At 53.4% G+C, this 57,671-nt stretch carries 48 protein-coding genes (2 of these 48 running past the window's edge); 24 read left to right on the forward strand and 24 right to left on the reverse strand.

Annotated elements, in window-relative coordinates:
* Positions 1–323 carry the 3' end of a peptidoglycan editing factor PgeF gene (gene pgeF / locus H2508_RS14485; RefSeq protein ID WP_220463799.1) on the forward strand. 442 nt of this gene lie to the left of the window's left edge, so only the last 323 of its 765 coding nucleotides appear in the window; its start codon lies off the left edge, out of view; its stop codon occupies positions 321–323.
* Between the two features lie 114 nt (positions 324–437).
* Complete coding sequence (gene clpB / locus H2508_RS14490; protein WP_182175327.1) at positions 438–3,014, forward strand: ATP-dependent chaperone ClpB; 2,577 nt, start codon at positions 438–440, stop codon at positions 3,012–3,014.
* 49 nt (positions 3,015–3,063) lie between these two features.
* On the opposite strand, the gene H2508_RS14495 is transcribed toward clpB, so the two are convergent.
* Positions 3,064–3,522 carry a DUF4124 domain-containing protein gene (locus tag H2508_RS14495; RefSeq protein ID WP_328799386.1) on the reverse strand — a complete coding sequence of 153 codons (459 nt, stop codon included), beginning with the start codon at positions 3,520–3,522 and terminating at the stop codon, positions 3,064–3,066.
* A 694-nt stretch (positions 3,523–4,216) separates the two neighbouring features.
* Here H2508_RS14495 and H2508_RS14500 point away from each other — a divergent pair.
* Together H2508_RS14500 and ilvN are read left to right on the forward strand one after the other, a co-directional pair.
* A complete protein-coding gene (locus H2508_RS14500; protein WP_182175329.1) occupies positions 4,217–5,962 on the forward strand; it encodes an acetolactate synthase 3 large subunit in 1,746 nt (581 codons plus the stop codon).
* Position 5,963: 1 nt separating this feature from the next.
* Complete coding sequence (ilvN, locus tag H2508_RS14505) at positions 5,964–6,467, forward strand: acetolactate synthase small subunit (protein ID WP_182175331.1); 504 nt, start codon at positions 5,964–5,966, stop codon at positions 6,465–6,467.
* A 90-nt stretch (positions 6,468–6,557) separates the two neighbouring features.
* Here the strand turns inward: ilvN and H2508_RS14510 are convergent, their stop codons facing one another.
* Positions 6,558–8,024, reverse strand: a complete 1,467-nt coding sequence (locus tag H2508_RS14510; RefSeq protein WP_182175333.1) for a RimK family protein — start codon at positions 8,022–8,024, stop codon at positions 6,558–6,560.
* A gap of 129 nt (positions 8,025–8,153) precedes the next feature.
* A complete protein-coding gene (locus H2508_RS14515) occupies positions 8,154–9,077 on the reverse strand; it encodes a histone deacetylase family protein (protein ID WP_182175335.1) in 924 nt (307 codons plus the stop codon).
* Between the two features lie 118 nt (positions 9,078–9,195).
* On the opposite strand from H2508_RS14515, the gene H2508_RS14520 reads away from it, so the two are divergent.
* Both H2508_RS14520 and H2508_RS14525 read left to right on the forward strand, forming a co-directional pair.
* Complete coding sequence (locus tag H2508_RS14520; RefSeq protein ID WP_182175337.1) at positions 9,196–11,892, forward strand: bifunctional acetate--CoA ligase family protein/GNAT family N-acetyltransferase; 2,697 nt, start codon at positions 9,196–9,198, stop codon at positions 11,890–11,892.
* Between the two features lie 83 nt (positions 11,893–11,975).
* Complete coding sequence (locus H2508_RS14525; protein ID WP_235965417.1) at positions 11,976–12,410, forward strand: CBS domain-containing protein; 435 nt, start codon at positions 11,976–11,978, stop codon at positions 12,408–12,410.
* Between the two features lie 65 nt (positions 12,411–12,475).
* Here the strand turns inward: H2508_RS14525 and H2508_RS14530 are convergent, their stop codons facing one another.
* The 4 genes from H2508_RS14530 to dacB form a co-directional block, all read right to left on the reverse strand.
* Positions 12,476–13,540: a branched-chain amino acid aminotransferase gene (locus H2508_RS14530; RefSeq protein WP_182175340.1), complete on the reverse strand. Its 1,065-nt coding sequence runs from the start codon at positions 13,538–13,540 to the stop codon at positions 12,476–12,478.
* A gap of 305 nt (positions 13,541–13,845) precedes the next feature.
* Positions 13,846–14,361, reverse strand: coding sequence for a carboxymuconolactone decarboxylase family protein (locus H2508_RS14535; protein ID WP_182175342.1), 516 nt, complete (start codon positions 14,359–14,361; stop codon positions 13,846–13,848).
* Positions 14,358–14,816 carry a carboxymuconolactone decarboxylase family protein gene (locus H2508_RS14540; RefSeq protein WP_182175343.1) on the reverse strand — a complete coding sequence of 153 codons (459 nt, stop codon included), beginning with the start codon at positions 14,814–14,816 and terminating at the stop codon, positions 14,358–14,360. The genes H2508_RS14535 and H2508_RS14540 overlap by 4 nt, the downstream gene beginning before the upstream one ends.
* Positions 14,817–14,882: 66 nt before the next feature.
* The gene (gene dacB, locus H2508_RS14545; protein WP_182175344.1) at positions 14,883–16,442 is read right to left on the reverse strand and encodes a D-alanyl-D-alanine carboxypeptidase/D-alanyl-D-alanine endopeptidase; all 1,560 of its coding nucleotides are present in this window, start codon (positions 16,440–16,442) and stop codon (positions 14,883–14,885) included.
* Between the two features lie 159 nt (positions 16,443–16,601).
* On the opposite strand from dacB, the gene H2508_RS14550 reads away from it, so the two are divergent.
* From H2508_RS14550 to lysM, 6 genes are all read left to right on the forward strand, one after another.
* Positions 16,602–17,009: an MAPEG family protein gene (locus H2508_RS14550; RefSeq protein WP_220463800.1), complete on the forward strand. Its 408-nt coding sequence runs from the start codon at positions 16,602–16,604 to the stop codon at positions 17,007–17,009.
* A gap of 226 nt (positions 17,010–17,235) precedes the next feature.
* Positions 17,236–18,153: a 30S ribosomal protein S6--L-glutamate ligase gene (gene rimK, locus H2508_RS14555; protein WP_182175346.1), complete on the forward strand. Its 918-nt coding sequence runs from the start codon at positions 17,236–17,238 to the stop codon at positions 18,151–18,153.
* Between the two features lie 18 nt (positions 18,154–18,171).
* Positions 18,172–18,519, forward strand: coding sequence for a DUF202 domain-containing protein (locus H2508_RS14560; protein WP_182175347.1), 348 nt, complete (start codon positions 18,172–18,174; stop codon positions 18,517–18,519).
* Positions 18,520–18,639: 120 nt separating this feature from the next.
* Positions 18,640–18,927 carry an encapsulin-associated ferritin-like protein gene (locus tag H2508_RS14565; protein ID WP_182175348.1) on the forward strand — a complete coding sequence of 96 codons (288 nt, stop codon included), beginning with the start codon at positions 18,640–18,642 and terminating at the stop codon, positions 18,925–18,927.
* A 78-nt stretch (positions 18,928–19,005) separates the two neighbouring features.
* Positions 19,006–20,877 carry a DUF885 domain-containing protein gene (locus H2508_RS14570; protein WP_328799387.1) on the forward strand — a complete coding sequence of 624 codons (1,872 nt, stop codon included), beginning with the start codon at positions 19,006–19,008 and terminating at the stop codon, positions 20,875–20,877.
* 222 nt (positions 20,878–21,099) lie between these two features.
* Positions 21,100–21,636, forward strand: a complete 537-nt coding sequence (lysM, locus tag H2508_RS14575) for a peptidoglycan-binding protein LysM (RefSeq protein ID WP_182175350.1) — start codon at positions 21,100–21,102, stop codon at positions 21,634–21,636.
* A 26-nt stretch (positions 21,637–21,662) separates the two neighbouring features.
* On the opposite strand, the gene H2508_RS14580 is transcribed toward lysM, so the two are convergent.
* From H2508_RS14580 to miaB, 10 genes are all read right to left on the reverse strand, one after another.
* Positions 21,663–21,869, reverse strand: coding sequence for a DUF2788 domain-containing protein (locus H2508_RS14580; protein WP_182175352.1), 207 nt, complete (start codon positions 21,867–21,869; stop codon positions 21,663–21,665).
* Positions 21,870–21,966: 97 nt separating this feature from the next.
* Positions 21,967–22,680: a translesion DNA synthesis-associated protein ImuA gene (gene imuA / locus H2508_RS14585; protein WP_182175354.1), complete on the reverse strand. Its 714-nt coding sequence runs from the start codon at positions 22,678–22,680 to the stop codon at positions 21,967–21,969.
* A 169-nt stretch (positions 22,681–22,849) separates the two neighbouring features.
* Positions 22,850–23,893 carry a DNA polymerase III subunit delta gene (gene holA, locus H2508_RS14590; protein ID WP_235965419.1) on the reverse strand — a complete coding sequence of 348 codons (1,044 nt, stop codon included), beginning with the start codon at positions 23,891–23,893 and terminating at the stop codon, positions 22,850–22,852.
* Entirely contained in the window at positions 23,859–24,404 is a 546-nt protein-coding gene (locus tag H2508_RS14595) for an LPS-assembly lipoprotein LptE (RefSeq protein ID WP_182175356.1), read from the reverse strand. The genes holA and H2508_RS14595 overlap by 35 nt, the downstream gene beginning before the upstream one ends.
* A gap of 24 nt (positions 24,405–24,428) precedes the next feature.
* The gene (gene leuS, locus H2508_RS14600; RefSeq protein ID WP_182175358.1) at positions 24,429–26,879 is read right to left on the reverse strand and encodes a leucine--tRNA ligase; all 2,451 of its coding nucleotides are present in this window, start codon (positions 26,877–26,879) and stop codon (positions 24,429–24,431) included.
* A 161-nt stretch (positions 26,880–27,040) separates the two neighbouring features.
* Positions 27,041–28,588 carry an apolipoprotein N-acyltransferase gene (lnt, locus tag H2508_RS14605; RefSeq protein ID WP_328799388.1) on the reverse strand — a complete coding sequence of 516 codons (1,548 nt, stop codon included), beginning with the start codon at positions 28,586–28,588 and terminating at the stop codon, positions 27,041–27,043.
* A 3-nt stretch (positions 28,589–28,591) separates the two neighbouring features.
* Positions 28,592–29,440: an HlyC/CorC family transporter gene (locus H2508_RS14610; RefSeq protein WP_182175360.1), complete on the reverse strand. Its 849-nt coding sequence runs from the start codon at positions 29,438–29,440 to the stop codon at positions 28,592–28,594.
* Positions 29,437–29,940 carry an rRNA maturation RNase YbeY gene (gene ybeY / locus H2508_RS14615; RefSeq protein ID WP_182175362.1) on the reverse strand — a complete coding sequence of 168 codons (504 nt, stop codon included), beginning with the start codon at positions 29,938–29,940 and terminating at the stop codon, positions 29,437–29,439. The genes H2508_RS14610 and ybeY overlap by 4 nt, the downstream gene beginning before the upstream one ends.
* A complete protein-coding gene (locus H2508_RS14620) occupies positions 29,937–30,956 on the reverse strand; it encodes a PhoH family protein (protein ID WP_235965421.1) in 1,020 nt (339 codons plus the stop codon). Before H2508_RS14620 ends, ybeY begins: the two co-directional genes overlap by 4 nt.
* A 62-nt stretch (positions 30,957–31,018) precedes the next feature.
* Positions 31,019–32,374 carry a tRNA (N6-isopentenyl adenosine(37)-C2)-methylthiotransferase MiaB gene (gene miaB / locus H2508_RS14625; RefSeq protein WP_182175364.1) on the reverse strand — a complete coding sequence of 452 codons (1,356 nt, stop codon included), beginning with the start codon at positions 32,372–32,374 and terminating at the stop codon, positions 31,019–31,021.
* 214 nt (positions 32,375–32,588) lie between these two features.
* Here miaB and H2508_RS14630 point away from each other — a divergent pair, with 214 nt between their 5' ends.
* The gene (locus H2508_RS14630) at positions 32,589–32,933 is read left to right on the forward strand and encodes a DUF1820 family protein (RefSeq protein WP_182175366.1); all 345 of its coding nucleotides are present in this window, start codon (positions 32,589–32,591) and stop codon (positions 32,931–32,933) included.
* Between the two features lie 84 nt (positions 32,934–33,017).
* Here H2508_RS14630 and H2508_RS14635 read toward each other — a convergent pair whose 3' ends face one another.
* Positions 33,018–34,301 carry an aminotransferase class I/II-fold pyridoxal phosphate-dependent enzyme gene (locus H2508_RS14635; RefSeq protein ID WP_182175368.1) on the reverse strand — a complete coding sequence of 428 codons (1,284 nt, stop codon included), beginning with the start codon at positions 34,299–34,301 and terminating at the stop codon, positions 33,018–33,020.
* 184 nt (positions 34,302–34,485) lie between these two features.
* On the opposite strand from H2508_RS14635, the gene lon reads away from it, so the two are divergent.
* Entirely contained in the window at positions 34,486–36,903 is a 2,418-nt protein-coding gene (gene lon, locus H2508_RS14640) for an endopeptidase La (protein ID WP_182175370.1), read from the forward strand.
* An 82-nt stretch (positions 36,904–36,985) separates the two neighbouring features.
* On the opposite strand, the gene H2508_RS14645 is transcribed toward lon, so the two are convergent.
* The 5 genes from H2508_RS14645 to H2508_RS14665 all read right to left on the reverse strand — a co-directional run bounded on the left by H2508_RS14645 (position 36,986) and on the right by H2508_RS14665 (position 40,783).
* Positions 36,986–37,315: a putative signal transducing protein gene (locus tag H2508_RS14645; protein ID WP_182175372.1), complete on the reverse strand. Its 330-nt coding sequence runs from the start codon at positions 37,313–37,315 to the stop codon at positions 36,986–36,988.
* Position 37,316: 1 nt separating this feature from the next.
* Positions 37,317–38,489: a TMEM43 family protein gene (locus H2508_RS14650; protein WP_182175374.1), complete on the reverse strand. Its 1,173-nt coding sequence runs from the start codon at positions 38,487–38,489 to the stop codon at positions 37,317–37,319.
* A 200-nt stretch (positions 38,490–38,689) separates the two neighbouring features.
* Positions 38,690–39,670: a tRNA 5-methoxyuridine(34)/uridine 5-oxyacetic acid(34) synthase CmoB gene (gene cmoB, locus H2508_RS14655; RefSeq protein ID WP_182175468.1), complete on the reverse strand. Its 981-nt coding sequence runs from the start codon at positions 39,668–39,670 to the stop codon at positions 38,690–38,692.
* Positions 39,667–40,398, reverse strand: coding sequence for a carboxy-S-adenosyl-L-methionine synthase CmoA (gene cmoA / locus H2508_RS14660; protein WP_182175376.1), 732 nt, complete (start codon positions 40,396–40,398; stop codon positions 39,667–39,669). Before cmoA ends, cmoB begins: the two co-directional genes overlap by 4 nt.
* A 199-nt stretch (positions 40,399–40,597) precedes the next feature.
* Positions 40,598–40,783, reverse strand: coding sequence for a hypothetical protein (locus H2508_RS14665; protein WP_182175378.1), 186 nt, complete (start codon positions 40,781–40,783; stop codon positions 40,598–40,600).
* 248 nt (positions 40,784–41,031) lie between these two features.
* On the opposite strand from H2508_RS14665, the gene pepD reads away from it, so the two are divergent.
* From pepD to H2508_RS14680, 3 genes are read left to right on the forward strand one after another with little or no spacing between them, the layout of a single operon-like run.
* Positions 41,032–42,474, forward strand: coding sequence for a beta-Ala-His dipeptidase (gene pepD / locus H2508_RS14670; RefSeq protein ID WP_182175380.1), 1,443 nt, complete (start codon positions 41,032–41,034; stop codon positions 42,472–42,474).
* Positions 42,475–42,524: 50 nt separating this feature from the next.
* Positions 42,525–43,718 carry an amino acid aminotransferase gene (locus H2508_RS14675; RefSeq protein WP_182175382.1) on the forward strand — a complete coding sequence of 398 codons (1,194 nt, stop codon included), beginning with the start codon at positions 42,525–42,527 and terminating at the stop codon, positions 43,716–43,718.
* A complete protein-coding gene (locus tag H2508_RS14680) occupies positions 43,719–44,999 on the forward strand; it encodes a DUF2254 domain-containing protein (RefSeq protein WP_182175383.1) in 1,281 nt (426 codons plus the stop codon).
* Between the two features lie 13 nt (positions 45,000–45,012).
* Here the strand turns inward: H2508_RS14680 and H2508_RS14685 are convergent, their stop codons facing one another.
* A complete protein-coding gene (locus H2508_RS14685) occupies positions 45,013–46,917 on the reverse strand; it encodes an ATP-binding cassette domain-containing protein (RefSeq protein ID WP_182175384.1) in 1,905 nt (634 codons plus the stop codon).
* A 191-nt stretch (positions 46,918–47,108) separates the two neighbouring features.
* On the opposite strand from H2508_RS14685, the gene H2508_RS14690 reads away from it, so the two are divergent.
* The 7 genes from H2508_RS14690 to H2508_RS14730 form a co-directional block, all read left to right on the forward strand.
* A complete protein-coding gene (locus H2508_RS14690; protein WP_182175385.1) occupies positions 47,109–48,167 on the forward strand; it encodes a COX15/CtaA family protein in 1,059 nt (352 codons plus the stop codon).
* Positions 48,168–48,307: 140 nt separating this feature from the next.
* A complete protein-coding gene (tdh, locus tag H2508_RS14695) occupies positions 48,308–49,336 on the forward strand; it encodes an L-threonine 3-dehydrogenase (protein WP_182175386.1) in 1,029 nt (342 codons plus the stop codon).
* Between the two features lie 19 nt (positions 49,337–49,355).
* Positions 49,356–50,546, forward strand: coding sequence for a glycine C-acetyltransferase (locus H2508_RS14700; RefSeq protein WP_182175387.1), 1,191 nt, complete (start codon positions 49,356–49,358; stop codon positions 50,544–50,546).
* A 203-nt stretch (positions 50,547–50,749) separates the two neighbouring features.
* Positions 50,750–52,876: a type I secretion system permease/ATPase gene (locus tag H2508_RS14705; protein ID WP_182175388.1), complete on the forward strand. Its 2,127-nt coding sequence runs from the start codon at positions 50,750–50,752 to the stop codon at positions 52,874–52,876.
* The gene (locus tag H2508_RS14710; protein ID WP_182175390.1) at positions 52,873–54,213 is read left to right on the forward strand and encodes an HlyD family type I secretion periplasmic adaptor subunit; all 1,341 of its coding nucleotides are present in this window, start codon (positions 52,873–52,875) and stop codon (positions 54,211–54,213) included. The genes H2508_RS14705 and H2508_RS14710 overlap by 4 nt, the downstream gene beginning before the upstream one ends.
* A 1-nt stretch (position 54,214) precedes the next feature.
* Positions 54,215–54,844, forward strand: a complete 630-nt coding sequence (locus H2508_RS14715) for a response regulator transcription factor (RefSeq protein ID WP_182175392.1) — start codon at positions 54,215–54,217, stop codon at positions 54,842–54,844.
* A gap of 252 nt (positions 54,845–55,096) precedes the next feature.
* On the forward strand, positions 55,097–57,671 hold the 5' portion of the coding sequence (locus H2508_RS14730; protein ID WP_220463801.1) for a retention module-containing protein. It continues 1,667 nt past the right edge of the window; 2,575 of the gene's 4,242 nt are visible here — the first part of the coding sequence; it begins with the start codon at positions 55,097–55,099; the stop codon falls past the right edge of the window.

Here is a 57,671-nt window from a genome sequence, read left to right on the forward strand (position 1 = left end):
CCACTGAGCTATTAGCTTGGCTGGGGCCGGCAATAGGCCCAGCTGCTTTTGAGGTGGGGCCAGAACTGCGGGCTATGTTTTTGGCCCGAGCAAAGTCCTCCGCTGAGCACTCAGCCCTGGCGCAGTGTTTTAGGCCAGCACAGCGCGAGCAGCACTATCTTGCCGATCTTTACGCTCTGGCCCGTATCAGCTTGTCGAGAATGGGTGTCCAGCATATTTATGGTGGTGAGGCCTGTACTTATAGCGACAGCCAACGTTTTTTCTCCTATCGCCGCGATGGTGAAACCGGCCGCATGGCCTCTGTTATCGCACTGCTTCCCTAGATATCTCATCAGCTCTATAACCCTACTTGAACTGTGGGTATTTGCCCCCATTGATATAGGCAGAGATAAACAGCAAGCGCGCATCAGCGCCGTGGCTGAAGGAGATAAGTAGCTATGCGAATGGATAAACTCACTAACCAATTACAGACAGCGCTGGCAGATGCGCAATCGTTGGCCCTAGGACGGGACCATAACTTTATCGAGCCGCAGCACCTGCTGGCAGCTTTTCTACAGCAAAGTGGTGGTGCTGCTCGCCCACTGCTGCAAAAAGCCGGAGCAGACATCGCAGGCTTGAGCAATGCCGTAAATAAGTCGATTGATGCCCTGCCGACAGTCAGTGGCAACAATGGCGATGTCCATCTATCCCAGGATCTGGGCAGAATCTTAAACGTCACCGATAAGCTGGCGCAGCAAGGCGGGGACAGTTATATCTCCAGCGAGCTGGTGCTACTGGCTATGTTGGAAAGTAAGACCGCTGCAGGCGAGCTGTTGAAGAAGCATGGCGTGACAGCCGCTGCTTTAAAACAAGCTATCGATGAAGTGCGCGGAGGTGAAGCGGTGAATAACCCTGAAGCAGAAGAGTCGCGACAGGCATTGGATAAGTACACCATCGATCTGACAGAGCTTGCTGAACAGGGCAAGCTAGACCCTGTTATTGGTCGCGATGACGAAATTCGACGCACTATTCAGGTGCTGCAGCGCCGCACCAAAAACAACCCAGTGTTGATTGGTGAGCCAGGGGTCGGTAAGACCGCAATCATTGAAGGCCTAGCTCAGCGGGTGATCAATGGCGAAGTGCCCGAAGGGCTCAAAGGCCGGCGTATTCTATCCTTGGACTTGGGCGCCCTGTTAGCAGGTGCCAAGTTCCGTGGTGACTTTGAGGAGCGCTTAAAGGCGGTGCTCAATGAGTTGGGTAAACAGGAAGGTCGCATCATCCTGTTTATTGACGAGCTGCACACCATGGTCGGGGCCGGTAAGGCCGAGGGTTCTATGGATGCTGGCAACATGTTAAAGCCAGCACTGGCCCGTGGTGAGCTGCACTGTGTGGGTGCGACCACCCTCAATGAGTACCGCGAGCACGTAGAAAAAGATGCTGCTTTGGAGCGCCGCTTCCAGAAAGTATTGGTGGAAGAACCCAATGAAGAAGACACCATCGCCATACTGCGCGGCTTGAAAGAACGTTATGAAGTGCACCATGGAGTAGATATTACCGACAGTGCCATCATCGCGGCGGCAAAATTATCCCAGCGCTACATCACTGACCGCCAACTGCCGGATAAGGCCATTGACCTAGTGGATGAGGCCGCCAGCCGGATACGCATGGAAATCGACTCCAAGCCAGAGGCCATGGACCGTTTGGAGCGACGCCTTATCCAGCTCAAAATTGAGCGTGAGGCAGTGAAAAAAGACAAAGACCCAGCCGCCCTAAAGCAGTTGGAGTTGCTGGCCAGCGAAATCGAAAAAGTTGAGCGTGAGTTCTCTGATTTAGAAGAAGTTTGGAAGGCAGAAAAAGCTTCCCTGCAGGGAGCAGCGCAGATTAAAAGCGAGTTGGAGCAAGCCCGCATGGAGCTGGAGTCTGCGCGCCGTGCCGGTGATTTAACTCGCATGTCTGAACTGCAGTACGGCTTAATGCCCGAACTGGAGAAAAAGCTGGCAGTTGCCCATGAGGCTGAAAATGTTGAGCGCACCCTACTGCGCAATAAGGTTACCGAAGAAGAGGTGGCAGAAGTCGTATCGCGTTGGACCGGTATCCCCATTTCTAAAATGTTGGAGGGTGACCGCGAGAAACTACTGCGTATGGAAGACTCTCTGCATGAGCGGGTAGTCGGGCAGGATGAGGCGGTTACCGCGGTGTCTAATGCTGTGCGACGATCGCGTGCGGGACTGTCCGATCCAAACCGGCCCAATGGTTCTTTCTTGTTCCTTGGTCCCACCGGTGTGGGTAAGACAGAATTGTGTAAAGCCCTGTCAGAGTTTTTGTTTGATTCAGAGCAGGCCATGGTCCGCATCGACATGTCGGAGTTCATGGAGAAGCATTCTGTTGCGCGATTGATTGGTGCGCCCCCAGGTTATGTGGGTTATGAAGAGGGCGGTTACTTGACTGAGGCAGTGCGCCGTCGCCCCTACTCACTATTGCTGCTCGATGAGGTGGAAAAGGCTCACCCTGATGTCTTTAACATTTTGTTGCAGGTACTTGAAGACGGTCGCCTGACTGATGGTCAGGGTCGCACCGTGGATTTTCGCAACACAGTGATCGTGATGACCTCTAACCTCGGCTCTGATCTGATCCAGGAAATGGCTGCGGAGGGCAACTACCCAGCGATGAAGGCTGCGGTGATGGGGGTGGTGGCTAGCCACTTCCGTCCAGAGTTTATTAACCGCGTGGACGAATCGGTAGTGTTTCATCCCTTGGCCGCCGAACAGATTCGCAGCATTGCGGATATTCAGCTGCAAGGTCTTAAGGAGCGCTTGCAAGAGCGTGAGCTCAAGCTGTCGATTTCTGAGGCCTTCATGGATCATTTGGCCGCGATGGGCTTCGACCCGGTCTATGGTGCGCGTCCCCTTAAGCGGGCGATTCAGCAGGAGCTGGAGAACCCACTGGCGCAGCGTATTCTCTCTGGTGAATATGTTGCAGGAGACACGATTACTGTCGATCTAGACGGTGAGGCTACGGTGTTTTCCAAGCGCTAAGTTGCTAGCTGCCAAAATAAAACAGGGCCTTTCGGGGCCCTGATTTATTTTAGGGGCAGTGTGCTTTAATCATCGCTTGCGCTTGAGCAAGTTGCGCCGACTTTTCCTCTTCATTCAAAAAACGTAATTCGCCATTATTATCGCGTAGCCTGATATCTGAGCGCGAATTTAAGATGCTGAGATTTGAGCGCCCACGTGCACATAGCTCGGGATTCTTTTTGGCTATCTGGTCAGCACTATTGCGCTCCACAGGCTCGAATCGGTTTCCCGCCCGGGGAGTGATTTCAGCAGGTACTGCGCCTTCCTTGGCTCGTACAACGCGTTTTAGAGGGCTGCGTGCTGCAATCACTTCGTAGTCAAAGCCCTGGGGTGGCCGATCACTGTGTGCGAGGTTGCCGCGTTCGTCTATCCAGCGATAGTAGACCTGAGCAGAAGCAGCGGATGAGCCTAGCGCCAATAATAGTAAGCCCAAGCATATCGGCGCTGCTAGAAAAGCTGTCCTGTGCACGCGGCTATCCTCTTTAACTGGCTACACTTGTGTTAATCGCTGCCCACTCTGAGTAGCTTATAGAAAACTTAGGCTTGGTCATTCATCTTTTTAGGCTGATCACTGCTCAGGGTCAAATTGACAAGCATAACAAGCTCAGAGTTAAAGCTAGCGCAAGCGCCTGCCCTTCTGCAATGAACACGCGCCCAACAAGGGCGGCTTGTCGGCCCTTATTGGCACTATCACCATCTTATGGCATTGGGAGTTGACTTTGCCTACAGCTGCGCCAACAATATATTTTGTCTTGCAAGTGGCAACGACTCACGCTGAGTACCCTCGGCCTCTGGTCTACTGTCGCGCACAATAGTTCGCAGCAGCTGCTTGTAGGTCCCCATATTGGCACCCTTCGTATTGGAGGGGCTGAGGGCCAAATACTGCGCTACCCCGCATGGCAACCGATACACGCCTCCGTGATCGTTTCTTTCCTGGAAAGAGTCTTTGTGGGTAGGCCTAGGGGTTTACCCCTTCGGGTCTATGCTTGTTTGTTAAAGCAGAGTCAGGATTGGCTCGCGAGCGATGTGTTGTGCTTGCATTGGGGGTGGCGTTGCCTGCCAGGCACCGGTTCAGGTGTCTTCCAGCTTTCGTCCACACATTGAATCGGAACTGCAACGCCGAGGGTTACGCGGCGGGGCGTTTTGTTATCAGGAGACGTATCGTGGAGATGTTGTCCGGCGGTGAGATGATCGCCCGCGCACTGGAAGACGAGGGAGTTGAGTATATCTTCGGCTACCCCGGTGGCGCGGTGTTACATATTTATGACGCCTTGTTTAAGTCGAGCAAGGTTCCCCATGTACTGGTAAGGCACGAGCAGGCAGCCACCCATGCTGCTGATGGTTATGCCCGCGCCACCGGCAAGCCCGGTGTCGTGTTAGTGACTTCCGGGCCCGGCGCGACCAACGCGGTCACCGGTATTGCTACAGCCTATATGGATTCTATTCCTATGGTAGTGCTCTCTGGTCAGGTGGCTAGTCACTTGATTGGCGAAGACGCTTTCCAAGAAACCGATATGGTCGGTATCTCGCGTCCCATCGTTAAGCACAGTTTTATGGTGCGCAACCCGGAAGATATCCCCGCAACCATTAAAAAAGCCTTTTACCTAGCGACTTCAGGCCGCCCAGGACCGGTTGTTATCGATATTCCTAAAGATGCAACTCGCCCCGACCTCAAGTTCGAGTACCACTACCCTGAGTCGGTCAAAATCCGTTCTTACTCACCGGCGCAGCGCGGTCACAGTGGTCAGATTAAAAAGGCTGCTCGCCTACTACTATCAGCTAAGCGGCCGATGATTTATGCCGGAGGCGGTGTTGTTCAGGGCGAGGGCAGTGCTCTGCTCACCGAGTTGGCGCAAAAGCTCAACTACCCCGTGACCAATACCCTGATGGGCTTGGGTGCTTACCCGGGTACCGACCGACAGTTCTTGGGCATGCTTGGCATGCACGGTCTCTACGAGGCCAACATGGCCATGCATCACTCCGATGTGATTTTGGCCGTCGGTGCACGCTTTGATGACCGCGTGACGAATACGGTGTCTAAGTTCTGCCCCGGCGCCAAAATTATCCACATTGATATCGACCCGACCTCGATATCTAAAACCGTTGGTGCCGACATACCTATCGTCGGTCCGGTGCAATCAGTGCTCAGTGATTTGATGGAGCAGGTTGCCCTATTGCAGAAGAAAGATCCGCAGCTGCCAGATGCAGCAGCGCTGCAAAAGTGGTGGCAACAGATCGATGAGTGGCGCGATAAGCATGGCTTGTGGACTGGCCGTCGCTACGGCGAGAGCGACAGCATTATGCCCCAACAGGTGATTGAGAGCCTGTATCGAGTCACCCAGGGCGATGCCTATGTGACCTCCGATGTGGGTCAGCACCAGATGTTTGCGGCGCAGTACTACCGCTTTGATCAGCCGCGCCGCTGGATCAACTCGGGTGGCCTTGGCACCATGGGTTTTGGTCTGCCAGCAGCGATTGGTGCCAAATTGGCCTTTCCTGATAAAGATGTTGCCTGCGTGACCGGTGAGGGCAGTATTCAGATGAATATTCAGGAGCTGTCGACCTGCACTCAGTACAAAACCCCGGTGAAGATTATCAATCTGCGCAATAACTATCTGGGGATGGTTAAGCAGTGGCAGGACATGCAGTACGAAGGGCGTTATGCCATGAGTACCTATGAAGATTCACTGCCAGATTTTGTGAAGTTGATGGAGGCCTACGGCCACGTGGGCATACAGGTTACTAAATTGTCTGAGCTGGATGCGAAGATGGAAGAAGCCTTTGCCATGAAAGATAAACTGGTATTCCTCGATATCTTTATTGACCGAATGGAGCATGTGTATCCGATGCATATCGCACCGAACGGCTCCATGAAAGATATGTGGTTGAGCAAGAATGAGAGGACCTAAGATGCGACGAATTATATCCATTCTGATGGAAAACGAACCCGGGGCATTGTCGCGGGTAGTGGGTCTGTTCTCACAGCGTGGCTATAACATTGAGACCCTCAACGTAGCACCGACCGAGGATGCCACTCTGTCACGCTTGACCTTGACCACCGAAGGCGATGACAAAACTATTGAGCAAATCACCAAGCAGCTCAATAAGCTAGTGGATGTAGTCAAGCTGGTTGACCTCAGTGAAGGAGCCCATGTCGAACGCGACATGATGTTGATTAAAGTCCGCGCTGTGGGCGGTGTTCAGCGCGATGAAGTGAAGCGGACCACTGACATCTTCCGAGGGCAGATTGTGGATGTAGGCCCGAGTGTCTACACCATCCAGCTGACCGGCACCGGCGAGAAGTTAGACTCATTCGTCGTGGCCATGAGTGAAATGGAAATCCTGGAAGTCGTGCGTTCTGGTATAGCTGGGATTGCCCGCGGAGAGAAAGTGCTGCGACTAAAGAGCTCCTAGCGCTTGATCCTACAGCGAAAATAAAAAAGCGGCCGATGGCCGCTTTTTTTATGCTCTGTCATAAAGGTTCAGACGAAAATTTTGGCCCGCTTAGTGACCCCGTTTAGCTTCCATGCGCTTGAGCAGGGTGGCCATAATAATGTTGTAGAGCTCCTGCCCTAGATATTTGTCTTCTACGCCACTATCGATACTGGGGTTGTCGTTGACCTCAATAACGTAGCCTTTACCTTGGCTTTCCTTGATGTCGACGCCGTAGAAGCCGTCGCCAATTGGTCGTGTGGCCCGTAGCGCAGCATCTAGAACAGCAGGAGGTACTTCAAAAGTCGGCAGGGTGTCGAAACCGCCAGAATCTGTTTTGTCCCCGTGGCGGTAAATCTGCCAGTGATCTTTGACCATATAATAGCGGCAGGCATAGAGTGGCTTGCGGTCTAAAATACCAATGCGCCAGTCGAAATCGGTATACAAAAACTCCTGTGCTAACAGTAGCGTGGAGCGCTGGAACAAACGCTTGCTAATACTGCGCAGCTCGCTGAGGTTGGCTGCTTTTTCAACGCCTTTAGAAAAGGCGCCGTCAGGAATTTTAACCACAATAGGAAAGCCTAGCTCCTCACCGAGGGCCTCTAGTTGGCCGGGTTGATCGCGGTACAGTACGACAGTCTTGGGCGAGGGCACTTTGTGGGTGCGAAACAGGTCAGCCAAATAGATTTTATTAGTGCAGCGCAAAATCGAGCTGCTGTCATCAATTACCACGAGTCCTTCACTTTCGGCTTTTTTGGCGAAGCGATAGGTATAGTGATCGATATTTGTAGTGGTGCGAATCAGTAGGCCATCGAACTCAGGCAGGCGTAAATAGTCCCGCTGGCTGATTATTTCTACGTCAATGCCCAAATCTTTGCCGGCTTTAACAAAACGTTTTAAGGCAGTTTTGTCAGAGGGGGGCATTGCCTCATCTGGGTCGCAGAGAATCGCTAGGTCATAGCGGGCTGTTTTTTGCTCGCGTTGCTTGCGCCACACCTTGCGACTGAACTCATCCAGCGCCGTTGCAAAATCGTTTTCCTCCGCTTCACTCAAGCCTTTTGGCGAGCGCGGTTTAAGATTGCTGACTTCCCACTGCTTGCGAAAGCGCAAGGTGATTTCGAGAATAGGACAGGGAAAGGATTCGAACAACTTTTGCGAGAGTTCATGAAAACGTGGATCCGGCGTGTGGCCAAAATAGCTCATCAGCGGTATTTCGCTGCTGGTATCGGCACTTTTAAGTGCTTTGTATACGCTCTGACTAAAGTCGTCGATGTGGATACGATACAGGGAGCGCTTGCTCAAGTCGTTTAGCGTGCGCACCGAAGGGATCACTTTATGGCCCCGAGCTTCGGCCAGTAGCGAACAGTAATAGCCCGCGGACAGATAGCCAAAGCTGCGGCTTAAGTTAATCACTCGTGTGCGAGTTTGCCCTTGGGGGTATTGACCGTTCATATAGTCGGCAAAACTAATGACCTGATCACTGGGGTAATAAGGAGCCCAGTCGCTGTGGTTATCGATGACGATCAGTGTTTGAGACATGCAAGCTATATCCAGTCAATCCGCGAACTGCGGGGCTGTGGCGGAGTATTTGTCAGAGCTGTCGCGGAGTCAATCGCCGCCACTTATAGGCTGTCAAAGTACCGTCATATCGAGCTCAAAAGGCGCCTTTTAAGCGTCACTGAGAAAGGCCCTTAAATGAGCCTCTACGCTGCGCGCTAGCGCTTGAAGGTGATAGCCGCCCTCAAGGCTGGAGACGATTCTGCCAGCAGCACTGCGTTCGGCCTGATGAAAGATCTTACGGCTTACCCAGGCAAAGTCTTCATCGACTAAGTTCAAGTTTGCCATCTCATCTTCTTGGTGCGCGTCAAAGCCAGCGGAAACCAATAGCAGCTCGGGTTTGAAGTCCTCTAAGGCTGGCAGCCAATCCCTCTCCACAGCGCTGCGAAAGTCTTTACTGTCGCTACCTGCTGCCAGGGGGGTGTTGATCACATTGTCTGCTGATGGCTGTGAGCCTGAGTGGGGATAAAAGGGGTGTTGAAAGGTGGAGCAAAATAAAATGCGCTCATCACCTTGCACGATATCTTCGGTGCCATTGCCATGATGGACATCGAAATCGACAATGGCGACTCGCTTCAGGCCGTGGTTGTGCAGTGCATGGTAGGCGGCCAGGGCGATGTTATTGAGCAGGCAAAAGCCCATTGCTCGACCTCGCTCGGCGTGATGTCCTGGGGGGCGCACTGCGCAGAAAGCTTGCTTGGTCTTGCCCTGCATCACTAAGTCGACAGCGAGTTGGCTGGCGCCGGCAGCGTGCAGCGCCGCTGACAGGCTGTGCGGGTTCATGGATGTGTCGGGGTCGAGCTGGACCAGCCCTGAGTCGGGGGCCATGCGCCGCAATTGCGCAAGGTAAGCGGGGTCATGGGCCAGTGCCAGTAGTGCCTGATCAACTTCTGGAGCTAGGTGATGTTGTAAGTGTTGGTCTAAGCCACTGTCGATTAATCGTTGCTCTATGGCGCTCAAGCGCGCGGGCTGCTCCGGATGTGGTCCCATATCATGCAGTGCACATTCTGGGTGGCTGATATAGGCAATGGGCATGATGACACTCCAATTGGGACCGATAATTATCGAGCAGGAAATCCCTGCCCAATCACGTCTATACTGCGCACTCTACTGTAGTACAGGAAAGCCTTTAGGTTAAGCAGGCCCAAACGCTATGAGAAAACACAACCTACAGCGTATTTTTGAGCCGCGCTCGGTGGCAGTTATTGGAGCCTCTGATCGAAGCAATTCGGTGGGTTATCATGCTTTACATAACCTCTTAGAAGCAGGTTTTAGCGGCTCCATTTTTCCGGTTAATCGCAACCATAAAGAATTGCTCGGTCAGCGCTGTTATGCCTCAATTGCCGATATTAGCAGCCCGATCGATCTTGTGGTGATGGCAATTCCTGCAGCGAGCATCCCCGAGGTGATGCAGCGCTGCGTCGAGGCCCAAGTTGGGGGAGTGCTAGTGATCTCAGCTGGCTTTGGCGAAGTTGGGCCGCTAGGTAAACAGCTACAGGATGAAATAGTTGCCTTGGCTCGCCAGGCAGGCATTCCCCTAGTAGGGCCTAATTGCTTAGGGATTATTCGGCCCAAGGTTGGCCTCAATGCCAGTTTTGCTCGCAGTGCCGTGCGCGATGGACGGGTGGCCCTAGTGTCCCAGTCCGGGGCCTTTTGTACCGCACTGCTCGATGCAGCTTATTCTGGGGGGCGGGGTTTTTCTGCAGTGGCCTCACTAGGAGCGACCGCCGATGTGGGCTTTGGCGAGGTCTTGGATTATTTATCGTTTGATCCGCAGACCCAAAGTATTCTTTTGTATATCGAGGGTGTGGTGGACGCGCGGGCTTTTTTAAGTGGCTTGCGAGCCGCGGCGCGCCTGAAGCCGGTCATTGTGATCAAGCCTGGCCGCCATGCGGCGGGGCGCCGCGCTGCAGTCACTCACACCGGCGGACATGCCGGTAGCGACGAGGCCTTTAATGCCGCACTGGACCGGGCCGGTGTGGTCCGCGTTAATACGGTAAACCAGCTGCTGGCGGCGGCGAACTCGTTGTCCTCTGGTATCCGTGTGCGCGGTAGCCGCTTGGCTATCATTACCAATGGCGGTGGGCCGGGGGTAATGGCCGCTGATCATGCCACCGAGCAAGACTTGCCCCTAGCGGAGTTGCAGGCCGAGACCCTTGCGCAATTAGCCAAGGTCTTGCCGCAACATTGGTCGCCGACCAACCCCATTGATCTATTAGGAGATGCGGATAGCAAGCGCTATGAGCAAAGCCTCAAAATTGTATTGCAGGATAGTGAGGTTGACGGAGCTCTGGTCCTGCTAAGCCCTCAAGGAATGACTGATCCGAGCGCCTGTGCCGAAGGTGTTATCGTTGCGGCGCAGCAATCACGCAAGCCGGTGTTAGCCTGCTGGATGGGGCTAGATCAGGTTGCGCAGGGGCGGCAGCTGTTAAGCAAAGCGGGTATCCCGAGTTTTAACAGCCCCGAGGGTGGGGTGGATGGCTTTGCCTATATCGCGGCGCATCAGCGCAACCAAGAAAAACTCATGCAGGCCCCGCCACCTTTGTCGGAGCGCGCTCAAGTCGACTTAGCTGAAGCGCGACGGGTGCTGCAGGAGGTTTTGGATCAACAGTGCACAGTGCTCGATAGTGTCCAAGCGAGGGCGGTATTGGAAGCCTTTAGGATTCCGGTATCCCAGTGCATTAATTGCACTAGCTCCGAACAAGTACAGGATGCAGCGCAGCGATTGGGCTTGCCGGTAGTGTTAAAAATTAACTCGCCCGATATCACCTACAAAAGCGAAGTGGGTGGCGTGCGCCTGAATGTCCATGATATGACTTCGCTACCGACGCTTTATCACGAGATGATGGCGGCGGTGAAGGCGCGATCGCCGCAAGCGCAGATTCATGGCATTACCGTGGAGCGTATGGAGCTTCGGCCCCATGCGCGGGAAGTGATGGTTGCTATTGAGCGGGATCCGGTGTTTGGCCCGATTATTCGCATTGGCACGGGCGGCACCTCAATGGATATCTACACTGACTCCAAGGTCGCCTTGCCGCCATTGAACGTCTTTTTATGTGAAGATTTGATTCAGCGAACGCAGGTGGAGCGAGCCCTGCAGCGTCACCGGCATTTGCCGGAGGCCGATCGCGCCGCGTTGGTAGAAGTTCTGAAGCGGGTGTCAGAGATGGCATGTGAACTTCCAGAGCTAGAAAGGTTGGTCATTAATCCTCTGTTGGTTGATGAGCGCGGTGTGATCGCTGTGGATGCGTGGATTGCGCTGTCAGCTACCCCAGTGAGTGCTGCGCCCTATTCGCATATGGCCATCCATCCCTACCCGCAGGGACTGGCTTCGACGATTTTCACTAAAGATAGCCGCGAATTTACGCTCCGTCCGATCCGTCCCGAAGATGCGCTTATTGAGCAGCGTTTTGTCGATAATTTGTCTGCTGAGAGCCGCTATTTTCGATTTATGTATGGCATGGGGCAGATTTCTCGAGCCATGGTGGCGCGCTTTACGCAGATTGATTACGACCGAGAGATGGCGCTGGTGGTCGTTGCCGCAGATGGCAAACCTGAAGCTTCAATGAAAGCGGTAGCACGATATGTCGCGAGTCCTGAGAGTGGCAGTTGCGAGTTTGCCTTGGCGGTAGCCGATGAAATGCAACGGCAAGGGCTAGGCTTACAATTGATGCAGCGCCTAATAGCGCTAGCTCAGCAACGCGGCTTTTCAGAGATGAGGGGTGAAGTGTTGGCGCAAAATCATAAGATGTTGCGACTTTGTCGTCGCTTGGGTTTTGAGCTGAAGCGTGATCCGCTCGATGGCGAACTGATTCAGCTCAAGCGATCCCTAACGCTTGAAACAAGCTAGGCCCTGCGGATTGCGTAGCGCCCGGGGCCTGTTTGCAGTACATTGAAGACATAGTCTAATTTTGATTGTCATCGGAGAGAGCAATGCCGCACCCTATTTTGGTCAGCGATTGTATGTATCGCAGCCCACTGACCACCAGCCCTGATACCAATTTGGTCAAAGCCATTTCCCTGATTGTTGAGTATAAGCTAACGGGTTTGACGGTCGCTGCAGAAGATGGCTCAGTGGTGGGAATCCTTTCTGAGCTCGATTGCATCCGTGCCGTGTTGACGGCAATTTACAATGACGGCGATCCCGACCACATGATGGTGCGAGATGCTATGTGCACGGATTTAAATACCTGTGCCGCAGGCGACAGCATCGTTGAAGTTGCCCAGTCGATGTTGAGTAGCGGCCAGCGTCGCCGCCCTGTAGTAGAGGGTTCCAAGCTCGTGGGCCAGGTCAGTTCCAATAATATCTTGTGGGCTTTAATGGAGCATTCAAGGGCTAAACGATTTGATAGCAAAGCGCCTAGATAAGTAGGCACTTCACATGCGGGACTGTAAAGGCGTCACTGCCAGGGCAATGACGCCTGAGGGAATGCCTAGCTAACGACCTCAATCCAGCCGAAGGGGTCTTCGCTGCGGCCGTATTGAATGGCAGTTAAAGTGTCGTAAAGCTGCTTGGCAACGGGGCCGGCGGTATTGTTATTGACTACGTACTCACGCTCTTTGTAACAGAGCTTACCAACGGGAGAAATAACCGCTGCAGTGCCACAGCCAAACACTTCTGTAATTTCGCCACTGGCTATTTGTCCTAGCACTTCATCTATATCTAATTTAGCCTCTTCGACCTCGTAGCCGAGTGTGGGGGCCAATTGCAGGATGGAATCGCGAGTGACACCCGCCAAGATACTGCCGCTCAGAGCCGGTGTTTTAATGCGGCCATCCTTGAAGGCAAAGCAGATATTCATGGCGCCGACTTCTTCGATGTAACGGCCTTCGATCGCATCTAGCCACAGTACTTGATTGTAGCCTTTAGCAGCGACGGCTTCGCCCACCAGTAGGCTGGCAGCGTAGTTACCGCCAGTTTTAGCTTCGCCTACCCCACCTTTTACCGCGCGTCTGTTTTGGTCAGATACATACACTGACACCGGATCAAAACCGGTAGTGAAATATGGGCCAACCGGTCCACCAATAATAAAGTGTAAGTAAGACGAGGCGGCCCCTAGGCCTAGCTTGGGGGTGGTAGCAATCATTGCAGGGCGCAGGTAGTAAGAAGCCCCGGGTTCTTTTGGTACCCACTGCTGATCAAGCTTGACCAGCTCTTTGATAGCCTCCAAGTGTAGTTGCTCATCCACGGGAGGCATGACCATGCGAGTGGCAGAGCGGTTGAAGCGCTGAATATTTTGCCGTGGACGGAACAGGTTAATGCCGCCATCGGGGCGGCGATAAGCTTTGAGTCCTTCAAAAATTTCTTGGCTGTAGTGCAGCACTGCTGCTGCCGGGTGGAGGCTCAGGTGGTGAAAGGCTTTGATGGTAGCCGAGTGCCACTGGCCATCATCATAGCTTTGGCTAAACATGTGGTCGCTGAAAATTCCGCCAAAACCTAATTCTTTGGGACAATGGCCTCGTTGCGCTGGGGGAACCGCTTGTATATCGATGTTCATCTTTCACCTGTTGCTGTTGGATTCAACTGCCATGATTTCACCAAATCAGGCCCGCCTTCACAGCTCCTTAACCGCGATGACCTTGCGCGCGGTGGCCCGGGCTGTAAAATCTCGGCACTTTTCAGATCTGTGCCCAAAATGGGGCCTCATTTTCGCCAATTAGCGAGATCTTCGATAGGCCTTGGAAGCACAATATTTACCATTTTTGCCAACAGACTTGGTCCGGCCCAATAGGATGGGCGCTAAATCAGCGTTTAGCGGGCGCTGCCTGGTCCAGCCCTTGGCTTATCTTGCTGTCTGTGGCATCACTTAGGGAGTGAGACTTCCATTAAAGGCAGCTCATCGGGCATACCACCTAAGGCCACCGCACAGCGCGAAAAGGTATTAAACAGTAGCAAGGCCAGCGATAAATGAACCAATTCCTCCGTGCTAAACTCAGCGACGAGCTCGGCTTTTAAGCTTTCACTCATCGCAGTGGGTGCATCTAGGTACTGGTCAGTAAAGGCCAACAGCAGCTTTTCGCGCCTGCTCAGATCACTGTGCTGATAATTGTCGTCAATTTGCTGAATCATAGCCTCGCTTAGCCCAGCTTCTTTCGCGATATCGTAGCGTGCATTGCGACAGAACACACAGTTGACCTTGCGCGCGTTGCGCAAGCGAACCATTTCAAGTTGAGCTGGATTCAGAGGGCCTTCTTGCCATACCTTGCGAGATAGAGGGATATATTGATCGAGGATATCGGGCACCAGGCCCAGGGCGGAATCTCTGACAGGGTCGCCATGTCCGCCAGATGCTGCTTGGACGCGTGGTGTAGCGCTCATGATGATACTCCTTCGCAGGTACTAGTCAGCCCCCAGAGCTGAGTGAGTCGAGTCAGGCCATAAAACAGGCCAAGTGCCTCAATTAATGCAACAAGCCCCGCCTCACCGTAAGCCTTTTTTACCGCGTCTGCTTGTTCATCGCTGATAGCCTGAGGGTCCATGGTGTAGATCTCAGTGAAAGCTAGGCAAGCCTGTTGCGCTTCATTAAAGAGCGCGCTGGTCGGCCAGTTTTGCAAGGCCTCGCGCTGTGCTGGGGGAATAGCTAACTCTTCACGCTGCCATTCCAGTTCACAGCGGTGCAGTTGGGCGATGCGCAGCCTACAGAGCTCCAGTGTCTGTGCCGGTATTTCTTTCAGTTGCCAGAGTGTGGCATAAAGTGCATTGAAGCCTGCCTGGTAGTTGGGCAGATTTGCCAGCACCTCATCACGAGTAGCTGCATTGTTGAGCCAAGCCATGGGCAGTGCTCCTCCTTTGTTGTTTGAATTTAAATGATTGCCTGCATCAGCTTAGTGGCGCTGCAACTAAATGGCTCCTGCACTGGGCTCTGCTGCCTTAGCGGCAGCCGATGATGGCAGTGTAGGAGGGCGGTGGTAGAGCGAATAAAGGATGCGATCCAAGACGCCTTGGCCGTTCCAAGCCGGGTTGTTGTTAACCATGGCCACGATAGCCCAATGGGTGTCTTTGTCATCGCGACTGTAGCCAGCGATGGAACGAACATTCTCCAGCGAGCCGGTTTTAATTCTGCCTAAGCCTTGAAGGCCAGTATTGCGCAGCCGTTTTGCCATCGTGCCATCAAGGGCAATGATAGGCATAGAAGCTAATAGATCCGATGCATAGGGGCTGTTCCAGGCCTGCTGCAGAATCTCCACACCTTGGCGTGCCGTCATGCGGCTGTTGCGGCTCAGGCCTGAGCCGTTTTCAATAACTAGGCCTTTGCTGTCGATGCCTTTGGCTTGCAGCCAGTGATGAATCGCTTCGATGCCGGCTACTCTGTCATCCTTGGCCTGCTCTCCGCCGAGTTCTGCACCGATAGTCAGTAACATTTGGCGAGCCATGACATTAGAACTCCATTTGTTGATATCGCGTACCATCGTGGCCAGATCGGGGGAGCGGCTGCGCAGCAGCAAGGTGGCTTGGTCTGGGCTGCTTGCTAGTGAGTCCTGTCCTTCGACGGTAATACCGTGGGATGCCAAGACATGGCGTATCAATAGAGCTGAATAGCGAGGCTGAGAAAGTAAAGACAGATAGGAGCTGACTTGGCAGCCCTTTGGTAGCTGGCCGCTAATTCGCAGAGTAATTGGGCCCTTTTCTTTGGCCTCAGGCTGCCATTTTAGTGCAGTGCTGCTGGGGCAAGCTCCGCCCGCGCTTATTTTTACTTGGTTGTCGATCTCGATGCCCGGTAGCGCTGGAGTGACCCAAGCCTGGACCCCGCGCTGGTCTGCATTTACTTGGAACTGCAATAGATTCAGGTTGGTGAGGTAGGCTGATGGCTCTACCAAAAATGCTGCAAAGGGGTTGTCACCCTTATCGTCAAAGGGCGGGGCTGTGGTAATCATTTTGAAGTGAGAGCCGTCTAGTACTAGGTCTCCTGTTATGCGGGTGATTCCCTTGCCGCGAAGTTCACCGAGGGATCGCCACAATCGCTCAATAGTCAGTTTAGGGTCTCCGCCAAAACGCACATATAAGTTGCCCTCAAGGCGCTCTCCACGCAGCTCTCCATCGCTTAGAAAGTCGGTGTTCCAATGAAAGTTGGGGCCGAGTAACTCCAGAGCAGCGTAGGTAGTGACAAGTTTCATGATGGAAGCGGGCACCATTGGCTTATCGGCATCAACAAACTGCGCCTTGCCGGGACCACTTAGTGGCACCGCGGCCAAGCTAAGCGCTTGATCACTGCCGAGCAGGCCTTTGGCATAGGCGGTGATTTCTTGCGCCCAAGGGTCAGTGTCGGCCGGAATACTGTTTGCTTGAGCTGCCGCGCTGAGCTGAGAGGAAGCGAGCAAAGCTGTGAGCAGCAGAGCCCAGAGTCCAGGCTGGCGCAGCTTTAAAAAGCCTTTGTTATAAATAAGTGTGATCTTTGACATACTGAAGCTCTGTGACTCCGATCCAGTAAAGCATTAGCGGGGCGAACAACTTACACAGGGGCAGTGTAGCGTGAATCTCTGTGGCTAGCATTCAATGGCGCTGACTTGATAACTGCTGGAAAAAGAGCTCGAAAAAAAGCATCAATGGGAGAGAAGGTAATGGCGTGGGTTGATTTGTATAGCAGTACGATTTTGGCCGTGGGTTTGATGGGGCTGACTTTATTGCTGCAAATGATAGTGGTGGGAGTGGCTGGGATGAAGGCCAAGCACAGGCCAGGCTACCCAATAGAACCGGATCATCAGAGCTTTTTATTCCGCGCGACGCGGGCACAAGCCAACAGTAATGAAAGCATCGCTATTTTCATTCTGCTGGTGCTGTTTGGCATGCTCTCTAGTGCTAACCCGAGTTATTTGGGCAATCTAGCATTGTTAACTGTTGTCGGGCGCATCGCGCACATGCTGTTTTACTATATTGGTGTGGGCCTGGCACGCAGTATGGCCTTTGCAGTAACGCTGTTTGGCCTCTTAGGCATGGCATTATTGAGCATGAGTGCCTGGTTGACTTAAAAAATAGTCCACTGGCGCTGCCAGGGGGCTTTCCGCTAGTGCCTTAACTGTGGATAATCAGCGCCCTCTAAGCGCCGAGCCTATTCAGGCACGCTCCGCTATTTGAACAGGCTTCACTTCGGTGGCTCTGTTTTGCGTTATCGGAGCTAGAACCCTATAGTCAACTTAACGGAACGCAGCGTCAGTGCTGTGCAGGCCGTTGCACATTCACTCATCAGGCAAGTTTATGAAAATCGGTATTCTTTCAAGGAATCGCAACCTTTACTCCACTCGTCGACTGGTTGAAGAGGCCAGCGCCCGTGATCATGAGGTGCGAGTCATCGATGTGCTTAAGTGCTACATGAATATCACCGCCAATGAGCCCACGGTGCACTATCAGCGCTCGGCAAAAACGGTAGAGTCACTGTCTTTTGATGCTGTGATTCCTCGTATTGGCGCGAGCATCACTTTTTATGGTTGCGCTGTCTTACGTCAATTTGAGGTCAGTCAGACCTACTCCATTAACGAGTCAATTGCGATCACTCGCTCGCGGGATAAGCTGCGAGCCCACCAGTTGCTCGCTCGGCGTGGCATTGGCCAGCCGGTAACCGCTTATGCGCACTCCGCTCGCGCGACAGACCATTTGATACAGTCGGTTGGTGGCGCGCCACTGATCCTCAAACTAACCAATAGTACTCACGGCAACGGTGTGCTCTTGGCGGAAACAAAAAAAGCTGCTGAAGCATTAATTAATGCCTTTCGCGGTATTGGCTCTGATTTTCTGGTGCAAGAATTTATTAAAGAGGCCGGTGGCTCTGACATCCGCTGTTTTGTGGTGGGCGATAAGGTAATTGCCGCGATGCAGCGCAAAGCTGCCAAGGGTGAATATCGCTCTAACCTACATCGCGGCGGCTCTGCCGAAGTGATTAAACTGCGCCCGGATGAGCGGCGCTTGGCGATAAAGGCGGCGAAAGTTATGGGACTGGATCTGGCCGGGGTCGATATTCTGCGCTCAGCTCATGGGCCATTGGTGATTGAGGTCAATTCATCGCCGGGTTTAGAAGGTATTGAGGCGGCCACGGGCATTAATGTGGCGGGAAAAATTATCGAGTATATCGAGAAAGACTCCCAAGCCGGTCCCAATAAACCCAAGGGTCGCGGTTAAGCGCTAAGTGGCCTGCAGATGGCCTATCTGAAAGACCCGCGGGTCTACTATGCTATTGAGCGCACCTACCTCGCGTGGGTGCGTACCCAGCTATCCATTCTGGCGCTGGCTCTGCTGATTAAAAAATTCGGTATCGAAGATTTACCGGCTGGTGATTCGCGCGTGTTAGCCGAAACGGCCTTGTTAGTGCTCTGTGCCTTAGTGGTGCTGATGTCGGTAGTATCCTTTTGGCTGTGCAGGTCGTCGGTGCGAGCGCTGGGGGCAGAGGAAATTCCCTCGACATCCGCTGCAGCGGTACTCTATGCCAGTGGTTTGGTAGTGATCGTACTCAACATATTAATTAGTCTTGTGGTGGCAGTGATTTAAGGCAGGGTAGGTCTTGGATGCTTTAGGAAATTTGCTTTATTGCCATTAGTCTAGGTACTGTTAGCGCTCAGGCAGCGATATGAAGTCGCCGTAAACACAGCTAATAAAAGAGAAAATATTATGGCTAACGAGGGATATCACGAACCGATAGATGAGTTGAGCGATGCCACCCGCGACATGCATCGCGCAATTACTTCATTAATGGAAGAGCTGGAAGCTGTTGACTGGTATAACCAGCGAGTAGATGCTTGCAAGGATGAAGAGCTCAGACGAATTCTGGAGCATAACCGCGATGAGGAAAAAGAGCACGCGGCGATGACTCTGGAGTGGATCAGACGTCAAGATCCAATTTTTGACGCTGAACTGAAGGAATTTTTGTTTAGCGATAAGCCGATAGCCCATAAGTAACTGAGCTATCAACACTTTCAATCGAAGGAGCCTTGTGCTCCTTCGTGCCAATTAGTGACTAGCATACGAGGTGATGTAGTGAAAAAACTAGCTCAAGCAGTAGCACTGGCCAGTGTGAGTGCTCTGTTTTTGTCAGCCTGCTCAAAAGAGGCGGAGCAGCCCCAACAGCAGCAGCCTGTTTCAGAGTCCACCCCAGTAGCGGCGCTTGAGCCCGCTGTTGATAGCGCAGAGGTAGCCGAGGCTTTCCGCGCTTTTTTGGCTGAGAATTACGCGGTTGATATGGCCCGTTCGCCACTGACGGCGAGTTATCGCGGTATTAAAATCAATAACGACAAGTGGGATTCGGCTGCAGAAGCTAGTCAGCAAGAGAGCCGCAACATCCTCGAGCAACGGCTGAAAGATTTAGCGCGTTTTGATCGCGCCGCCTTGAGTGAGTCAGAGCAGCTTTCCTATGACCTATACAAGCTCGACCTAGAGCGGCAGATTGCGAGTGATGAGTTCCGCCACCACAAATTTGTGATTCATCAGTTTCGCGGTCCCCACACGATGGTGGCCAGTAGCTTGATTAATATACACCGGGTTGGCAGTGTCAAGGATGCCCAAGATTACATTGTTCGCCTAAATAATGTTTCGACGCTCTTTGCCGAAGTCATTGAGCAGCTGGAAATTCGCGAAAGCAAAAACTTGCTGCTGGCAGATTGGCAATACCCGCAAATGGTGCAGTCTTCGAAGAATATTATCAGTGGAGCACCCTTTGATGACTCCGGTGAAGACTCCACAATCTGGGATGATTTTCAGTCCAAGGTGGCGGCCCTGGATGTGAGCGATAGCGAGCGTGAGCAATTATTAAGTGATGCTCGCAAAGCACTAGTCGACGTCGTCAAGCCAGCTTATGAGCAGCTGATTGCGGCATTAGAGCAGCAGGCAGAAAAGGCCTCTGGCGATGACGGTGTGTGGAAGTTTAAGGACGGCGAGGCCTTTTATGCTGAGCGCTTAAATTGGTTTACCACGACAGATCTGAGTGCTGATGAAATACATGATATTGGCCTGCAAGAAGTGGCGCGTATTCATGAAGAAATGAAGTCGATCAAGCAGCAAGTTGGCTTCGAGGGCAGCCTCAGTGATTTCTTTGTTTTCATGCGTGAAGATCCGCGCTTTTACTACCCCACTACGGATGAGGGGCGCGAGCAGTATTTAGCGGAAGCCACGGCCCTGATTGAAATTATGCGCGAGCGGCTGCCGGAGCAATTTGGAGTGCTGCCCAAGGCTGAGTTGATTGTGAAGCGGGTTGAGCCCTTCCGCGAGCAGTCCGCCGGTAAGGCCTTCTATCAGGGACCGCCACCGGATGGCTCACGCCCAGGTATTTACTACGCCAACCTGTACAACATGGCAGATATGCCGAAATACCAAATGGAGGCCCTGGCTTATCACGAAGGCGTGCCGGGCCACCATATGCAGCGAGCGATTTCAGTGGAGCTGGATGGTATTCCGGAGTTCCAAAAGTACGCGAGCTTTACTGCTTACACCGAGGGCTGGGGCTTGTATACCGAGCAGCTCCCCAAAGAGATGGGCTTTTATGAAGATCCATACTCTGACTTTGGCCGTTTGGCGATGGAGTTATGGCGCGCCTGCCGCCTGGTGGTCGACACCGGTATTCACAGCAAACGCTGGACACGAGAAGAGGCGATCGATTATCTAGTTGAAAACACGCCCAACTCACTTGGCGATTCAACCAAGGCGATTGAACGCTATATCGCGATGCCAGGGCAGGCGACCGCCTACTTGATTGGCAAGCTGAAAATTGTTGAGCTGCGTGAAAAAGCACGTGAGGCGATGGGCGAGCGTTTTGATATTCGTCAGTTCCATGACGAAGTTCTCAAAGATGGTCCTGTGCCACTGTCAGTGCTAGAGCAGAAAATTGATGCCATGATTAAAGCAGCTTCTGCTTGATGTCTCTGAGCTAGGCTAAAATCCTGTGGCGGCAATGATCGCGCTGCAGGGTTTTTAGTACAGCGTCCCAGTCCTTGTAGATAACCCGACTAGATAAGTAAAAGCTGAACAGACAAGAGGCCTATTTTTTAACTGACGGCATTTTGGATACTGAGCTATAGTAGGGGCCGGTTGACGCGACTTGTTGACCACTATCATTGAAGATAAGAGCGGGCATATACAATGGGATTATTTGATTTTGTAACAAACGCCGGCGAAAAGCTGAGTGAGAAAATTTTGGGCAAGCCTGTTGGTCATGACGTGGCCGACACCGTCGAAGTTTCGCCACAGCGCCTTAATCAGCTGCGCGCGGAAAACATCACTAAGATGTTGGCAGCTCTCGATATAGAGGGTGAGCAAGTATCGGTGACGGTTGACGGTGATAAGGCCATATTAAAGGGCAGTGCGCCTAGCCAGGAAGCTTTGGAAAAAATGGTGCTCTGTGCCGGCAACCAATTTGGCATTAGTCAGGTAGACTGCCAGCTTGAAGTCGATGGCGCATTGGCGGCAGATTCAGCACAGACAAGCTCTGCGCCTGCAGCTGCTAGCGCAGAAGCTAAGTTTTACACGGTGAAGTCGGGTGACACTTTGGGCAAGATCGCCCAGGAACACTACGGTAGCGCCAGTAAATATACGGTGATTTTCGAGGCTAACCAGCCAATGCTGAGTGATCCCGATAAGATTTATGTAGGGCAAAGCCTGCGTATTCCAGCACTCTAAACGAGTAGGTCAGTGCCGGCCTGTCATTAGACGCCGGCTCTTTCCAGCATGTAGGTAATGATCACTTTGATCAGGAAGCCTACGATCCCCATGGCCAAGCCAACATAGAGGATGATGGTGCCGAATTTGCCGGCATCGCTGCGACGAGCAAGATCCCATACGATAAAAATCATAAAAGTGATCAGTGCACCGACACCCAAGGTGACACCCCACTCAGTTAACCATGCGTCCATCAATCCATCCCATTACAGCTGTCAATTGGCGGGCGGAATTGTCGGCGCTTAAGCCTGTGCTGTCAAAGTATCCTTAATAACAAGCGACTGCGATTGCTCACAGTGTTGCCCAGCTAGCTCTGTTGTCACTGTAATTAGGCAGTTCCCATAGCTGGGGCTGATAAGGCAGCTCTTCACTGGCAGAGAGTTCAATATCTAAGCCTTCTTCAGCGCCACATTGCTTGAGAATGTAGAGCTTGCGGTATTCGTGCATTAACAAGCGTAAGCTGGCGGGCGAGTCATAGGCGGCAGCCTGGCTGGCACGAAATAGGATGGCTAGACTGTCACTGCTATTGGCGGCTAACTGCAGTTGCAGCAGCTCCTCTTGGCTATATTGGCAAGCTCCGAGCCAGCTCAATACCACGCTACTATTATTGCTGCGTAAAGCGCGCTCAGTGCTCAGTAAGAGCTGTTTCCGACTTTTGGGCTGTACCAATAATATTTTATCGGTATCAATACCGCGGGCGGATAACAGAGGCGCGTAGGGTGGGGAGGGCGGTGCAATCAATGTTTGCCAGCGAGCTTCTAGGGAAAGGCTTGCCATGGCACTCAAAAATGGCCCTAGGGCTCCAATGCCGTTGCCGTCACTCAGAACTTCGATTAGATCTCCTCGGGGCCAGCCGCCATACAGCAGTGCCTTATCCAGCGAGCTATAACCGCTGGCTTGCTGTGTGGCGCTATTGGCTGAAATAAGCTGGTCAAAGTTGCTTCGATAGTGCAGCTTGTTTCGCTGTTGAGCTGTGCTGTTGAACACAATGTGTGCTGAAGTCATGTCCTCTGTCTCCGCTATTATCTGTATATCTATACAGTGTTTGGATATACAGTAGTTCGGGGCGGCACAGATTGCAAGCGCCTTTTTGATTGGCTTTTACTTGTAGGGCTGATGAGAAATGCTTGGCCTAGCTGCTGGCCTGCAGCTGCTTTGAGGTAGAGGGCTCTGCTTATTTGCCAGCGAGGGCAGTGACTAGCTGGTCTAGGTGGTCCCAGACCCTGCCTTCGGCGTAGCCTTTGATGCTACCGTCAACCTCTGCTGCGAGCAGCATGAGCTGCTCTATGGCAGCGAGACTGTGGCGCTCTAGGGCGCTTTGAATGATGCCTTGGCGGTTACTCCAAACCCGGCGCGCCTGCATGGCTTGCTGCACACTTTGGCCGCGCTCGCAGTCGAGTTTTAAATCGTAGAGGCTGCGTAGCTCACGGGTCAGGGCCCAGAGTATCACCATGGCCTCAGTGCCCTCGTCGCGCAGGCCGTGCAGCATGCGCAGACTGGCACTGGCATCACCTTTGAGCGCCGCATCGACCATCGCAAAGAGGTTGTAGCGAGCATTGTCTAGGACGCCTTCGCTCACCACTTTGAGATCAAGATGTTGGTTTTCTGCTAGCAGCTTAAGCTTTTCCACTTCCTGTACGGCTGCTAGTAAGTTGCCTTCTAGCCGCTCACTCAGGAGTTCTAAGGCATCTTGATCAATGCTGAGGCCGGCAGCTCCTAAGCGTTGCTGTAACCAGCGGGGCAGTTCATGGGCTTTGACTTCCCACAGCTGGAGATAGGCACCGGCGCTATCGAGAGCTTTGAACCATTTACTGTTGAGTGATTGTTTGTCGATTTTTCCGCTGATTACTAGCAGCACATCATCGCCACTGCTGCGCTCAAGGTAGGCATTAATGGCCTTACTGCCCTCGGCCCCGGGTTTGCCACTTGGGATGCGCAGCTCAATCAGTTTGCGCTCATCAAATAGCGACATGTCGGTGCTACAGTTAAGTAGCTCTTGCCAGTCAAAAGTTTTCTCACCGGCGTCAAGCACTTCCCGTTTGCTACAACCCAGCTTCCTTGCCGCAGCGCGAATCAGATCGCTGCATTCTTCTACAAGTAGAGTTTCATCACCGCTGACAACATACACCGGAAGGCATTGTTGCTGCAGGTGGGCGGCAAGTTTGTCGGGGTAGAGCCGCAACTTAGTGCTCGGTCTGCTCAGCTGAGTGGGCCGCATTGGCAGCAAAAAAACCTATGCGGCGGAGAATCTGCTGGGACAGTTCTCCGCGCATTTCGCGTCTGAGAATACGAATTTCTTCGGCCTTTCCCACCACGTTGCGCGGATCATTTTCCATTTGCTTAACCACCGCAGCTTCGCTTTCTTCGATGACAACGCTGCCATCGTCGGCCTGCAGTACCGCAAAGCGAGTTTTTAAGCTGAGCTCGAACTCTGAGGCCCGCGCTTCGCTGTTGAGGGATAAGTTGCGCTGGCTAAAGCGTTCTGGCCACAGTCGCAAGATAAAGGCTGCCTCTTGTCTGCTTTGAGCCCAGACAATACCACTGGCTGAGAAGCGAGCCTGCAATTCGCGTGAGAACTCGCTATTGGGGTTGCCAGTATCCAGGTACATCTGCTTCCACTCAGCGGGTAGGGCGGTGGCACTACTGCTACCTCGCAACTGAAAGCCACAGGCGATCAGCAGGCAGGATAGCCCCAATACTAGGCTCAAGCGCGTTAGGGCGTGGGGCATAACAGTCTCCGCTTCATATCTGCATTAGTTGGCAACAATGTTAACCAGTTTGCCAGGTACCACAATCACTTTGCGCACTGTGACACTTTCGATAAAGCGTTGCACATTCTCTTGGGCCAGTGCTTGGGCCTCAATACTGGCTTTGTCAGCATCCGCTGCGACTGACATTTTGGCCCGCACCTTGCCGTTGACCTGCACGACAATGTCAATGCTATCGCGCACCAGGGCGCTTTCGTCAACTTGTGGCCAAGCAGCATTGAGCACCTCACCTTCACCATCAAGCAGCTGCCATAGGTGGTGACAGATATGGGGCACGATTGGGTTTAGCATGAGCACCACCGCACGCAGTCCTTCGTCTAGCACCGCGCGACCCTGTTCAGAGTGCTGGTCTAGTTTGCCTAGCTCATTGCAGAGTTCCATGGTGGCGGCAATGGCAGTGTTAAAGGTTTGTCGGCGACCGTAATCGTCGGCCACTTTGCCAATCGTTTCGTGCAGTTTACGGCGCGCGCTTTTTTCTTGCTCTGTCAGTTGCGCGCTATTGAGTGGGGCTATAGCGCCGAGCTCTAGGTGTGAGTTGACCAGTTTCCACAGGCGCTTGAGGAAGCGGTTGGCACCTTCCACGCCAGAGTCTGACCACTCCAGCGACTGCTCTGGAGGGGCCGCAAACATGCTGAACAAGCGGACTGTATCGGCGCCATAGCTATCAATCAGTGCCTGAGGGTCAACGGTGTTGCCCTTAGATTTGGACATTTTGGCACCGTCTTTAAGTACCATGCCCTGAGTCAGTAGGCGCTTGAAAGGCTCGTCAGATTTAACCAGACCCTCATCGCGCATTAATTTATGATAAAAGCGGGCATAGAGTAGGTGCAAAATAGCGTGCTCAATACCGCCGACATATTGGTCTACAGGTACCCAATAGTTGGCTTCAGCATCCAGCATAGCATTGTCGTTTGTTGAGCTGGCGTAGCGCGCGTAATACCACGATGACTCCATAAAGGTATCGAAAGTATCGGTTTCGCGCGTCGCAGGTCCCTGACAGCTGGGGCAGCTAGTCTCGTAAAAAGAGGGCATTTTTTTGATCGGTGAGCCAACGCCCTCAAACTCGACTTCGGTTGGTAAGACCACCGGCAGGTCTTGTTCAGGTACGGGCAGCGCACCACAGCTATCACAGTTGATAATGGGAATCGGCGCACCCCAGTAGCGCTGGCGAGAAACGCCCCAGTCGCGCAGGCGGAAATTCACCGTGCGCTCACCCTTGCCCTGTGTTTCCAGCTCTTTGGCAATAGTGTCGAAAGCGGCTTGAAAGTCTAAGCCGTCATAGGGCCCGGAATTGATCAGTAAGCCTTTCTCGGTAAAGGCAGCGCTGCTCAGGTCGCAGGGCTCATCGGCAAGAGGGGCAATGACTTGCTTGATCGGTAAATTGTACTTTTGTGCAAACTCCCAGTCGCGCTGGTCGTGGCCCGGCACCGACATGACCGCACCCGAGCCATAGCTCATCAGGACAAAGTTAGCTACCCACACCGGGACTTCCTCGCCACTGAGCGGGTGTATGGCCTTTGTGCCGGTGTCCATGCCAAGTTTTTCCATCGTAGCCATATCCGCTTCGGCTACTTTGACTTTGCTTTGCTGCTGAATAAATTCCGCCAGAGCAGGGTTTTTCTCAGCTGCCGCTTTGGCCAGTGGATGCTGCGCTGCTACTGCCAGATAAGTCACGCCCATTAAGGTATCGGGGCGTGTGGTGTAGACACTAAGTGGCGAGCCGTCGGCCAAGCTAAAATCTAGGTTGACGCCTTCCGAGCGGCCGATCCAGTTGCGCTGCATAGTGCGAACTTGTTCGGGCCACTCGTCGAGGCTGTCGAGGTCGTCCAGCAACTGCTGGGCGTAGTCAGTGATTTTGATGAACCACTGGTCGATCTCGCGGCGCTCTACTGGGTTGTCGCAACGCCAGCAACAACCGTCGACAACCTGCTCGTTAGCCAGTACGGTTTGGTCAGTCTCACACCAGTTCACTTCGGCCTTTTTCTTGTAGGCCAAGCCTTTTTCGAACAATTTGGTAAAGAACCACTGTTCCCAGCGGTAGTATGTTGGGTCGCAGGTGGCGAACTCCCGATCCCAGTCGTAAGCAAAGCCGAGCTTGCGCAGTTGTTCGCGCATGTAGTCGATATTTTGGGCAGTCCACTGAGCGGGGGGAACATTGTTTTTAATGGCGGCATTTTCAGCTGGCAGCCCAAATGCGTCCCAGCCCATCGGCTGTAGAACGTTTTTGCCTTGCATGCGCTGATAGCGGGCGATGACATCAGCAATGGTGTAATTGCGAACGTGGCCCATGTGCAGCTGGCCACTGGGGTAGGGAAACATGGCGAGGCAGTAGAATTTCTCGCGCTTGTCATCCTGCTGAACGGCAAAGCTATTGTTGTTCAGCCAGTGGGCTTGGGTGGCTTGTTCGATGGCCTGGGGATCGTATTGCTGTTCCATGTGGGCTGCTGCGTCTCAGTAATAATTGGGTGGTCCGCGACCACAGCGCGCTGCATCGCCATAAGGGCTTGCTCTCGCGTGCGGAAATCGCGTGTTAGGGGACAAAAATAAGCTTGAAATTCTACCAGTAATTGCGCGCCGCTGCGACGCTGGGGGCTGTTCTATGCGCCTTCTCGCCACAGGTAGCGTCGCATGATGCCCATAATCGCTAAGGCTAAGAAGCAAGCGGCGATCAAAGGCATTGCCCCGAAGCTACCAAAGGGCGTTCCTCCGAGCATGACTTGCGCTTGGCCAATTAATAGAGTGCTGATGAACTGCTCAGATTGGGCCAAGATCTGACCGCGGTGATCGATAATGGCCGAGACGCCATTGTTCGTGCCGCGCAGCAAATAACGGCCATTTTCGAGCGCTCGCATCCGGGCCATTTCCAAATGCTGCAGCGGGCCGATAGAGTCACCGAACCAGCTGTCATTGCTGATAGTGACCAGTAGGTCGGAGCGCTGTGCCGACTCGGCGACCAGCTGAGGATAGACCACTTCGTAGCAGATATAGGGCGCCACGCGAAAAGCGCCAGCTTGCAGGGCCGCTTGATCCGCTGGTCCGGGGCTAAAGGCTGACATGGGTAAATCAAAAAAGGCGATAAGGCCGCGCAGCCAGCTCTCTAGAGGGACATATTCACCAAAGGGTACCAAGCGCTGTTTGTGATAAACGCCTTGGCCCTGGCCTAGGGCCACGATGCTGTTGAAGTATTCGCGCTGGCCTGAGCCGCGGTAGGGAATGCCAGTGATCAGAGTGCTGTCACTGTGCCTAGCTCGCTCGATAATTGGCTCGAACCAGGGCTCTATATCCTGGAAGTAGCGGGGAATGGCGGATTCAGGCCACAGCACAAGGTCATATTGATCGAGAGTTGGCAGGCTGTTCTCGTATTGCTGCAAAATATAAGGCAGCCAAGCCGGGTTCCATTTTTGTTGCTGTGGAATGTTGGGCTGAAACAGGGCCACGTTGAGAGGCTCCTGACTAGCGGGGGCGACCCACTGGATGTTTTTTAATAGCGCACCACCGCCCCATAGTCCGGTGGCGATGACAGCATAGGTAAGCAGGGCAGCAGCTTGGCGACTGCGCCAGGCGAGAAATAAGCAGCTGCCGCTGAGTGCGGTGATCAAAGACAGGGCGTAAACGCCGCCAATCGGTGCCCAGCCGGCCAGCCAGGTATCGATATGGGCGTAACCCAGAAATAGCCAGGGGAACCCGGTTAGCAGCCAGCTGCGCAGCCACTCAAACAACACCCACAGCACAGCAAAACCCAGCAGCATGCCGCCGGGCAAGGGGCGAATCCAGCGTACATAGCACCAGGCAAATAGGCTGTGGAGTAAGGCCAGGCCGGCACAGAACAGAGCGGTAAGAAAAACGGCTAAACCGACGCTGGCGTAGCCGTAGACATGAATGCTGACGTAGACCCAGGACACACCACTGCCAAACAGGCCCAAGCCAAATAGCCAGCCGCGCCACAGGGCCTGGCGCGGGCTGCAGGTGCAGAGCAGGGCACTGTAAAGGGCGCAGCTTAAGATACCCGCAGGCCACAGATTAAATGGTGCCAGCGAGAGCGTGATGAGGCAGCCGGCCAGTGGTGCCAGCAATAACATCAAGCAGGGCAAGCGGCTAGGGCGCGCTTCAGGACTACCGGTAGCGGTAGTCTGTGAGGGCGACACGCTCTACTCGCCCGATGCTGGCCGCATGCGCAGGCTGTGTATTTTGCGCTGGTCTGCGTTGATCACCTGGAATTCAAAATGATCGATTAAGGTGACTTCGTTGCGCGCTGGCATATGACCGAAAGCTTGGATCACTAAGCCGCCGATAGTATCGAACTCTTCATCACTGAACTTTGTTTTGAAGTACTCATTAAAGTCTTCAATGGGGGTCAGTGCTTTAATGAAGTAGTCTTCATCAGAAATCTTGCGAATGTAGTGGTCTTCTTCGGCGTCGGTTTCGTCTTCGATTTCTCCGACAATCTCTTCCAATACGTCTTCGATGGTAACCAGCCCAGCCACGCCGCCGTACTCGTCAATCACAATAGCCATGTGATTGCGGTTCTCGCGAAACTCGCGCAGCAGCACATTGAGGCGCTTGCTTTCCGGTACCACTACCGTCGGGCGCAGTAGCTCTTCTACTTTGAAGTCACTACGGTCCTTGTTGAGGATTTGTGGCAGCAGGTCTTTGGCCAACAAAATGCCCAGGATATTGTCGGGGCTATCACCAATCACTGGGTAGCGCGAGTGGGCCGAGCGAATAATCTGCGGCAGCAACTCTTCCAGTGTGGATTCGGACTTGATGACCACCATCTGGGCGCGGGGCACCATGATGTCGCGGGCCTGCATATCGCTGACTTTCATGGCCCCTTCCATGATGCTGCGGGCGTCCTGGTCAATAACCTCGTTTTCCGCTGCAATCGATAATACGTCTTCCAGATCGTGGCGGCTGTGGGGATGAGAAGAAAACATTAAGGCAATTTTTTCGAGCCAGGATTTGTCGTCTGACTCGTTACCTGATCGGTCTTCGCTCATGGGGCACTCTGCTCCTTGGTGGTTACGTCGTTCTCTGCACCCGTTTCACTGTGGTAGGGGCAGGGGATAGCCATTGTGGCGAGAATACGGGTTTCCAGCGCTTCCATAATGGCAGCGTCATGGTCATTGATATGGTCATAGCCTAGCAAATGCAAGGTGCCATGCACGGTCATGTGGGCCCAGTGGGCGTGCAGCGCTTTATGTTGCTGGGCGGCTTCAGCGGCAACGACTGGGGCGCAGATAACGATGTCACCCAACAGTGGCAGGTCTAAGCCTTCGGGAAGATCCGCAGGGAAGGAGAGCACGTTAGTCGGCCCGCTTTTACCGCGATAGCTGAGATTGAGTTGTGCCATTTCTTCACTGTCCACAAGGCGCACAGAAACCTCGCTGTCGCGTTCCCTGCGGTGTTCACTCAGTGCTGCACTAATCCAGCTGCGTATGTCGTCCTCATCGGGAACGGGCTCAGCGCTGGCGCATTGTACATCGACGGTCAGATTCATCGGCGCTGTGTTTCTAGCGTGGCTGCCTTGTCGTCGTGGGCGTCGTAGGCTTCTACGATGCGCTGTACTAAGGGGTGACGCACCACGTCTTTATTGCCAAACCAAGTGAAGCCGATGCCTTCGACATCTGGCAAGATCTTGCTCACATGGGTGAGGCCCGAGGGGATACCGCGAGGTAAGTCGATCTGGGTGGCATCACCGGTGACTACAGCGGTGGAGCCAAAGCCAATGCGGGTGAGAAACATTTTCATCTGCTCTCGCGTGGTGTTTTGGGCCTCATCGAGAATAATAAAGGAGTTATTCAAAGTGCGGCCGCGCATGAAGGCCAGCGGCGCCACTTCAATAATGTTGCGTTCAATGTACTTATTGACCGTTTCAAAGCCCAACATCTCGTACAAAGCATCGTAGAGTGGGCGCAAATAAGGGTCAATTTTTTGGCTGAGATCGCCGGGCAAAAAGCCCAGCTTTTCACCGGCTTCAACCGCAGGGCGCACTAGGAGAATACGCCGGACACGCTCTTCAAGGAGGGCCTCAACCGCGCAGGCAACGGCTAAGAAAGTCTTGCCCGTACCGGCCGGGCCAATACCAAAGTTAATATCGTTGTGCTTGATGGTGCGCACATAGGATTGCTGGTTGGCACCGCGTGGCTTGATTGAGGCGCGTTTGGTGCGAATCACCTGAATCGCTTCAACTTGGGCACCTTCCGCCGTCTCTGCCAAGCTTTCTAGCCCAGATTGCTGTAATTGCAGGTGCAGTGATTCCGGGCTCAGGCCCACACCCTGGCACACCTCAGCGTAGAGGTGGGTCAGTAGTTGCCGGGCTGAGTTTACTTTCTCCTCAGGACCGCTCAGCGTAAATTGATTGCCTCGATTGTGAATCGAAACATCTAGGCGCTGCTCGATCTGGCGTAGATGACGGTCCAGTTGGCCACAGAGCATAGCCAAGTGGCGCGGGTCATTGGGTTCCAGTGAGAAGCTTTGCTGGGTCGATGTGGGAGTCGCGTTTTCGCTGTTCAAATTACTCTTCGGCCGTAAATGGCAAGGGGTTTAAGTCAAGGATATACCGGAATTGGCGGCAGTCAACCGCTGACCAGCACGCCGCGTAGTGAGTTGGGGAGTGCTTCGTGGATTTCAATATCAGCAAACTCACCAATGAGAGAGTGATCACTGCTAGCAAAATTCACTACGCGGTTGTTTTCGCTGCGCCCTTGTAGCTGCCCGGGATCCTTCTTTGACACGCCAGTGACTAGCACGCGCTGTGTGCTGCCAACCATGCGCCGGCTGATTTCTTGGGCTTGCTGCAATATACGAGTTTGCAGAATCTTGAGACGCTGCTTTTTGGTTTCTTCATCCGTATTGTCCGGCAGTTCGGCTGCCGGAGTGCCGGGCCGCGCGCTGTAAACAAAGCTGAATGAGGTATCAAAGCCGATATCTTCGATTAGCTTCATAGTGGCAGCAAAGTCGGCCTCGCTTTCACCGGGAAAGCCGATAATAAAGTCGGATGAAATACTGATATTGGGCCGGATTTTACGCAGGCGGCGAATTTTGGACTTGTACTCCAGAGCCGTATGGCCGCGTTTCATCGCCATCAGAATGCGGTCCGAGCCGCTTTGCACCGGTAGGTGCAAGTGATCGACCAGTTGTGGGATCTCGGCGTAGGCATCGATCAGCGCATCGGAAAACTCCACCGGATGGGAGGTGGTGTAGCGGATTCGGTCGATCCCGGGAATTCGGGCTACGTAGCTCAACAACTCTGCGAAGTCTACGGTTTCGCCTAAGTGGTTGCTGCCCAGATAGGCGTTCACGTTCTGCCCTAGTAGGTTGACTTCGCGCACACCGCCCTCGGCGAGGTGAGCGATTTCAGCGATCACGTCATCCAGCGGTCGCGATACCTCTTCGCCGCGGGTGTAAGGCACTACGCAAAACGTGCAGTATTTACTGCAGCCTTCCATGATTGACACAAAAGCTGTGGGCCCCTCGACTTTTGGCTCGGGCAGACGATCAAACTTCTCAATTTCAGGGAAGCTGACATCGACTACCAGCGTGCCACCAGGGCCGCTGCCAACAGTGCGCATGGCGTCGCGCTGCTTCATCATCTCAGGTAAGCGGTGCAGGGTCTGAGGGCCAAATACCAGGTCGACATAGGGTGCCCGTTTGCCAATTTCCGCGCCTTCTTGGCTGGCGACACAGCCGCCAACGCCAATGATGAGCTTGGGGTTTTTCTGCTTCAGGTGCTTCCAGCGACCCAGTTGGTGAAATACCTTTTCCTGTGCTTTTTCCCTGATAGAACAGGTATTTAGCAGCAGTACATCGGCCTCTTCTGGGTTGTCGGTGGGCGTCAGATCGTGACTTTCTTCCAGCAGGTCGCGGATGCGCGCCGAGTCATACTCGTTCATCTGGCAGCCATGAGTTTTGATGTAGAGCTTTTTGGTCACGTCTTGCTCACCTGTGCCGGCGTATCGCCCGCGCTGTTGTGGTCCGTAAAGGGTCGGCGATTATACCGACTCGCGGCCTCAAAACCCAGTGCTTGTGGGCTTTGTGGGCTGGATATTCATGTAGATGGTGATACTATTGCTGCCCTTCGAATTTCGGGGGCACAATCGACCCCTTTGCGGCCGCTGATTAAAGTGGTTCGCCCCAGAGGAAAGCATGGCTAACCAACCCGTCTATAAGGTGATTTTTCAAAACGGCACTCAAGTCTTTGAGGTATTTGCGCGGCAAATCTATCAAAGTGACATGTGGGGCTTTATTGAGGTAGAGGAGTTTATCTTCGGCGAACGCTCGCAAATATTGGTAGATCCGAGTGAAGAAAAGCTCAAAAGTGAGTTCAATGGCGTAAAACGCAGCTACATTCCTTTGCAATCGGTTATCCGAATTGATGAAGTAGATAAAGAAGGTAGCGGAAAAATTTCTGAAGTCACAACCCGTGAAGGCAATGTGGCTAGCTTCCCCTTCGCCGGTGCCCACCGGCCGAGCAGTCCCAGCGACGAGTAATCCCGCACAGCGCCTCGCCGCTCTCGCGAGAGCCCTACCCCGCCTGGCACAAGCGGGGTAGGGTGGCAAGAAAGTTCCTAGCTATTAGCCGCGCCCGGCCAGCTCCTGTTTAACTGTGGCTAGCTTTACGCAGACAGTAAAGGCCTTAGCACTTGCGCGCACATCTTCCAGAGATGGGAAGGTAGGTGCCAAGCGGATGTTGCGATTGGCTTCATCGCGGCCGTAAGGGAAGGTGGCACCAGCGGGCGTCAGTTTAACCCCGATATTACCGGCCAGATCGACCACCTCTTGGGCCAGTCCAGGCCGCGTATCGAAAGATATAAAGTAACCGCCTTTGGGTTCGGTCCACTCGCCCATTCCTGTGTCGCCAAGTTCTTTGGCTAGAACTTCCAACACAGCTTCAAAGCGCGGGCGAATCAAGGCCGCATGTTTGGCCATGTGGGCAGCTAGGGTCTCAGGGTCTTTTAATAGGCGCACATGACGCAGCTGATTGACCTTGTCGGGCCCAATGGTCTGGAAGGCTAAGTGGGCTTTCAGAGTGGATAAGTTGCGCTCACTGCTACCGATAAAGGCAACACCGGCACCTGCGAAGGTGATTTTGGAGGTCGAGCCAAACTGGAACACACCATCCATAGTGTCGTGCTTGCGACAGTAGCCGGCAATTGAGGCTAGTTCCGGCGCGTCGTCGTACAGGCTGTGAACGGCATAGGCATTGTCCCAGAGAACCAAGAAGTTATCGCTGGCTATCTGCGGTAAGCGGGCGATCCGCTCTACTGTGTCATCGCTGTATACGCTGCCAGTGGGGTTGCCAAAGCGCGGTACGCACCAAATGCCCTTGATGTCCGGATCGGCCTTCACCATGGCCTCGGCCTGATCCATGTCGGGACCGCTGTCGAGCATTGGCACTGCTAACATTTCAATGTGCATGTATTCACAAATCGAAAAGTGCCGGTCATAGCCGGGAACTGGACACAAAAATTTCACTGTGTCGTTCAGAGCCCAAGCGCTGTCTTCGCCGCGCAGTCCTTCGTTCATGGCAAAATCGATCACCTGGTACATCAGGCTCAAGCTACTGTTACCGCCCACCAGTGTCTCTTCGGGGCTGGTGCCCAGCACTGAGCCAAACAAAGCTTTAGCTTCGGGCAGGCCGTCGATCCCGCCATAGTTGCGTACATCGCTGCCATCTGCAGCGCGGAAGTCGCCAGCTAAAATACCGTCGAGGGCATCGGATAGAGCGACTTGTTCGGCACCGGGTTTACCCCGGGTCAGATCGAGTGCAAGTTTAAGCTCGGCCAGCTTGTCATACTCTTCATAAAGATCGGCCAGTAGGTCTTTCAGCTCCTGCTTGGAGGCTTGTTCGATATGCACCCTTATCTCCTTTAGGCTACCCAGAGGGCTTTGCTATAGTGGTTTCAAGGTGGGCAAGTATAGCGCTTCAAAGGCGCGCAGAGAATGCAGCTGAAGGCCTGTTGCTTGAATTCACTCTTTAGGGGCCCCATATCTTCAGTGTTGACCATTTCCTTACACCACTCAAAGTCAGGTAGCGTAACGCATGAATGATAATGAACAGCCGATCGAGCCCGATAGCGATATTCCCCAAAACGAGCATACTCCCGCAGTTGCAGACCAGGTTCTGCCCGATACGCTGTACCTAATTCCGACGCCCATCAGGCCTTTTTTCCCGGGGCAGGTGCAGCCTGTAATGATTAATCCCCAGGAGTGGGGCAGTACCCTGCAGGCGGTCGCCAGAAGTAAGGTCAATGTCATTGGTTTGTCTTACGTGGATCAAAAGGATCCGGCATCGCTGGATCCGCGGCAGTTTCCGAGCATCGGTTGCGTGGTGCGTTTGCATCAGCCGCCAGAAGGCGTTGGCGAAGCCCAGTTTCTAGCCCAAGGCTTGAAGCGTTTTCGTATTGTGCGCTGGCTTAACGACAAGCCGCCCTATTTGGTGCAGGTGGAGTACCCCAAAAGCCAAGGCGATCGCGAGAGTGATGAGGTCAAAGCCTATGCTATGGCGCTGATTAAGCAGATTAAGGAGCTACTGCCGCTCAATCCGCTCTACAGTGAAGAGCTCAAGCAGTACATGAGCAATTTCAACCCCAATCAGCCTAGCTTGCTAGCGGACTTCTCGGCGGCTCTGACCACTGCCTCAGGGGATGATCTGCAGGAAATTCTCGATACCTTGCCGCTGATTTCGCGCATGGAAAAAGCGCTTACTCTGCTGCGTAAAGAGCGTGAAGTAGCTGAGTTGCAAGGCAAAATTACGAGTCAGGTGAATGACAAGGTCTCGGAGCACCAGCGGGAGTTTTTCCTGCGCGAGCAGCTCAAGGTGATTCAGAAAGAGCTGGGTATTTCCAAAGACGATCGCAGCACCGATGTCGATACCTTCCGCGAGCGAATAGCCGATAAAGAGCTGCCAGAAGCAGTGGCTAGTCGGATCGACGACGAATTACACAAGCTGTCCTTGTTGGAAACGGGCTCGCCCGAATATGGGGTGACACGCAACTATCTGGACTGGGCAACCCAAGTACCTTGGGGAGTGATGTCCGAGGATAAACTGGAATTAAAACATGCCCGTGAAGTATTAGATGCGCACCACGATGGTTTGGAAGATGTCAAAGACCGTATTCTTGAGTTCCTTGCCGTAGGTGCCTTCAAAGGTGAGATAGCTGGCTCTATTCTCTTATTGGTCGGCCCTCCCGGTGTGGGTAAAACCAGTATCGGGCGCTCAGTGGCCGATGCCTTGGGGCGCAAGTTTTACCGCTTCAGTCTTGGCGGGATGCGCGATGAAGCTGAGATCAAAGGCCACCGGCGCACCTATATTGGTGCGATGCCGGGTAAATTTGTGCAGGCCTTAAAAGAGGTCGAGGTCTCTAACCCGGTGATTATGCTCGATGAAATCGACAAAATAGGCGCCTCTTACCAAGGTGATCCGGCTTCTGCTCTGCTGGAAGTGCTGGATCCTGAGCAAAATAGCGAGTTTTTGGATCACTACTTGGATTTGCGAGTTGACCTATCCAAAGTGTTATTTATTTGCACGGCTAACCAGCTCGATACGATTCCAGGTCCCTTGATGGACCGTATGGAAACTTTGCGTCTGGCCGGTTATGTGGCGGAAGAGAAGTTAGAAATCGCCAAAAATCATCTGTGGCCCAAACAATTAGAGCGCCATGGTCTGAAGCCAAGTCAGCTAAAGATTAATGATGCGGCACTCAAATATGTGATTGAGTCATATTGTCGAGAGGCCGGTGTGCGCAACTTGGAGAAACAATTGGCGCGTATCATGCGCAAGTCGATTGTGCAGATGCTAAGTAGCGAGGAAAAACGGCTGCGGGTTGGTAAAAAAGACGTCGAAGAGCTATTGGGTAAGCCTCCATTTCAGCGCGAGAAGCCGCTGCGTGGCATTGGTGTGGCTACAGGTTTGGCTTGGACCGCGATGGGTGGCGCTACTTTAGCCATTGAGTCCTCTCAAGTTCACACCCTAAATAGAGGCTTTAAAACCACCGGTAAGCTCGGCGATGTCATGAAAGAGTCAGCGGAGATTGCCTACAGCTTTGTCACCGCTCACTTGAAGGACTACGGCTGCAACCCTGACTTCTTTGATACCAGCATGGTGCATATGCACGTGCCGGAAGGGGCCACGCCTAAAGATGGACCCAGTGCGGGCATTACTATGGCCACGGCCCTAGTATCTCTAGCGCGTAAAGAGCGCATCAAGCGGCCGCTGGCGATGACCGGCGAGTTGACGCTGACGGGGCAGGTGCTACCGGTAGGGGGGATACGTGAAAAGGTTATCGCCGCTCGGCGCAGTAAAATCATGGAGCTGATTTTGCCCCATGCCAATAAGCGCGATTTTGATGAGCTGCCAGACTATTTACGTGAAGGTATTAACGTCCATTTTGCAAGGACCTACCGCGAGGTCTTTGAGTGCGTATTCCAGCAATACCGCCACGAAAAATCTCTGCATTGATGATCGTTAAAAGCCTTCCGGACTCGGCATCGCTAGGGCTCGGAAGGCTGCCTTTACAGGCTCTTTCTAAGTCAGTATTGGCCTAGTTATCTGGCTTTTGCTCGGCTGCTGCAGCCCCGCAGTGCCAGCACCAATCAAAGCTCGCTGGATTGTCACTGTGGCAGTGCTCGCAGTGCCAGTCGGGTAGGTCGAGCTGCTGTTGGAATTGCTTGAGGACTTCTGCGCCGCGCTTGGCATCGTCCTCAGTCCCCACCCAAAGCTCGGGCCAGGCATCTATTGGCGCCAACTCGCCAATAGCGCCTGCGGCATATTCATTGCGTAACTCAGACTGGATACCCGCTTGCTCTAAGAGGCTGCGCATCTGTGTGACCACCACCAGTTGTGGGTGTGAGTAGAGCAGCCTCATAGTCATCTTAAGACTTGGTCTGTGCTTGCTGTGCTGCAATGGCCACTTGTTCTGCTTTGACTTTGCTGCGGCGCTGAAACAGTAGATAAACGGCGGCGCCGGCGATAGCAATCAGGCCGATAGCCAACAGTGGCCGGACGCTGATCCAGGCGATGGCAATCGTTAGCATGCCAAGTACCACGGTCACTAGCCCGGCGACCAAGGCGCTGCCCATCCCAATGATATTACCAATCAGTGGCACCACATCGCCAAGTACCGAGAGTGGCTTTAACATGGCTGTCAGACCAATAAACATCATTGCTAAGCCCACTGCGCGCAAGATCCAGCTCAGCGTACTGTTTTCGGAATGGGCCTGCTGAAATAGTTGGTCTGCACTATGGGTACCCGCTTTTAGTATCTCCACCGAAGTCCCGCTGCGCGCAGTATAGGGCTGTAAAGTGTTGCCTACCTGTTGAGCAATGGCGCTGATCGCTCCGGGCTCTACTTGCCAGAAAGTGACTCTGATATCGCCAATCTTTGGCGCCTCAGGATTGCCGCGATAGAGGCCTTCGCCGTAGCGTACAAAGCCATCTGCTAGCTCGATATCATCCTTTGGGTAGAGCGGGGAGTTGCTAGCTAGCTGGCTTAGCATTGAGTTGGGTATTCTGTAGTCGCCAGCTGTGACCACTGCGTATTGCGTCGCGCTCTTATAGGGCATGGAGGCTGGGTTTTGGTATTCACTACTCTGCTTGAAGCGTCCTGAGTCGATATGCTGGGATGACCAGGTTTTATTGTAGTGATAGGTTTTAACAGTTTTGCTACCGCCACCTAGTTCTTTTTCAGTCTTGCTCCGCACCTCTTCTTTCCACTGGTACATTTCTACTTGCCGTCGCAGCACTAGTGCTTCAGAACTGATGCCAAAAAGCTCGTCGGATAGAGTTTTTTCTGGGTTAGCGCTAGCAGTGAAATAAACCAGCTTGCCTTCGTTCTCCGCTAAGAGTGGGGCGGCTGATACAGTACTGAGTTCGTTTTCGGCTTGCTCTAGACCCCGGGTGGTATCGATTGCTCGATGCTCATTCCAGATCAGCAAAAAGAATGAGGCAATAAACAGCAAAATGCCTATAAAGATGCCTTTTACGGCGCCACCAAGGCGGCCGAACCAAGATTGGCGAGTGACTTCTGTATATGAGTTATCCGACATCCTGCGCTCTCTCTTCTTTTTATGATACGGGTGGGATAAAAACATGGGTTTATGCTTTTATCCCATCTGAGTTGTCTCAAATCACGCATAGTTAGCTAGTTGCTCGCGCTGAAGTCAAGCACAGCCATGAACATGCTTTGTAGACTCTGCCTGCTAAGTGGCACTTAGGCAGAGGGCTCTGAGCCCTTACTAAGTGAGTGTTACTTTTCAGCTGTTCGAGCAGTAATAACTGCTCGCTGCGGGGCAGGGTAACCTTCGATGGTCTTGCTGTGGTCTGCTGGGTCGAGGAAGTTTGCCAGTGAATGGAAACGCATCCACTCTGTGCTGCGTTGTTCTTCAACAGTGGTGACTGATACATCGACCACTGCCGTATCGACAAAGCCGAGCTTGCGCAGCCAGCTAATGAGCGTATCGACAGTGGGCAGGAACCATACATTGCCCATGCGGGCGTAGCGTCCCTCAGGAACCAGAGTGGCCCCTAGTTCACCGTCGATAACTAGCGTTTCCAGTATGAGTTGGCCGCCGGGGCGGAGACAATCGCGCAGTTCTAAGAGGTGGTCCATAGGGGAGCGGCGGTGATAAAGCACGCCCATAGAGAATACGCTGTCAAAGGCTTGGAGCTTTGCTGGGACCTGCTCAATACCAAGCGGTAATACCCACACATGAGGCTGCTGCAGGTATTTTTGCAGGGCCCAAAATTGCAGCACAAACAGCGGGGTGGGATCGATTCCGATGACCTCTGCTGCGCCGGCACCGGCCATCCGCCAGCAGTGATAGCCACTGCCGCAGCCGACGTCCAGTACTCGGCGACCGGAAAGGTCATCAATGTGCGGTAGTATGCGATCCCACTTCCAGTCAGAGCGCCACTCGGTGTCGATATGAACACCAAACAGTTCAAAAGGGCCTTTGCGCCAAGGGTGTAGGGCTTGCAGAGTATTTTGTAATTCGCTGCGCTCTGCCTCATTGAGTACTGCAAAGCTGTCGGCAGCAACACGGCTGGCGCCTAACTCTCGAGTGGCAACTTCGATATCCGGTAGCGCTTGCAGTGCTTTTAGCCAGCGCGGCAAGTCACCATAGCGCTTGAGAGATAAGCCATGAGCTATTTGATGCTCGAGTAGCTCAGCCCAGGGTGCTAGTTCGCTGTCTTGCCAGAGTTCAATGAGTGGCTGGTAATCGATCATTTCAGCGCGACCAAAGAGGCGAAGTTGAAGCACTGGAACCAGACATCACAGCTGCCAAAGCCGGCATTGGCGATACGCTCTTTGTGCTTGTTGAGGGTTTCCGGTAGCAGCACATTTTCTATGGCATTGCGTTTCTGAGCGATTTCTAAATCACTGTAGCCGTTGGCGCGCTTGAACTGATGGTGCAGGTCGATATTAAGCTCATCCAAATAAGGGTCTTCAAAGGTGACTTTCTCGGACAAGATCATAATTCCGCCGGGCTGTAGCCCCTGATAAATCCCGGCAATAACGGCGTCGCGCAACTCTAGGGGGACAAACTGCAGGGTGAAGTTGAGCACTACGACCGAGGCATTTTCAATCGCCACGTCTTCCAGTTGGGCGCAGCGCAGTGCGACAGGAATATCATGGCTGTCGGTATCGATGACGCTCTGGCAGCGCTCCAGCATCGCCGCAGAGTTATCGACGCCAATAATAAGGCAGTCTTGAAAATGGATGTTTTGGCGCATAGCCAGAGTGGAGGCCCCGAGGGAGCAGCCCAAATCGTATAGCTGGCTGCCAGCGGTGGCATAGCGGCCGGCCAATAGCCCGGTCATGGCGACAATGGTGTTATAACCGGGTACCGAACGCTTGATCATATCCGGGAATACTTGGGCGACCTTGTCATCGAACTGAAATAAGCCAGGCGATGCCACGGGTTCGGCATAGAGGGTGTCGCGGGTGTCAGTCACGGTGCTACCTGTTGGGATGAAATACAGGAGCGGATTTTAACACGCCTTAGGCTGCCTGTTGGCTATTGCTTTAGGGTGTTAGGTCGATGGCCTCAGCTTTCAGTTGCTGCAGAGCAGCGCTCAGTGTGGTGCTAAGGACTATGGTCGTCGGCGCGCAGTAGGCGATAATAGCAAGTGCGCGCCGAGCCGAGAGGAGGGCTTAGTTGGCGCTGCGAATGACTTGTGCGTCTTCGTTGCTATGCTGACGACTAGTGCGGACGCGCTGCTTAAAGCTGGCAAAATGCGTAGTGCATTCTTGTGCTTCTTGCTCTGAGTGCTCATGGCTAAACTTAATGCTGCGGAGAAACTCCACCAGACTAGCTCTACCTTGATTACGTGTTTTCATTTCTAACCTTAACTAGTAAATACTTTGGATTCACTTTCAGTGTAGCCCCCTTGGGCAGCCTGGGGGTGTAAAAAGTACCTTCATTAAGTGTGAAAACTGCGCCTTTATGCGCTAAATAAGACTTTTTTATCAAAATGAAGGCAGCTATTTGCTAGAAACCTTGCGTGGGGCGCGATTGAATGCTGCTCACACTATCCTGTCTCACTTGTGCCTCAGGTATAATTGTCCGCGATTGCATGGAGATCTCGATGAAGCCTGATAACTACCCTCAGCAGCCCAGCCATATCTGGGAGCACTTCTATCAATTCACACAAATTCCCCGACCCTCTAAACACGAGCAGGCGGTGCGCCAGTATGTCATTGATCAGGCAGAGGCTCTTGGGCATCGCTGGCAATGCGATGCGGTGGGGAACTTGGTGGTTTATGTACCGGCCACTCCCGGGATGGAAAGTAGTGGCACCGTGATTATTCAGAACCACTTGGACATGGTGACAGTCAAAACCGAAGATAAGCAGCACGACTTCTTTCGAGATCCGCTGAGCCTGGCAATTAGCGATGGCTGGCTGCATGCAGATCGCAGCACCTTGGGCGCAGACAATGGTGTGGGCTGCGCCGCAGCGCTGGCCTTAATGACGGATGACAGCGTAGCGCACCCGCCATTGGAGTTACTGTTTACGATTGATGAAGAAACAGGTTTGGTCGGCGCCAGTGAGTTAGATGCCAGCATGTTGAGTGGTGAGCGTATGCTTAACCTCGACACCGAAGATTGGAACGAGCTGTATATTGGCTGCACCGGAGGGGGTGGCTGGAGCTTTACGCGCACTTTCAAAACCGAGCTCCCCGCGTCAAATTTGAGCTATTTTTCTTTGAGCCTGAAGGGCTTGGCGGGTGGTCACTCGGGTATCCAAATCCATCAGCAGCTTGGCAGTGCCATTAAGCTCTTGGTGGACTTTCTTCAGTCGATTGAGCAAGTGCAGTTAGTGCACTTTAAGGCTGGAGTGGCGCACAATGTTATTCCTCGGGAAGGGGAGGTGATATTTGCCTGCCCAAGCTCCGAGGCTGAGCACTTGCCAGAAATTTTGGACAAGCTAATACAGCAATGGCTGGGTTATTTGCCTGCTGCCGATCACGGCCTAAGCGCGGCGCTGGAAACTGCCGACCCCGCTGCTGGCCTGAGTGTTGAAGACAGTACTTTATTGCTCGATTTATTGGCCGCTTTTCCCCACGGGGCACAGTCTTACAATCTTGAACAGCCCGCGGATCTGGTTGACCTCAGCATTAACTTGGCTTGCGTGGAGCTCAGCGAAGGGCAGTTGGAGCTGGAGTCAAGCCTGCGTTTCTTTAACGCCGAGCAAGCTATTCCGCTGCGCCGTTCGGTGGAATCCCTAGCGCGCTTAGCTGGTCTGCAGGTCGAGCCTAAGGCGGGTTATCCTGGTTGGCAGCCTGATTTTGGCAGCCCCTTATTGGCTAAGGCAAAGGCCTTGCACCAGCGTTTGTTTGGCATCGAGCCCGCAGTCAAAGCGATTCACGCTGGGCTTGAGTGCGGCATTTTAAAAAGTAAAAAGCCGGATGTGGATATTCTTTCCTTTGGCCCTACTATCCGCGCTGCACATTCGCCGAGTGAGCGTCTTGAAATTGCCACTGTCGCGCCGTTTTGGCAGCTACTGACTGCCTTGTTGGCCGAGATGTAACATCCACTCTAAAACCATTAAACAAGCTAATCATACACGGAGATAACACCATGCTCGAAGTCCTGCCCCGCCTGCCTGATGACCCCATATTGGGTTTGGCTGCGGCCTGTCGTGCTGATCCCAACCCGAACAAGGTTGACCTGACCGTGGGCATTTATATGGATGAGCAGGGGCTTTGCCCAGTGTTTGAAGCGGTGCAGCAAGCTCAGCGGCAGCTGATTGAACAAGAGAGCAGCAAAGCTTATATCCCGCCAGCTGGCGATGCGGCATTTAATACCGGCATACAGCAACTGGTATTGGGAGCTGACAGTTCGGCCTTGCTGGCCGGCCGGGTCAGCAGCGTACAAACCCCAGGGGGCTGTGGGGCATTACGTATTGGCGCAGAGATTATTCAGGCAGCGCGGCCTAACGCCCGAGTATGGGTGTCTGACCCTACTTGGCCAGTGCATATCCCACTTTTGGGCAGTGTCGGACTGCGTTTTGAAAGCTATCGCTACTACGATGCGCCCAGTCACGGGGTGGATTTTGAAGGCATGGTGGCCGATCTCAAGTCAGCACAGCGCGGCGATGTAGTCCTATTGCACGGCTGCTGCCATAACCCCTGCGGTGCTGATTTAGAGTTAGAGCAGTGGGCTCAAATCGCTGAGATGGCCGAACAGCAAGGTTTTCTACCTTTTATTGATATTGCATACCAAGGGCTCGGTGATGGTTTAGAGCGCGATGCCGCCGGCTTGCGCCTTTTAGTCGAGCGCCTTCCCGAGCTGATTGTGGCGGCATCTTGCTCTAAAAACTTAGGCCTCTACCGTGAGCGCACTGGCGCCACACTATTTATTGGCCAGAACTCGGCCTCTGCAGAGGCTCTGCAAAGCCAAGCATTAGTGGCCGCTCGCCGTGTCTATTCTATGCCGCCCGCCCACGGAGCCCTGATTGCAGGTAGAGTGCTCGGCGACCAGGCGCTGCGGCAGAGCTGGCAAAATGAGCTAGAGTCAATGTGTCGGCGCATCAATACATTGCGCAGCGATTTGCGCAGTAAGTTGGAGGCCGCTGTGGATCAGGATTTTTCCTTTATCGAGCGCGAAAAAGGCATGTTTTCTTTTCTTGGCTTAAGCGCTGAACAGGCACAGCGTTTACGCAGGGAGCACAGTGTTTATATGCTGGATTCTTCACGGATAAATGTGGCCGGAATTAATGCTGCCAATATTGATATAGTGGCTCGGTCGGTCGCACAAGTGTTGGGGCGCTAGGTGGCACAACAATTAACGACGCGTTGGCGCTGGCTGTTTCGCCAGGTTGCCAGGCAACTGTGGCTGACGGCGGTGATTTATGCCTTGGCTGCAATTGCCTCGGTATTTATAGCTGCATTTTTGGGCCCCTACATTCCGGCCAGTGCCACGGAGTTTATTAAACCCAAAGCTGTGGGCGATATCCTGAGTATTTTGGCCTCGAGCATGTTGGCAGTGACGACCTTCTCGCTAGCCACAATGGTCAGCGCTCACGGTTCAGTTACTAGCAATACCTCGCCACGAGCCACCGCCCTAGTTATTGATAACGAAGTCACCCGACATGCGCTGGGCGCTTTCATCGGCTCATTTTTGTTCAGTTTGGTGGGGATTGTAGCGCTCAGTGCGGGAGCTTATGGTGAGCGCGGCCATGTGGTGCTGTTTGCCGTCATGATCCTGGTGATCGTATTGATTGTGGTGGCTCTGCTGCGCTGGATCGACCACTTATCACAGCTAGCGCGGGTCAGTGAGACCAGTGAGCGTGTTGAAAACTCGGCTCTGGATGCCTTAGTTAAACGCGCTCATTATCCGGGACTTGGCGGCCGAGCTTGTCGGGATATCGCCCAGCGGATACCCGCCGATGCGAGCACCATTGCTGCACAGCAGGTCGGTTATGTGCAGCACATCGATATGGCAGCACTGATAGAGCTGAGCCGCAGGCACAAATTGGAATTCTTTGTGGTGGCTGAGCCCGGAGCTTTTGTGGGCTTGGGTCGGCCTTTACTGCGGGTTGCTGGGGATTGGCCAGAGGACTTCGATAGCCAGTGTTTATGCGATGCTTTTTCCATTGGCCAAGAGCGCACCTTTGACTACGACCCGCGCTATGGCTTGATTGTTCTGGCGGAGATTGCTTCTCGCGCCTTATCGCCAGGGATCAATGATCCAGGCACGGCTATTGATATTATTGGTCGGGTGACTCGGGTATTGAGTATCTGGGCGACGACTAAACAGCTAGATAACGGCGAGGAAGCAGCCGATGGGGCCAAAGTCTGGTTCCCCCGCTTAGACGCTAATGATCTGCTAGAGGATGTCTTTTCTGCTATTGCTCGGGACGGCAGTGGTACCCTATCGATTCAAATACGCTTGCAGAAATCTTTGGCTGCCTTGGCTGCCCTTGAGCATGCTGAGCTTGAGCGGGCTGCGAGGCTACAGTCCCAGCGCGCCTGGGAGCGCGCTAGAGATGTCTTGGAGATGCCATTTGAGCGCGAGGCGCTGGAGCAGGTAGTGTTGCAGGCTGGGGACTAAACTCTGGCAGAGTTTAGTCCTGATCTTCCAGTGCTTCCCAGCGCTCGAAGGCCTGCTCCAAGTCAGCTTGTACGGCGGCTAATTGAACTAACACTTCCTCGATAGCTTCTGCCTCTTGTTGGTAGAAGCTGGGCTCAGAAATGCGCTCTTCCAGCTCTTGCTGTTGGGTTTCCAGCTTTTCAATCAGAGCGGGCAACTGCTCCAGTTCACGCTGCTCCTTGTAGGATAACTTGCGCTTGGCTACGGCAGCCTTAGCGGGTTTGGCGGTGCTTGCGGGCGCTTGATCTTTACTGGGCGCAGCATTTTGCTGTTTTAGCTGACTGTGATCGACCAGCTGACCCCCGCGGGCTTCCCAGTCGCTGAAGCCACCGACGTGCTCGCTGACCACGCCATTGCCCTCAATGACCAGCAAGCTGGTTACCACGCTGTCCATAAAGTCACGGTCGTGGCTCACTAGAATCACGGTGCCATCGAAGTCCAGAAGGATCTCTTCTAGTAATTCCAAGGTTTCGATATCTAGGTCGTTGGTTGGTTCGTCCAATACCAGTAGGTTGGCTGGCTTGCTGAATAATTTAGCTAGCACCGCCCGGTTTTGCTCACCACCAGACAAGGCTTTTACCGGTGTGCGGACCCGTTCCGGAGTGAATAAAAAGTCACCGAGATAGGAGATGGCGTGTTTGCGCTTGCCATTGATATCGATGAACTCCTGGCCTCCGCAAACGTTGTCGATCAGGTTTTGCTCCGGGTCAAGGTGGCCGCGCAACTGATCGGAATAGGCGATTTCAAGTTTGGTGCCGTGTTTGACCTCGCCGCTATCAGGGGCCAGCTGGCCCAGCAGAATTTTAACTAGGGTCGATTTGCCGGCGCCGTTGGCCCCGACAATGCCGATGCGGTCGCCGCGCTGAATAATGGTGGAGAAATTAGACAGCAGCTGTTTATCATCAAAGCGCTTGCTGACAGCCTGTAGCTCCGCCACGATTTTGCCGGAACGGCTAGCATCTTCGAGGGCGAAGTTGGCGCGCCCGACCTGCTTGCGACGATTGCTGTGTTCTTCGCGCATGGCTTTTAGCGCCCGAACGCGGCCTTCGTTACGGGTGCGGCGTGCTTTGATGCCCTGTCGGATCCAGGCTTCTTCCTGCGCAAGCTTTTTATCGAACAGCGCATTGGCGCGATCTTCTGCTTCTAGCTCTTGTTCACGGTGGCGTAAAAAGCCGCGGTAATCCCCGCGCCACACCGTCAGGTGACCGCGGTCGAGCTCAGCGATTGCATTGACCACGTTCTGCAGGAAGCGCCGGTCGTGGGTAATCAGTATGAGTGCTCCGCGAAACTGCTGCAGCTGCGTCTCCAGCCATTGAATGGCAGGGATGTCCAAGTGGTTTGTGGGCTCGTCTAGCAGCAAAATATCCGGCTCAGATACCAGCGCTTGAGCCAAAGCGACCCGCCGGCGCCAGCCACCTGAGAGCTCGCTCATTTTGGCGTCTGCGGGCAGCTGTAATTGTGACAGGGTGGTTTCAACGCGCTGCTGTAGAGTCCAGCCATCGACCGCCTCGAGCTTGTGCTGGACTTGGGCCAACTGCTCCATATCAATGTCGTCGCCCTGCGCTAGCAGATGGTGGTACTGAGACAGCAGTGCTCCAGCTTCGGGCAGGCCGCCAGCCACCACGTCATAGACGCTGATGTCTTCCGCCTCTGGCAGGGTTTGCAGTAAGCGCGCCATGCGCACGCCTGGGCGCAGCCAGCGCTCACCTGAATCGGGTGACAGTTCTCCGGCCAGTACCTTGAGCAGAGTTGTCTTCCCCGTACCGTTGCGGCCCAGTAAACCCAGCTTTTCACCTTTAGTGATGCTGAAGTCGACGTGGTCGAGCAAAGTTTGAGTACCGAACTGCAGCTGTACTGAGTCGAGTTTGAGCAGTGGCATTAAGCTTGGCCTGTGTCTGGAGCGGGGCCGTATTCTACGCTACCGTTGGTGCAAGTGGCCACTGTGCAGCACTTGCGTACTCCAAGCTGGTCATCAGGGCTGTCCTTTGTCTGGCTTGCTCAGGCTGGGGCACCATCGCCCTATGACTTCAGGTATGATGGCAAATCCAATAATAATTCAGTGTTTTGAGCATGCTAGTTTCCCAATCGCAACAGCAATATGACAGGCAAATTGCTGGCTGGCTGATACTTTGTGCCGTCGTGGTATTTGGCATGATTTTGCTCGGCGGTGTCACTCGCTTGACTAACTCCGGCTTATCCATGGTGGAATGGAAGCCCCTAATGGGGGTCATTCCGCCGCTCTCCGAAGAATCTTGGCAGGCTACTTTTGACAAGTACAAGGCCTACCCAGAGTACCAGAAGATTAATCGGGGTATGAGTCTGGAGAGCTTCAAGTCGATCTTCATGTACGAGTACTTACATCGCATGTTGGGGCGATTGATCGGGGTACTGTTTTTTATACCTATGCTGTACTTCATGCTGCGCCGGCGCTTACCACAGGGTTTACAAGCCAAGCTATGGCTGCTGTTTTTTCTGGGCGGCTGTCAGGGCTTATTGGGCTGGTACATGGTCAAAAGTGGCTTGGTTTCCAATCCTCATGTCAGTCAGTACCGCCTCACTGCGCACATGGGGCTGGCAGTGCTGATTTATGCTTATATGCTGTGGTTGGTGTTTGATTTGTTGTTGGGTAAAGCGCCCAGTGACGGCCTGCGCAGGCCCTTAAGCCGAGTTTCCCTAGTCTTGGTCGCTTTGGTCTATGGCATGATTTTGAGCGGCGCCTTAGTGGCCGGTACCAAAGCTGGTTATGCCTACAGCACTTGGCCATTGATGGGGACCAGCTTTTTTCCACCAGGCTTATATGCAGGGGAGCCAGCTTGGCTTGATGCCTTTGAGGACATCACCACTATCCAGTTTAACCATCGTATCTATGCCTATGGCCTGTCTTTAGCGCTTGTTGCTTTTGCCTTAATGGCTTGGCGCAAAGTGTCTGCAGCTCGGCTGCGTTTAGGGATAGTGCTGCTGCTCTTGGCTTTGTGCCTGCAAGTGACCTTGGGAATCACTACCTTGCTATTTCATGTGCCTGTTGCTTTAGCTGCAGCACACCAAGGTGGCGCCGTATTGCTGTTATCCTGTACTTTATTTGTGGCTCATTGCCTGCGCCGGCAGCCCGCTGTGGCGCTGTCTGCTTAGTTCTAGCTTAAAGTGCCTCGACATCGCCGCTCTGGCACAAAGATTCTGAGCAAAAAGAGCTTTGTCACACAGGGCGCTGGCGTCTACCCTACAGTAGGTGTTCCGTGATCGTCACTGAGCAGTAGGGAGCTGGAATCCAAATGAAAGCGCTGGTTAAAAAAGAAGCAAAGCAAGGCTTGTGGCTAGAAGAGGTTCCAGAGCCAAGCATCGGTATTAATGATGTCTTGATCAAGGTGAAGCGCACAGCTATTTGCGGCACCGACATGCACATCTATAACTGGGATGCCTGGGCGCAGAAAACGATCCCGGTGCCGATGGTGGTAGGCCATGAGTTTGTCGGCGAGATCGTCGCAGTTGGCTCTAATGTCATTGACTTTCATCCAGGCCAGATTGTCTCTGGCGAGGGGCATGTGGTCTGTGGCCGCTGCCGCAATTGTATGGCGGGGCGGCGTCACTTATGTGCCCACACTAGCGGCATTGGAGTGGACCGAGCAGGTGCTTTTGCGGAATATCTTGCCCTGCCAATGTCCAATGTTTGGGAACATAGCCCAGGCATCGACTTGGACGTGGCTGCTTTGTTTGACCCCTTCGGCAATGCAGTGCACACCGCTCTGCAATACGACTTATTAGGTGAGGATGTGTTGATTACCGGCGCCGGTCCAATAGGGGCTATGGCCGCAGCGGTCTGCAAACATGCCGGGGCACGTCATATTGTGATTAGCGACCTCATTGACTCGCGTTTGGAGCGCGCCGCCATGCTGGGGGCTACTCGTACTGTCAATATCTCGCGAGAATCCCTCGGCGATGTGCAGCGCTCCTTGGGTATGGAGGAGGGTTTTGACGTCGGTTTGGAAATGTCTGGCAACAGTCAGGCACTCAACGACATGATAAGCAATATGTGTCACGGCGGTAAGATAGCCATTCTCGGTATCCCCAGTGAGAACACTGCCATCGACTGGAACACGCTTATCTTTAATATGCTGACTCTGAAGGGCATCTATGGTCGTGAGATGTACGAGACCTGGTACAAAATGTCGGTGATGATTGATTCTGGCTTGGATATTTCCCCAGTCATCACCCATCGACTGCCTTATCAGGACTTCCAGCAGGGCTTTGACGTGATGAATGCCGGCGAGGCGAGTAAAGTGATTTTGGACTGGGAAGCCTAAAACAACTAGCGAGGGCGCTATGTACGAACAATTTCAACAGCACTTAGCAAGCGAGCTGGCTGCGATCCGCGAAGCGGGGCTGTATAAGTCTGAGCGCAATATCACTACAGCTCAAGGTGCAAGGGTTGGCGTCAGTGGTGAGCGCGAGCCGTTAAACCTCTGTGCCAACAACTATCTGGGCTTGGCACAACATCCAGAGGTGAGTGCCGCCGCCGCTCAAGGCTTGCAGGATTGGGGCTATGGCATGGCCTCAGTGCGTTTTATCTGTGGCACACAAACACTGCACAAAAGCTTGGAAGACAAGATTAGCGCGTTTTTGGGCACCGAAGATACGATCCTTTATCCCTCTTGCTTCGATGCCAATGGCGGGCTATTTGATGTTCTATTGGGCCCTGAAGATGCAGTCTTATCAGATGAGCTCAACCACGCCAGTATTATTGACGGGATCCGTCTGTCTAAAGCGCAGCGCTATCGCTATCGCAACAATGACATGGCTGATCTTGAGGCACAGCTGAAAGCTGCAGACGCCGCAGGTGCACGCTTTAAATTGATCAGCACTGATGGCGTGTTCTCAATGGACGGCTATATCGCCCGCTTGGACGAAATCTGTGACCTAGCTGAACGCTACAATGCGCTAGTGCACTTTGATGACTGTCACGCCACGGGTTTTGTCGGCGAAAATGGCCGCGGTACCCATGAGTTGCGTGGCTGTATGGACCGGGTCGATATCATTACCGGTACCTTGGGTAAGGCCCTCGGTGGGGCCAGTGGTGGTTATACCGCGGCGCGCGCAGAAATTGTTGAGTTGCTGCGGCAGCGCTCACGTCCTTACTTATTCTCCAACACAGTCGCGCCGCCCATCGTCGCCGGTGCAATCAAGGCAATTGAGCTGATAGATCAGTCGCCACAACTGCGTCAGCAATTGTCAAAGAATACTGCTCAGTTCCGTGAAGGGCTGGAGCGCTTAGGTTTTGAGCTGCTTCCCGGTGAGCACCCGATTGTGCCGGTGATGCTGCATGACGCTGTGCTCGCAGGTCGCTTCGCTGAGGCTTTGCTAGCGCATGGGGTCTACGCGGTGGCTTTTTCATATCCTGTGGTACCTCGTGGGCAGGCACGTATCCGCACGCAAATGTCTGCTGCCCTCAATAGCGATGATATTGAATTTGCGCTAGAGGCATTTGGTCGAGCAAAACAAGCGCTTGGCTGTTAAAACAGTGCTAAAAGTGCGCTAGAGAACTGGTTGTAAAGTCCACTTGGATGGTTTTCTCTAAATTGTGATCTAGGCCTCATTCCTTGTTGGTGTTGCTAGCAATAGCTCGTTTTGTGTCTTATTCTCATTCGAATTGGCGCCGATCTTAAGCGTCGAGCTCTATTTGTAATTAAAACACAACTGACTGCGGGGGCCGCGCGCAATTGGGTAGCGCTAACGAAGATTCTCTACTGCAATGTCTTTTGGCTTTATGCCGCTACCATGGGGTGGCAACAACAGCCGAGGCACTGACCGGTGGTTTGCCATTAGAGCAGGGGCGTTTAACACCTAGCTTGTTTGAACGGGCTGCGAGTCGCGCGGGCCTAGTGAGCCGGGTGGTGTTCCAGTCGCCCTTAGAGACTGAGGCACAATTGTTGCCGGCGCTTGTCCTGCTTGAGGATGATAAAGCCTGTATTTTGTTGGGCTGGAGTGAGGATCGCCAAAGCGCGCAAGTCATCTATCCCGAGCTTAATGAATCAGCGCTTGAAATACCTGCCGAAGAGCTTGCCCAGAAAAGCAGCGGTGCCTTGATTCTTTGTCGTCCACGTTTTCGTTTCGATCAGCGCTCACCGCGCACCGGTACTTCGCGTCGCGGCCATTGGTTTTGGAGCGCAATTCGCGCCAACACGGCAATTTATCGCGATGTATTACTAGCGGCATTTTTTATCAACGTATTTGCCCTTGCTCTGCCCTTGTTCACCATGAATGTCTATGACCGAGTGGTACCCAATGCCGCCTTAGAGACTTTATGGATGCTGGCAGCGGGAGTGGCGCTGGTATTATTGGCCGATATTACCTTGCGTACGATGCGAGGATATTTCCTTGATCTGGCCAGCCGCCGAGTCGATATAGAGTTATCGGGGCGTATTATGGAACAGGTGCTAGGTGCCAGACTGGAACACCGGCCAGTATCCGTTGGTTCTTACGCGGTGAATCTCCGCTCATTTGAAACCGTGCGCGATTTCATTACCTCAGCCTCAATAACAACGTTAATTGATGTGCCCTTTGCGATTATCTTTATCGCTGTGATTGGCTGGATTGCGCCCCTAGTGCTTATTCCTTTGTTACTTGGGGTTGCTGTGGTTATTGCTTACGCGCTTGTCACCCAAGGTAAATTAAGAGAGCTCACCGAAACGACCTACCGCGCGGGTGCTATGCGTAACTCCACCTTAATCGAAAGTTTGGTGGGCCTCGATACTATTAAAGCCATGGGCGCTGAATCTCGGACCCAGCGCAAGTGGGAAGAGGCGACGTCGTTTTTGTCTCGGGTGGGGGTGCAACTGCGCTTGGTATCTAACTCGACAATCAACGTGACCCAGTGGAGCCAGCAGATGGTGACCATGTTTGTCATTATCACCGGGGTCTACTTGATCAGCCAGGGCAGCCTTAGTATGGGTGGCTTAATTGCTTGCACCATGCTGGCCGGTAGAGTTATGGCACCTTTTGGTCAGGTGGCTGGATTGATTACTTCCTTCCATAACTCGGAAATCGCTTTGAAGTCACTCGATGAGGTGATGGCCAAGCCTCAGGAACGGCCGGAGGGGGCACAGTTTTTGTCGCGGGAAAGACTTAAAGGAGAGATCGAGTTTCGCAATGTCTCTTTTGCTTACCCGGGCAGTGAAATAGAGTCTCTGCGCGATATCTCTTTTCGAATTAAACCCGGTGAGCGTGTTGCGATATTAGGCAAAGTGGGCTCAGGCAAATCAACCTTACAAAAACTAGCAATGGGCTTGTATCAACCGACTGAGGGTTCGGTGCTGGTCGATGGCATTGATTTGCGACAGCTAGATCCCAGCGAGTTTCGGGCTCAAGTTGGCTATGTGCCCCAGGATGTCACCCTATTTTACGGCAGCCTTCGCGATAACTTACTTTTGTCGCACAGTAATATCAGCGACGCGGCATTAGTCCGGGCAGTTGAGATCGCAAATTTAGCCGATTACATCAACCGCCACCCGCAGGGCGTCGATATGCTAGTGGGCGAGCGAGGCGAGTCCCTTTCAGGGGGACAGCGTAAATGTGTGGCACTGGCTCGGGCGGTGATTAATGACCCTCCTATTTTATTAATGGATGAGCCAACTGGCTCGATGGATCACTCCACCGAAATGGCGGTGAAGAAACAGTTAGAGAGCTACCTCAAGGGGCGCACTTGGATAGTGGTCACTCACCGCAACTCCCTATTAGAGATGGTCGAGCGAATTATTGTTGTTGATGGCGGCAAGATCATGGCGGATGGTCCGCGAGATAGTGTGATTCAGGCCTTGCAGCAGGGCAAGATAGGCAGCGCCAAATGAAGCAGTTTTTTGGGGCTAAATTATCAGAGGACGAAGCTGCGCCACTCAGCTGGCGGCAGGATGCCCATCGCGCCTATCTGAGGCAGCAGCCTTTGCGCGCTAAAGCCTTGCTTTACTGTATAGCTGTTGTAGTGGTTGCCCTCGTATTGTGGGCTGCTTTTGCCGAAATTGATGAGGTAACACGAGGGCAGGGCAAAGTAATCCCTTCACAACAGCTACAGGTGGTGCAGTCTCAAGATGGCGGTGTGGTAACAGAGCTGTTGGTGCGCCAGGGCGATATCGTTGAAGCAGGCCAGCTGTTGGTGCGCTTGGACCAGACACGCTCGGGCTCCGAGTTGCGGGAAAACCGTGCTGAGCTGCAGGCCTTGTCGGTAAAAGCTGCTCGGCTTGCAGCAGCTTTGACGGAGACTACATTTGCAGCACAAGAGGAATGGCTAGAGTCGGTGCCTGATATCGTAGAGCAAGAGCTCGAGCTGTTTAAATCGGGGCAGGCGCAATTGGAGCTGAACCGCGAGATCGCTTCGGAGCAGCTGGTGCAGCGTCAGCAAGAGCTGGCCGAGGTCCAGGCCCGGGCACGACAAATGGGGCGCTCACTGGACTTGGTGCGGCGCGAGCTAAGTGTGACTCGACCGATGGCACAAAGTGGTGCGGTGTCTGAAATAGAGTTGCTGCGGCTAGAGCGCGAAGTTAACCGGCTCAGCGGTGAGCACGAGCAAGCCCAGGCTCAGACAAAGCGCTTGAGTTCTGCGATTTTAGAGTCCGAGCGCAAGCTGAGCGAAGTGGAGATTGAGTTTGCCAATGCGGTGCGCAGCGAGCTAACCGAAACCCTAACCCGGATGAATAGCCTCAAAGAGGTGGCCACAGGCTTGTCAGATCGAGTGCGCCAGACCGAACTGCGCTCGCCGGTAAAAGGTACGGTGAAACAACTCTATTTCAACACAGTGGGTGGCGTGGTATTGCCCGGTAAAGAAATTCTAGAAGTAGTGCCGCTCGATGACACCTTGCTATTAGAAGTGCGTATACGCCCTAAGGATATCGCATTTCTGATTCCAGGACAGAAGGCTTTGGTTAAATTCACCGCTTATGATTTTGTGGTTTACGGCGGTCTAGAGGGTGTCGTTGAGCAGATTAGTGCTGACACGATTATGGATGAAGAGGGCAACCCCTTTTACGAGGTCTATCTGCGTACAACCGAAGAAGCTAGTCTCGGTCCCGATATGCCAATCATACCTGGTATGACAGTAGAGGCAGATATTCTCACCGGTAAGAAAACTGTGCTGGCCTACCTGATGAAGCCAGTGTTGCGTGCCAAGCAGCATGCTATGACGGAGCGCTGAGATGGAGCAAGTGTTTGTCACGCCTTCCAAGTTGCCGCGTAGGCGCTGGGAGCAGGCTTTTGGTAGCTGTCGCGTTGTCGCTCAGGTGGCCGATGCCGGCCCCGTAAAAGGGCAGAGGCAGCCTATATTGTGGCTAGAAATTGCAGGGCTCGATCAGAGTCAGCGTGAAGCATACCTCCTGGAAGCAGTTGCTGCTGGTTATCAAGTGGCGGTGATGTCGGCTATGCCTTCTGAGCAGGAAGCCCTTGCCTGTCTCAATTTAGGCGCCAGAGCTTACTGCCATGTGGAGGCTGCGCCAGAACAACTGCGTGAAATTCACGTGGTGCTGAGTCACGGTGGCTTGTGGATGCCGCCAAGCTTAGTACAGCGATTGATGAGCCTTTCCTTGCGGGTAGTGCCCACGCCTACCCCTGAGCATCCGCAACTGGACGAGCTCACCTCTCGTGAACTGATGGTGGCAGAGCAAGTGGCGCTTGGCGCTAGCAATCAGGAGATTGCTGCAGCGCTATCAATTAGCGAGCGCACAGTAAAAGCTCACCTCTCCTCCATATTCAGTAAGCTGGGGGTGCGTGATCGAGTCCAGTTGGCTTTAGCAATGAACAATATCCCAACCTTTACTTCGGTGAACTGAGCTCTTTTCGTCTTAGAATCGCCACAAGCTGATTTGATTCGAAACTATCATGGCCCTTTGGCCTGCTGGTCTTTAACGCCCCATTCCACCAAATGACCCTAAGAATTGTGACCTGAGTCACGCTTTTTTGCCTTTCTATTGTCCAAAGGTCCAATACATCTTTTGAGTTAAGCGAATACTATTGACGCTGCTCATTTTAACAAGATGCTACTGCTGCTCGCTTAAGAGTGGCAATCAAAAGGAATTTAGAACATGGCCAACCTAGCGATCGCAACAGTTGTTGAATTAACCGGAAAAGCTTACGCCCGCAATGCTAAGGGTGAGTTGCGCGAACTGAAACTTAATGACCTGCTGCTGGAAGGCGAAACTGTGGTTACGCCAAATGGTGGATCAGTAGAGTTGGCCTTGGCTGATGGCAATCCTTTTATGGTTGCTAATGTGACCGAGATGACATTGACGCGCGATATTGTTGCCGAGTGGGCAGCGGCCAAGGATGAAAGCGCGGTTGAGGATGAGACAGTTGAGGCGGTATTGGCCGCGCTTGAGTCAGGTGAGGGCGATATTCTCGATGGCCTGGAAGCGCCGGCAGCTGGCCCCGGTGGCAATGGCAACGCTGAAAATGATGGTTCTAGTTTCATTCGCTTGGGCCGTATCATAGAAGAGACGCCGGAATTCCACGGTGTTGCTGCCTATCTATCAACACCTGAGGTGGTAGTTTCAGATCTAGAGGGCTTGTTGCCTGTCGATGCCATCGACGATGAGGCGACTACTGAAAGCGGTGAGAGTGTCATCATTGCGGTTAAAGACAATGACATATTTATAGAAGGTTCAATTATCAGCTCAGTGACGCAAGCAGCAAATGGCAGCGTCGTTATTAATCCTGATGGCACGATCACTTATACGCCTAATGAAGGCTTCGTTGGCGAAGACAGCTTTACCTACACCGCCGTAACACCTGACGGTAATTCCGGTGACACAGCAACGGTCAAAGTAACCGTTGCTGGGCCAGAACCACAGCCTGAGCCCGAGCCGGTACCAGAACCCGAGCCAGAACCACAACCAGAGCCAGAACCAGAGCCGGAACCCGAGCCAGAGCCTGAGCCAGAGCCCGAGCCAGAGCCTGAGCCAGAGCCCGAACCCGAGCCAGAGCCTGAGCCAGAGCCTGAGCCCGAGCCTGAGCCAGAGCCCGAGCCAGAGCCCGAGCCAGAGCCCGAGCCAGAGCCCGAGCCCGAGCCAGAGCCAGAGCCAGAAGTCATAGTAGCCTCTGAGCCTTCTATCACTGTAGATGAGGCGGCGCTGGATACTGTATTAGATGGCCAAGATTTGGCGCCATCAACAGTAACTGGGTCACTGGGTACAGCCAGTGATACTGAAACTGCAGCGAGCACGCTGCAGGCGAGCGGCGGTGTTGGGAATTATACCTACGCGTTGCAGACTGGCGGTAATGCTGTAGTGAGTGGTACCTATGGCTCAATTCAAATCAATGCCGATGGCAGTTTTGTTTACACCTTAACTTCGCCCGTAACAGGCGCTACCGGCAATGACGGCAGTAATATTGTGTCCGGTGCTGAATCATTTGTTTATGTGGTGACTGATAGCTTAGGTAATACGGCGACGGGCACAATTACGATTAATGTTGCTGATGACGTGCCAACAGCGACTGACAACGTTAACAGCGTTGCCGCGGGTTCTTATGCAGCGGTGTCGGGCAACGTGATTACGGATGATGACGGCCAGGGTGCTGACGTGCTCGGTGCAGATGGCGCTTCGGTGACTGCGGTAAGCGGCACGACGGTGAGTGGCAGTGGTAGTACTTATGACTTTGTGGTCGAGGGTAGCTACGGTGTGCTGGAACTCAACAGTGATGGGTCTTATCAGTACACGCGTAATGCTGGGACACCGGGTAATGTGTCGGATGTCTTTAGTTATACACTGACCGACGCTGACGGCGATGCAGACAGCGCTACCCTGACGATTAACATCGGTAACGCCGGCGTTGAGGTGAGCATTCCTAAGGCCGGTGGAGATCAGACCACCGTTTATGAAGCCGGTCTGGATGCTGGCGGCTCACAGGGCTCACTAAATACTGAGACCACCACGGGTTCATTTACCTATGTGGCCACTGATCAGCCCGCTACGATCACCATCAACGGTATCGAAGTCACTGGGGCTAATCAGAGCATTGCCGGTGCATTTGGGACCCTGACCATTACTAGCCTCACGGCCGGTACGGTGGGCTACAGCTACACCCTGACAACGGCCATTGATCACAACGATGGTATCGCCAACAGCGATAGCTTCGATATCGTAGTGCGTGACGCCGACAGCGATACCGTCAACGGTACGCTGACCATTGATATTATCAACGATGTGCCCTCCGTTAGCGAAAGTAGTATTGGTTTAGGGGCCTTGGCAGTCGACGAAAGTGATTTGTCAGTTGCTGCCTCTGCTAACTTTGCCAGCGCTTTTGACATCAGCTACGGTGCCGACGGTGAGCAGAGTACTGAGTACAGCTTGTTGCTGAACGGCAGCAATATTGGTTCTGGGCTCTATGCAGTAGACAATTCGGACACATCCACAACTGATGGTGATGGCTATGGCCAGGGTGCTGAGATCCTGTTAAGTCAGTCTGGTAATGTTGTGACCGGTAGCGTCGGCGGTGAGGTTTACTTCACCATATCGTTGGATGCCTCCAGTGGTGAGCTTACCTTCGATCAGCAGAAGGAGATATGGCACGGTGACACGAGCGATGTTAATGATGTTGAAACCTTAACAACTAATGCCGCAGGAGATCTGCAGATTCGTGCAACAGTTATAGATGGAGATG

The sequence above is a fragment of the Sediminihaliea albiluteola genome (genome assembly GCF_014077625.1).
Lineage (GTDB): Bacteria > Pseudomonadota > Gammaproteobacteria > Pseudomonadales > Halieaceae > Sediminihaliea > Sediminihaliea albiluteola.

Coding starts and splice junctions, on each gene's coding strand:
- H2508_RS14550 (WP_220463800.1), top strand. CDS start 16,602: ATGGCGTGGGTTGATTTGTATAGCAGTACGATTTTGGCCGTGGGTTTG.
- H2508_RS14630 (WP_182175366.1), top strand. CDS start 32,589: ATGGCTAACCAACCCGTCTATAAGGTGATTTTTCAAAACGGCACTCAA.
- H2508_RS14700 (WP_182175387.1), top strand. CDS start 49,356: ATGTACGAACAATTTCAACAGCACTTAGCAAGCGAGCTGGCTGCGATC.
- cmoB (WP_182175468.1), bottom strand. CDS start 39,670: ATGATCGATTACCAGCCACTCATTGAACTCTGGCAAGACAGCGAACTA.
- H2508_RS14610 (WP_182175360.1), bottom strand. CDS start 29,440: ATGAGCGAAGACCGATCAGGTAACGAGTCAGACGACAAATCCTGGCTC.
- ybeY (WP_182175362.1), bottom strand. CDS start 29,940: ATGAATCTGACCGTCGATGTACAATGCGCCAGCGCTGAGCCCGTTCCC.
- H2508_RS14580 (WP_182175352.1), bottom strand. CDS start 21,869: ATGGACGCATGGTTAACTGAGTGGGGTGTCACCTTGGGTGTCGGTGCA.
- H2508_RS14690 (WP_182175385.1), top strand. CDS start 47,109: ATGCTAGTTTCCCAATCGCAACAGCAATATGACAGGCAAATTGCTGGC.
- dacB (WP_182175344.1), bottom strand. CDS start 16,442: ATGTCAAAGATCACACTTATTTATAACAAAGGCTTTTTAAAGCTGCGC.
- H2508_RS14560 (WP_182175347.1), top strand. CDS start 18,172: ATGGCCTATCTGAAAGACCCGCGGGTCTACTATGCTATTGAGCGCACC.
- clpB (WP_182175327.1), top strand. CDS start 438: ATGCGAATGGATAAACTCACTAACCAATTACAGACAGCGCTGGCAGAT.
- H2508_RS14530 (WP_182175340.1), bottom strand. CDS start 13,540: ATGAACATCGATATACAAGCGGTTCCCCCAGCGCAACGAGGCCATTGT.
- H2508_RS14675 (WP_182175382.1), top strand. CDS start 42,525: ATGCTCGAAGTCCTGCCCCGCCTGCCTGATGACCCCATATTGGGTTTG.
- lon (WP_182175370.1), top strand. CDS start 34,486: ATGAATGATAATGAACAGCCGATCGAGCCCGATAGCGATATTCCCCAA.
- H2508_RS14515 (WP_182175335.1), bottom strand. CDS start 9,077: ATGCCCATTGCCTATATCAGCCACCCAGAATGTGCACTGCATGATATG.
- lysM (WP_182175350.1), top strand. CDS start 21,100: ATGGGATTATTTGATTTTGTAACAAACGCCGGCGAAAAGCTGAGTGAG.
- pepD (WP_182175380.1), top strand. CDS start 41,032: ATGAAGCCTGATAACTACCCTCAGCAGCCCAGCCATATCTGGGAGCAC.
- H2508_RS14685 (WP_182175384.1), bottom strand. CDS start 46,917: ATGCCACTGCTCAAACTCGACTCAGTACAGCTGCAGTTCGGTACTCAA.
- H2508_RS14520 (WP_182175337.1), top strand. CDS start 9,196: ATGAGAAAACACAACCTACAGCGTATTTTTGAGCCGCGCTCGGTGGCA.
- H2508_RS14595 (WP_182175356.1), bottom strand. CDS start 24,404: ATGCCCCACGCCCTAACGCGCTTGAGCCTAGTATTGGGGCTATCCTGC.
- rimK (WP_182175346.1), top strand. CDS start 17,236: ATGAAAATCGGTATTCTTTCAAGGAATCGCAACCTTTACTCCACTCGT.
- imuA (WP_182175354.1), bottom strand. CDS start 22,680: ATGACTTCAGCACACATTGTGTTCAACAGCACAGCTCAACAGCGAAAC.
- leuS (WP_182175358.1), bottom strand. CDS start 26,879: ATGGAACAGCAATACGATCCCCAGGCCATCGAACAAGCCACCCAAGCC.
- ilvN (WP_182175331.1), top strand. CDS start 5,964: ATGCGACGAATTATATCCATTCTGATGGAAAACGAACCCGGGGCATTG.
- H2508_RS14715 (WP_182175392.1), top strand. CDS start 54,215: ATGGAGCAAGTGTTTGTCACGCCTTCCAAGTTGCCGCGTAGGCGCTGG.
- H2508_RS14650 (WP_182175374.1), bottom strand. CDS start 38,489: ATGTCGGATAACTCATATACAGAAGTCACTCGCCAATCTTGGTTCGGC.
- H2508_RS14525 (WP_235965417.1), top strand. CDS start 11,976: ATGCCGCACCCTATTTTGGTCAGCGATTGTATGTATCGCAGCCCACTG.
- H2508_RS14535 (WP_182175342.1), bottom strand. CDS start 14,361: ATGAGCGCTACACCACGCGTCCAAGCAGCATCTGGCGGACATGGCGAC.
- H2508_RS14665 (WP_182175378.1), bottom strand. CDS start 40,783: ATGAAAACACGTAATCAAGGTAGAGCTAGTCTGGTGGAGTTTCTCCGC.
- H2508_RS14540 (WP_182175343.1), bottom strand. CDS start 14,816: ATGGCTTGGCTCAACAATGCAGCTACTCGTGATGAGGTGCTGGCAAAT.
- H2508_RS14510 (WP_182175333.1), bottom strand. CDS start 8,024: ATGTCTCAAACACTGATCGTCATCGATAACCACAGCGACTGGGCTCCT.
- tdh (WP_182175386.1), top strand. CDS start 48,308: ATGAAAGCGCTGGTTAAAAAAGAAGCAAAGCAAGGCTTGTGGCTAGAA.
- holA (WP_235965419.1), bottom strand. CDS start 23,893: ATGCGGCCCACTCAGCTGAGCAGACCGAGCACTAAGTTGCGGCTCTAC.
- H2508_RS14710 (WP_182175390.1), top strand. CDS start 52,873: ATGAAGCAGTTTTTTGGGGCTAAATTATCAGAGGACGAAGCTGCGCCA.
- H2508_RS14565 (WP_182175348.1), top strand. CDS start 18,640: ATGGCTAACGAGGGATATCACGAACCGATAGATGAGTTGAGCGATGCC.
- H2508_RS14645 (WP_182175372.1), bottom strand. CDS start 37,315: ATGACTATGAGGCTGCTCTACTCACACCCACAACTGGTGGTGGTCACA.